Raw genomic sequence first — 50,136 nt, forward strand, 5'->3', positions numbered from 1 at the left:
GCTATCGCGAGCAGGCTCACTCCGACAGTAATGCTCATTTCCCGAGCGATTGCCGGGCACTGCGATACGCCCCCGGCCCCACCCCATAAACCTGCTTGAACTGCCGGCTCAGATGACTCTGGTCGGCAAATCCCAATTGCGTGGCCACTTCCAGCGGCAAACACCCGTTTTGTAACAGTGCCCTGGCCCGGGCGATGCGTTGTTGCATCAGCCAGGTGTGCGGCGGCATGCCGGTGGCTCGGCGGAACACCCGGGCAAAGTGAAACGGTGAAAGGTTCACCGCCGCCGCCAATTCCTCCAGTGACGGTGGTGCCGCCAACTGCGAATGCAGCAAATCCTTGGCCCGCGTCACCGCTCGATGCTCATTGCCGGGTTTGCCGGCAATCGGCACGGCCGCGTGTCGTTGCAGCAATAACAGCATCATTTCTCGCCAGACGGTTTGCTGTTGCAGGGCCGTGGATGGACTTTCCAGCAGACAATGCAGCTGGCAGAAACCCTTCACCAGGTCCGGGTCGCGATACAGCGTGGCGCCGAATGCCGGCAAGTGGTGGGTCGGCAATTCCAGCTCCGCCAGCAACGAAAGTAACTGGCTACTGTCCGGATAAAACGCCCGGTACAACCAGCCATCCTCCGTGCCTTTGTGGCCGGTGTGCAGTTCATCCGGGTTGATCAATACCAGCGTGCCACTGCCGGCCAGGTGTTCGGCTCCGCGATAGCGATAACGCTGGGCGCCGGCCATGATCATGCCGATCACATAACCCTCATGCACATGGGGTGCGAAGCGGTGCTCAATGTAGCGCGCGGACAACAACTCGACCCCGGCCAGCGGCGCGGTTTGCCAGAAGCGGATCGACTCGCCCTGATCGGCGTCCATGACCTATTCGCGCCCCACGGCGGCCAGCCACTGCGGGATGCGCCGTTCCAGGTAATAACCCGGTTGTCTGAACGAACCATCCACGAAACCAACATGCCCGCCCTTGGCCTGTAATTCGAGCAGTGTGCAGGCCGACAGTTCGTCGGCGTGGGGCAGGCTGTGGGGGAAAACAAAGGGATCGTCGGCCGCCTGAATAATCAGGGTCGGTGTGCGAATTTCCCCAAGGAAATAGCGGCTCGAGGCGCGGCGATAGTAATCCTCGGCATCGATATACCCGTTCAAGGGCGCCGTGACCCGGCCATCGAAATCCCAGAAGGTGCGCATGTTCTCCAGCGAACCCAACGCGGCCAGCGTCGCCAGGCCATCCTCGCGCCCGTCATGCTGGAACTGGCGCTGTTTGTTTTTGATGTAGGCGAGCATTTCGCGCATGAAGTGCGCCTGATAAACCTTGGAAAAGCCCTGGCCGATGCGATCTGCACATTGGTCGAGACGGAACGGCACCGAGACCGCCACTGCGCCGACCACGCCGCTGTCACTGCCGGACTCGCCCAAATGTTTAAGCAGGACATTACCGCCCAGGGAGTAGCCGACCGCGTACAGCGGCGCCAACGGACGTTTGGCCCGCAGGTGCCTGATGGTTTCGGCGAGGTCTTCACTGGCACCCGAATGGTAGCTGCGCGCCAACAGATTCGGCTCGCCGGAACAGCCACGCCAGTTCAGCGCGACACTGGCCCAGCCTTGGGTGGCGAGTGCCTTTTGCACGCCGGCCACATACGGTGAGTTCGATGAGCCCGTCAGGCCGTGCAACACCAGCACCAAAGGTGATGTCGCGCTGTGAGGGCCGTGCCAGTCGAGGTCGAGGAAGTCGCCGTCTTCGAGCCACAAGCGCTCACGCTCGCGTTCAATATGCGTGGTTTTGCGCCAAAGCGGTCCCCACAAGGTTTGCAAGTGCGGGTTGCCCAGGCCCAAGGCGGGGGTAAAGCGTTCTGGCGGATGGGACACGATCACTCTCGATGCAGCGGTGCGCAACGTGTGCGCACCTTTTCAGGCCGGTCGATTAACCGGCGATCTCTGCCATACGTTGCCACAACGCGTAGTAGACCCGCCCGGATTTCTGTTCACGGTGCAGGCGCCAGTTGCCTGGCAAACCGAGGGACGACGGCGCGTTTTCGCTTTCAGTGTAGATCCAGGCTTCGTTGGCCAACCACTGACGCTCTTCCAGCAGCGTGCAAACGGAAGGCAGCAGGTCCTGGTTGAACGGCGGGTCGAGGAAGACCAGGTCGTACGCAGTCGCTGTCTGGGTTTCCAGATAGCGCAGGGCATCGGCAGTCTGAACGTGGCCGGTGGTGCAGCGCAGTGTGCCCAAGTGTTCCTTGATGCTGGAAACCGCAATGTTGCTGGCGTCCAGCGCCTGGCCCATGGCCGCGCCACGGGACAGGGCTTCTAGAAACAGTGCGCCGCTGCCGGCGAACGGGTCCAGCACCTTGGCGCCCGGGACATAAGGCGCGAGCCAGTTGAACAGGGTTTCACGCACCCGGTCCGGGGTCGGACGCAGGCCTGGGGCATCCGGGAAGCTCAGTTTGCGGCTGCCCCATTCGCCCCCGATGATGCGCAGTTGGTTCACGCCGTTATGGACGTTATGAACAGGTTTTTTTGGACGCGTGGCCATTAATGCTCCGGAACCCCGAGCGGTTGCTCGGCAGGTTTATCAGATGGGGCCGGTAACGGCTTTTGTGGCACGGTCGGGCCAGCGCTGACGATGACCATTTTGTCCGTGCTCAGGTGTTTGTTCAGTGCAGTCTTGACCTGTTCGATGGTCAGGCTCTGGGACTGACGCATGAAATCATCCAGATAACTGAGCGGCAGGTTGTAGAACCCCATGGCGCCCAACTGGCCGACGATATCGGCGTTGCTGGCGGTGGACAGCGGAAAGCTGCCGGCCAGTTCACGCTTGGCGTCATCGAGTTCTTTCTGGGTCGGGCCGGTTTTAAGGTAGTCGGCCAGCACGTCTTGTACCAGCTTCAGCGTGCCTTCGCTCATCTCGGCGCGAGTTTGCAGGTTGATCATGAACGGGCCGCGCGCCTGCATCGGGGTGAAACCCGAGTACACGCCGTAGGCCAGGCCACGCTTCTCGCGGACTTCGCTCATCAGTCGGGTGCCGAAACCACCGCCGCCAAGGATCTGGTTGCCTAACGACAGAGCGGCGTAGTCCGGGTCGTCACGGTCGATGCCCAGTTGCGCGAGCATCAGGTTGGTTTGCTTGGACGGGAACTCGATGTGACCAATGCTGGCTTTGGGTTCTTCGGGCTGCGCGATTTTCGCAAGTGCCGGGCCTTTTGGCAGCGCGCTGGAGACTTGCGCGGCAATCGCTTCGGCCTCGGCGCGAGACAGGTCGCCCACCAGCGCAATCACCACGTTGCCCGCTGCGTAGGCTTTCTCATGGAACGCCTTCAGCTGAGCCTGCGTGATGGCGGGAACGGTTTTCGCCGTGCCGTCACTGGCGTGCGCGTAAGGATGTTCACCGTACAAGCGGTTCATCAGCTCCAGACTCGCCAGTTTGCCGGGGTTTTGTTTCTGATACTCGAAGCCGGCCAGCATCTGATTCTTGATGCGTGCGAAGGAACCGGCGGGGAAGGTGGGTTTGCCGACCACTTCAGCGAACAGCTTCAGTGCCGGTTCGCGCTTGTCCTTGGCACTGAGGCTGCGCAAGGACGCGAGTGCCATGTCTTTGAACGCCCCGTTGCCAAAGTCCGCCCCCAGGCCTTCGAAGCCTTGCGCAATGGCGCCGACATCTTTCCCGGCTATCCCTTCGTTGAGCATCGCGTTGGTCAGCAGGGCCAGGCCCGGTGCATTGCCGTCCTGGCTGCTGCCGGCGGCGAAGATCAGGCGCAAGTCGAACATCGGCAGCTCGCGAGCTTCGACGAACAACACCTTGGCGCCTTCGGCGGTGTTCCAGGTCTGGACGTCGAGTGAGCGGTGGCTCGGTGCCTTGCCATCGAGTTCAGTCAGCGATTGCAACTTCTGGCTGGACTTGGCTTTGTCCAGGGCTTCGCTGGCCTTGGAATCGCCGCTTCTGCTCAGGTAGAAGGCCGCGGAGCCGATCAGGGTGACAGCGATCAGGCCGATCAGGGCCAGGCGTGGTTTTTTACGCTCACTCATGAGTCGTCTCCAGTGGCAGGACATGGGCGACGCTGAGACGTTCGCGGGTGAAATACAGCTTGGCGGCTTTCTGGATGTCTTCTGGCGTTACGCTTTCCAGGTCGGCCAGTTCGGTGTCCATCAACTTCCATGACAGGCCGACGGTTTCCAGTTGACCGATGGACGTGGCCTGGCTGGTGATCGAATCACGTTCGTAGACCAGGCCGGCAATCACCTGAGCCCGCACGCGCTCCAGCTCTTCAGCGGACGGCGCAGTGGTTTTCAGCTGTTCCAGCAGCTTCCACAGACCGGCTTCGGCCTGGGCGATGGTTTTCTTTTTTTGCGAGTTGGGGCTGGCCGACAAGGTGAACAGGCTGTCGCCGCGCGTGTAGGCGTCGTAACTCGACGAACCGCCGGACACCAGCTCTTCGCCGCGTTCCAGTTGGGTCGGGATGCGACCGCTGTAGCCGCCATCGAGCAGGGCCGCGATCAGGCGCAAGGCGTTCACCGAACGCTTGTCTTCGGCGGTAGCGATGCTCGGTACGTTGAAGCCCAGCATCAGGCTCGGCAGTTGGGTTTGCACATGCAGGGTGATCAGGCGTTCACCCGGCTCGGCCAGTTCCAGCGGGATTTTCGCCGGCGGCACGTCGCGCTTGGCGATCGGGCCAAAGTAGCGCTGGGCCAGGGCTTTGACCTCGTCCGGAGTCACGTCACCGACGACCACCAGCGTGGCGTTGTTCGGGGCGTACCAGGACTGGTACCAGTGGCGCAGTTCTTCGACTTTCATGCGATCCAGGTCAGCCATCCAGCCGATGGTCGGCGTGTGGTAACCGCTGGCGGGGTAAGCCATGGCCTTGAAGCGCTCGTAGGCTTTGGACATGGGCTTGTCGTCGGTACGCAGGCGACGTTCTTCTTTAATGACTTCGATTTCCCGGGCGAACTCGTCAGACGGCAGGCGCAGGCTGGCCATGCGGTCCGCTTCCAGTTCAAAGGCTACGCCCAGGCGGTCGCGGGCCAACACTTGGTAGTACGCGGTGAAATCGTCGCTGGTGAACGCGTTCTCTTCGGCGCCCAGGTCGCGCAGGATCAACGAAGCTTCGCCGGGGCCGATTTTCTCGCTGCCTTTGAACATCATGTGTTCGAGGGCATGGGACAGACCGGTCTGGCCCGGTGTTTCGTAGCTGGAACCGACCTTGTACCAGATCTGGGAAACCACCACCGGCGCACGATGGTCCTCGCGCACGATCACCTTCAGACCGTTGTCGAGCGTGAATTCGTGGGTGGGTTGTGGATCGGCAGCCAAGGCTGACAGTGGCAGACAAACTGTGCTGAGCAGCAGGCCTGCAGCGCGGCGGGCTAGAGCATTCATTCGTTTTTTAAACCTGTTGGGCTGCCCGCTTGGTCTTAGCGTCAGCGGGCGAGAGGGTGCTAGGATAACGGTCCGTTTTACTGGCGGCCACGCCTATCAGGCCTTTGATCGGTCTGCAGGTTGTTTGGGTTTTCGGCTCGAGCGTTGAGTTTGTCAGCTAAACTCTGCGTTTTCGCCGACGATGCCGTTCCAGTCCTTCGAATTAGTCGACCTTTGGGGTGCGATTTGCACCCCGACAAAATGTTGCGCGTGAACAAGCTGGGTCAATCGCAGTCTGTTCTGCATCGAATATTTATTTGCCGGGGCGCCATTGGCGCGTCGCTACCGTGAGATAGCCGTCCTCCATGTTTGGTTCCAACGACGACAAGAAAGCCCCAGCTGCGGCTGGCGAGAAGAAAAGCCTGTTCGGATGGCTGCGCAAAAAGCCGCAGGAACCCGTCGTCGAACAGCCACAACCACTTCCTGAGCCCACGCCGGCGCCGGTTATAGAAGAAACACTCGCGCCGATCGTGTTGCCCGTCGCCGAACCGGTGCTGCAACCGGTGGTCGAGCCCGATCTCGTCGCTGAAGTTGTCACCCAAGCGCCCCTGACACCGATTGCCGAACCCTGGCTGACGCTGCCGGTGGCCGAGGAACCGGTGGCATTGGTTGAAGATGAGTTGGCGCCGCACATTACGCCGCCGATTCCCGCGCCGACTGCGTTTGCACCTGCTCCCGTTCAGGTTTCGGTGGTTGAGCCGGTCGTCGCGCCAGCCGTCGTGGCCGAGCCTGAACCGGTTGTTGCAGAGCCGGTGATTCCTGCTTTCGTTGCTCCGGTTGCTCCGGTTGCTCCGGTTGCTCCGGTTGCTCCGGTTGCTCCGGTTGTGCAGGCGCCAGCACCGGTCGCCGCTGTCGTCGAAACACCTGTCGAACCGCCGCGTACAGAAGAAACCAAAGCCGGCTTCTTCGCCCGTCTCAAGCAGGGTCTGTCCAAGACCAGCGCCAGTATCGGCGAAGGCATGGCCAGTTTGTTTCTGGGCAAAAAGGTCATCGATGACGAGCTGCTGGAAGATCTCGAAACCCGTCTGCTGACCGCCGACGTTGGCGTCGAAGCCACTTCCGTGATCATCCAGCGCCTGACCCAAAAGGTTGCGCGCAAAGAGCTGGCCGATTCAGATGCACTGTACAAATCCTTGCAGGCTGAGCTTGCCGCCATGCTCAAGCCGGTCGAGCAGCCGCTGAAAATCACCTCGCAGAACAAGCCGTTCGTCATTCTGGTGGTAGGCGTCAACGGCGCCGGCAAGACCACCACCATCGGCAAACTGGCGAAGAAGCTGCAACTCGAAGGCAAGAAAGTCATGCTCGCCGCCGGTGACACCTTCCGCGCGGCAGCGGTCGAGCAGTTGCAGGTCTGGGGCGAGCGCAACAAAATCCCGGTCATCGCCCAGCACACCGGTGCCGACTCGGCTTCGGTTATCTTCGATGCCGTACAGGCCGCCAAGGCCCGTGGCATTGACGTGCTGATCGCCGACACCGCCGGTCGATTGCACACCAAAGACAACTTGATGGAAGAGCTGAAGAAAGTCCGCCGGGTCATTAGCAAGCTCGATGCCGATGCGCCGCACGAAGTGCTGTTGGTGCTTGATGCCGGTACGGGTCAGAACGCTATCAACCAGGCCAAACAATTCAACCAGACCGTCGAACTGACCGGCCTGGCGCTGACCAAGCTCGATGGCACCGCCAAGGGCGGGGTGATTTTTGCCCTGGCCAAGCAGTTCGGCCTGCCGATCCGCTACATCGGCGTCGGTGAGGGCATCGACGATTTGCGTACCTTTGAAGCTGAACCCTTTGTCCAGGCATTGTTTGCCGAGCGGGAGCGTTCATGATTCGTTTCGAACAGGTCGGTAAACGCTACCCGAACGGACACGTCGGCTTGCATGAGCTGAGCTTTCGAGTCCGTCGGGGCGAGTTTTTGTTTGTAACCGGCCATTCCGGCGCCGGTAAAAGCACCTTGTTGCGCCTGTTGCTGGCCATGGAGCGTCCGACCACCGGCAAGTTGCTGTTGGCCGGCCAGGACCTGGGCACCATCAGCAATGCGCAGATTCCTTACCTGCGTCGACAGATCGGCGTGGTGTTCCAGAATCACCAGTTGTTGTTCGATCGCACGGTGTTCAACAACGTCGCACTGCCATTGCAAATCCTCGGGCTGTCCAAAGCCGAGATCGCCAAGCGCGTGGATTCGGCCCTGGAGCGCGTGGCGCTCTCGGACAAGACCGATTTGTACCCGGGCGACCTGTCGACGGGGCAGCAACAGCGCGTCGGCATTGCCCGCGCCATCGTTCATCGCCCGGCCTTGCTGCTGGCGGACGAACCGACGGGTAACCTCGACCCGCGCCTGGCTGCCGAAATCATGGGCGTATTTGAAGACATCAATCGTTTGGGCACCAGTGTGCTGATTGCCAGCCACGACCTGGCGCTGATCGCTCGTATGCGTCACCGCATGCTCACACTGCAACGTGGCCGATTGATTGGCGATGGGGAGGCGGGCGAATGAGTGCGACACGCAGCCCTAAAGTTTCCGAACGTGTAGCCCCGAAGGCTGCCGAACCGCAACCGCAGAAGAAAAAACACGACGATGACGACGGTCCGGATTTCCCGACGTTGTTTCGGGCCTGGGTCGAAAGCCATCGCGCCAGCCTGCTGGACAGCTTGCGTCGTTTGGGCAAACAGCCGATCGGCAGCTTTTTCACTTGCCTGGTGATGGCCGTTGCGCTGAGCCTGCCCATGGGCCTGTCACTTTTGCTAAGTAACGTCGAGCGTCTGGGCGGGTCCTGGCAGCGTGCAGCGCAGATTTCCCTGTACCTGCAACTGGAAGCCAGCCCTGAGCAGGGCGAATCGCTGCGCGAGCAAATCAAGGGGATGCCCGGTGTCGCTGATGCCGAGTACGTGGGGCGCGACCAGGCGCTGGAAGAGTTTCAGCAGCAATCTGGCTTGGGTGAGGCGCTGAAGGAATTGCCGGAAAACCCGCTACCCGGCGTGGTTCTGGTCACTCCGAAGGAAGTCGACAAGCCGGCGCTTGAAGCATTACGACAAAAACTTTCCGAGTTGCCGAAGGTACAACAGGCACAACTTGATCTAGTCTGGGTCGAGCGTCTGGCCGCGATCCTCAAGCTGGGCGACCGTTTTGTCTTTGGTCTGACCGTGCTGCTGGTTTCTGCATTACTTTTGGTGATAGGCAATACCATTCGTCTTCATATTGAAAACCGCCGCACAGAGATAGAAGTGATTAAACTCGTCGGCGGCACTGACAGCTATGTGCGCAGGCCCTTTCTATATATGGGTGCGCTTTATGGCTTCGGTGCGGGGATTCTGTCTTGGGGCGTACTGGCGTTTGGCCTGAACTGGCTCAACGACGCGGTGGTAGGGCTGGCCGGTTTATACGGCAGTGATTTCGCGCTGGCCGGAGTGCCAGTTGCCGACGGTCTGTCTCTCTTGCTTGGCGCGGTGCTGTTGGGGTATATCGGTGCATGGATTGCAGTCGCACGCCACCTGAGGGAGCTTGCGCCTAAGTAGTATCATTTTGCTCGTATTGACCTTTCAGCGTTTATGGGAACTTGTTTTTCGGTTTCCGGTCAATTTTCGCAGTGCTGAACTGCACGAGTTTGTAAGTGGGAGGTTTTTTCGTATGACCAATTCTTTGCAACCTGCATATGCTCTGGTCCCGGGTGCGAACCTGGAGGCCTATGTGCACACCGTCAACAGCATTCCATTGCTGACGCCGGAGCAGGAGCGTGAACTGGCCGAGAGTCTCTATTATGAGCAGGATTTGGGGGCGGCTCGGCAGATGGTGCTCGCCCACCTGCGTTTTGTCGTACATATCGCCCGTAGCTATTCCGGCTACGGTCTGGCTCAGGCTGACCTGATCCAGGAAGGCAACGTCGGGCTGATGAAGGCGGTCAAGCGCTTCAACCCGGAAATGGGTGTGCGTCTGGTTTCGTTTGCTGTGCACTGGATCAAGGCGGAAATCCACGAGTTCATCCTGCGCAACTGGCGCATTGTGAAAGTCGCGACCACCAAGGCCCAGCGCAAGTTGTTCTTCAACCTGCGCAGCCAGAAGAAGCGCCTGGCGTGGCTGAACAACGAGGAAGTCCATCGGGTGGCGGAAAGCCTCGGTGTAGAGCCTCGGGAAGTGCGCGAGATGGAAAGTCGCCTGACCGGCCATGACATGGCCTTCGACCCGGCCGCGGAAGCGGACGACGACAGCGCTTTCCAGTCGCCGGCCAACTACCTGGAAGACCACCGGTACGACCCGGCCCGTCAACTGGAAGATGCCGATTGGAGCGACAACTCCAACCACAACCTGCACGAAGCGCTGGAAGTGCTGGACGACCGCAGCCGCGACATCCTCTACCAGCGCTGGCTGGCGGAAGAAAAAGCCACGCTGCACGACCTGGCGCAGAAGTACAACGTGTCGGCCGAGCGTATCCGTCAGCTCGAGAAGAGCGCGATGAACAAGCTCAAGTTGTCGATTGCGGCATAACCGGCGCGAAGGCAATAAAAAACGCCCCGATCATTGATCGGGGCGTTTTTGTTTGTGGCCTGCTGAACCCTGTGGGAGCCGGTGCTATTCGGCCCAAGGCGCTCGGCGCGAATCATTGAGACCCACCAGATAACTGTCGCCACCCAGCTGACTCATCTGTTTGCGAATCCAGCCGGCTCGCCGCGCCACATAAGAGGTGGGATGGCTTGCACTCCAGACACGCGGGTTTGGCAGTACGGCGGCCAACAAGCTCGATTGTTGGCGACTGAGGCCTTTGGCGCTCACACCAAAGTGGTGTCTGGCTGCCGCCTCTGCGCCAAATACCCCGTCATCCCATTCCACACTGTTGAGGTACACCTCAAGAATCCGCTGCTTGGGCCACAACACCTCGATCAATCCGGTAAACCAGGCTTCCAGGCCTTTGCGCAGCCAGCTACGGCCGGACCAGAGAAACAGATTCTTCGAGACTTGCTGGCTCAAGGTGCTGGCGCCTCGAATCGAGCCACCGAGTTCGTTGTGAGCCAGTGCTGCCTGAATCGCACCGAGATCAAACCCCCAGTGTTCCGGGAATTTTTGGTCTTCGCCGGCAATCACCGCGACTTTAAGGTCGTCGGAGATTTCATCCCACGGCTTCCAGGTGCGTTGCAGGTCAATGGGCTCGCCGTCGAACCAGGATTCGATCTTGCGCTCGACCATCAGCGCAGTCCCCGGTGGCGGGACCACGCGGAAGATCAACACCAGCAATACGCTGCCGCCCATGAACCAGAGCACGGCCTTCGTGAAACGACGGAAATAGATACGCAGCATAGAGATGGCTTGGCCGAACCCGTTGAGCGGGCCATTATACAGACCCTGTTGATCGAGTCTGACTGGAGTTCTTAATGCTGCGTGGCTTTCTGATGCTGGCCGCTTTCTTCGGCTTCACCGGCGTTGCCTTGGGCGCGTTCGCCGCCCACGGCTTGAAAAACCGTCTGACCCCCGAGTATCTGGCGATATTCCACACCGGCGTCACTTACCAATTGGTGCACACCCTGGCGTTGCTAGGCATTGCGTTACTGGCTACGCAAATTCAGGGGCGACTGATCACCTGGGCGGGCGCGTCGTTTGCCATCGGTATCCTGCTGTTTTCCGGCAGCCTGTACCTGCTTACCCTGACCGGTGTCAGCAAGCTCGGAATCATTACGCCCTTCGGCGGGCTCGCATTCCTGGTGGGCTGGGCGTGCCTGGGGCTTGCCGCCTGGCGGTTGAGCTGACCGGGTGGTCCATTTCATGACGAATGGCTTGGGTCACCAAGACTGATCGGGCTAGAATGCCAGCCCCTAAAAATGATGACGGCATTCGGTATGCGCATTCAGTTGAACGGCGAATCCCTTGAACTGCCCGACGGTGAAACCGTTGCGGCCCTGCTGACCCGTCTGGAACTGACCGGACGCCGGGTAGCGGTCGAACTCAATCTGGATATCGTCCCGCGCAGTCAGCATGCCGGCACTGCACTGAACGACGGCGACAGCGTCGAAGTCGTTCACGCCATCGGCGGCGGCTAGTCTGCGCCCAGTCCGAAAGGGCAAGAATTCTGCAAGAACCTCACCCCTACAGAGGATTTCCCATGAGCATCGTTCGTAGCGACAAGCCTTTCGTCCTGGCCGGTCGTACTTACCAGTCGCGTTTGCTGGTCGGTACTGGCAAGTACCGTGACATGGAAGAAACCCGCCAGGCTATCGAAGCCTCGGGTGCCGAAATCGTCACCTTCGCCGTGCGCCGCACCAATCTGGGCCAGAACGAAGGCGAGCCGAACCTGCTCGATGTCCTGTCGCCGGATCGCTACACCTTCCTGCCGAACACCGCCGGTTGCTTCGACGCTGTCGAGGCCGTGCGCACCTGCCGCCTGGCTCGTGAACTGCTTGGCGGGCACAATCTGGTGAAGCTGGAGGTGCTGGCGGACCAGAAAACCCTGTTCCCCAACGTGATCGAAACCCTCAAGGCCGCCGAAGTGCTGGTCAAGGAAGGCTTCGACGTGATGGTGTACACCAGCGATGACCCGATCATCGCCCGTCAATTGGCGGAAATCGGCTGCATCGCGGTCATGCCGCTGGCCGGCCTGATCGGCACAGGCCTTGGGATCTGCAACCCGTACAACCTGCAGATCATCCTCGAAGAAGCCAAGATCCCGGTGCTGGTGGATGCCGGTGTCGGTACCGCGTCCGACGCCACCATCGCCATGGAACTGGGTTGCGAAGCCGTGCTGATGAACTCGGCCATCGCCCATGCCCAGCAGCCGGTCATGATGGCTGAAGCCATGAAACACGCCATCGTTGCAGGTCGTTTGGCCTACCTCGCCGGCCGCATGCCGAAAAAACTCTATGCCAGCGCCTCCTCGCCGCTGGATGGTCTGATCAAGTAAGAGCCATTGATGACTGAATCAAACGACACGCCAATCCAGACGGAAGAAGGCGAAGAGCGCCAACACCGCCGCATCAAGAGTTTTGTGATGCGCGCCGGGCGCATGACCGAAGGCCAGCAAAAAGGCCTGGAGCAGGGCACGCCGCTGTTTGTCTTGCCGTTGGCCGATGCGCCGGTGGACTTCGATCAAGTGTTCGGCCGTTCGGCGCCGCGCTCGCTGGAAATCGGTTTCGGCATGGGCCATTCGCTGCTGGAAATGGCTGCTGCCTCGCCGGAGCAGGATTTCATTGGCGTGGAAGTTCACCGTCCGGGTGTGGGTGCGCTGCTCAATGGCGTGCTGACTCAGGGCCTGACCAACCTGCGGGTCTACGATTGCGACGCGATTGAAGTGCTCAATCGCTGCATCGCCGACAACAGCCTCGATCGCCTGATGCTGTTTTTCCCGGACCCGTGGCACAAGAGCCGTCACCACAAGCGTCGTATCGTTCAGGCTTCGTTCGCTGAACTGGTACGCAGCAAGCTGAAGGTGGGCGGTGTGCTGCACATGGCTACCGATTGGGAGCCGTACGCCGAGTACATGCTGGAAGTGATGAACGTCGCGCCGGGTTATCGCAACCTCGCCGAAGACGGCAAGTGCGTTCCGCGCCCGGCCGAGCGTCCGATCACCAAGTTCGAACGCCGCGGCGAACGGCTTGGGCACGGCGTGTGGGACCTGAAGTTCGAGAAACAGTCCTAAGCCTTACGCAACAAACTGTGTGCGAGCCTGCTCGCGAAAGCTTCATGACATTCAACACTTCGTTGATTGTCAGGCCTTCGCAAACCGGGTGGCTCCCACCGTCGTTGTGTGTGGTGTTCAAGTTCAGTGGCGATCCGCCGACAACTCTACGCCCCCACTTGTAAAGGAAGACAGGTTTGAAAGCCCTCTTCGCCTGCACGTTGCTTTTGAGCCTGTTGGCCTCGACAGCCTGCGGCCCCGCCGTAACCCCCGATGAGTATTTTGCGCGCGCCCAGAAAGCGGCCGCGGATCTGCAGCGTAACGCCGATGAAATAATCAGGCTGGAGGCGGCAGGACAGCTCGATCTGACCAACAGGCCCGAGCAGTTGGAGAATGCAGAAAGTACCCTCGAAGTACTCGCAGATAATCTCAAGCGCGCATCTGATGGCGGGCACACGCTCGCGACGTACTTTCTGGCTAACCTGCAAAGCAATCCGATGTATTCCGGGCAGTCGCCGAAAGAGGCCTGCGGCCTTTACCAAAAAGCCATGGACCAAGGCTTGTTGGCAGCCGCCATTGGCTATTACAACGTGTGCGATCGGGCATACGAAAGGTTTGATCTGCACAACGCCGATCACCTGAAATACTTGCAAACACTGGAGCAGTTGCTTCAGAAACCCGACATAAAGGGCGGCGGCTATCCGTTGATGGCCACGCGTTCCCTATGTTTCCAGGACGTGAATGCACCATTGCCCCAGCAAGGCATCATGGAGGCTATGCAGGCCCGCGCCGCCGCGTTGCTGCTGACAGAAGCGCAATATCGCGCCGAGGCCAATTACATTCTGGCGCTGACACGCGTGAACAAAAATGACCGTCCCGATAGCCAGAATATTGTCTATCTGGATAAAGCCGAGGCATTGGGCTGCAAAGACTTTCTGGGGCTGAGCGCCATGATGCGCAACGCAGTCATGGCGGCAGAGGCTAAATAGAAGGCGTTGACGTCAGCGGCGGTCAGCCACGACACCAATCAGCACCAGCACCACCAGCAACACGGGGGCCAGGCTGTAGTTGTTGAACTGGCTCAAGCCGCGAACGATCCATGGCGTCGCGTAAATCAGCGCGGCGCCGCTGCCGATCATGCACAGCAGGGCCATCAGTGGCACGCGCAAGGCGCCGGCAATGCTGCCCAGCCGTTGCTCGACCCAACCTTTGAAGTCCGAACCAAACAGCACCAGCAGACAGCCCACCAAGGCCAAGGCGATTTCCGACAGGTTGCTGCGGCTCCAGCGGGACACGGTGGCGAGCAGGTCGAGTATCAAATCCATTCGTTTTCCCTTAAGGCTGAAATCAGCTCAGAAATGTCTGCAACAAGTCATTGAGAAACAGTTGTCCGCGCGTCGTGGCCGCCAGACGTGACGGTTCGACCTGCAACAAGCCACTTTGTTCGGCTTCGCGACGGTGTTCGGCAAGGCTTTCCAGGCTCAGCCCGGTGCGCTCCGGATACAGTCGCGATTCGACGCCCTCGGTCAGGCGCAACGCGTTCATCAGGAACTCGAACGGCATCTCATCGTTAGTCAGCGCCTTCTCGCCCGCCTTGAAGCTTTTGGCCGGATTGAGGTAATCCTTGGGCAAGCGTGTCTTCCAGGTGCGCACGATGCGCCCGTGCGGATGGCTGAGCTTGCCGTGGGCGCCCGCGCCAATACCGATGAAGTCGCCAAAGCTCCAGTAATTGAGGTTATGCCGCGCCGGGCGACCCGGCTGGGCATACGCCGACACTTCGTATTGCGCGTAACCGTGTTCGGCGAGCAGCGCCTGACCCGCTTCCTGAATGTCCCACAGGGTGTCGTCTTCCGGCAGTGTCGGTGGCTGGTTCCAGAACACCGTGTTCGGCTCCAGCGTCAGCTGATACCAGGATAAATGAGTCGGTTTCAGGGCGATGGCGGTACGCAGGTCGTTCAGGGCATCTTCCAGGGACTGATCGGGCAGGCCGTGCATCAAGTCCAGGTTGAAGTTATCGAACCCGGCCTGACGGGCCATGCCAGCGGCGCGTACCGCTTCGTCGCCGTTGTGAATCCGCCCCAGGGCCTTGAGTTTCTCTTCCTGAAAACTCTGGATGCCGATCGACAGGCGATTGATCCCCAGTTTCCGGTACGCCACGAACTTGTCTTGCTCGAACGTTCCCGGATTGGCTTCCAGGGTGATTTCGATGTCATGCGCAAACGGGATGCGTTGTTCCACGCCTTTGAGCAATCGGCCCAAGGCTTCGGCGCTGAACAGGCTTGGCGTGCCGCCACCGAAGAAGATCGAACTCAGTTCGCGGCCGTAAACCGCGTGCAAGTCTTCATCGAGGTCAGCCAGCAGCGCATCGACGTACTCTTCTTCCGGCAGCACCGGGCTGGCGGTATGGGAGTTGAAGTCGCAATAAGGGCATTTGCGCACACACCACGGAATGTGGATGTACAGCGCCAAGGGCGGCAGCACGGGCAGTGCCGCCCGTGGCGATTGGGCGTCACCGCCGAAGATCAGCGGCGACGCGGATGATTCACGGGTCATTTCAAGCCCAGACGCTGGCGCAGCAGATCCATTGCACGGGCGCGGTGACTGATCTGGTTCTTGTCGCTCGGGCTCAGTTCGGCGCTGGAGCAATCGCGCTCCGGCACCCAGAACAGCGGGTCATAGCCGAAACCGTGTTCACCGCTGGCCGCCGTCAGGATGCGCCCGTGCCACAGGCCTTCGCAGAGGATCGGCAACGGATCATCGGCGTGACGCACCAGTGCCAATACACAGACAAACTGCGCGCCGCGCTCGGCCTCGGGCACGTCTTTCAAGACGTCGAGCAGCTTGGCGTTGTTCGCCGCATCGCCCTTGCCATCGGCATAACGAGCCGAATAGATACCCGGCGCACCGCCGAGGAAATCCACTGCCAGCCCAGAGTCGTCGGCGAGCGCCGGCAGGCCGGAGATGCGCGCGGCGTTGCGGGCCTTGAGGATGGCGTTCTCGACGAACGACAGGCCGGTTTCTTCAGGTTCGACGCTGCTGAACTCGCCGATCGAGCGCAGTTGCACCGAGTCGCCGAGCATGGCCTGGAGTTCCTTGAGTTTGCCGGCGTTATGGCTGGCCAATACGAGTTGCGTGAAGTTGATCATTCGCCGGGGAATAGCTCTTGGTTGAAATTGATGGTGTTGATTTTGTCACCGTTCTGCACCTTGATTTCGAAGGTGCGGACTTCCTGCTGATCCACCGGGTATTGCGCGATGTAGTAGATCGCACCTTGTTCGGTGATTTGTTTGAATTGCAGGGGCACGCTCTGGCTGGTCAGGTCTTTGACCGTGCCGCTCACCTGCGCCACCAGCGGCTTGCCTTCCTTGATCACGGCAACATTGATCACGCCCTGGTTCTTGCTGCGGATCAACTCCGCCGATTTGGCGATGTCCGGTGTCAGGAATGTGGAGTTGAAGGTGTTGTAGTGCACCGTCACGTCGCCAAAGGTTTCCTGGCGATCGCCCTTGATGGCGTCCGCGGCCATGGCCGTGACGCTCAGGCAGGCAGTGAGTAGAAACAGCGCTAGACGACCCATATTCGTTCTCCTTGGAATGTCGTGGTTCAGACAGCGACCTTGTGATCCTGCAGCCCGGGGCTGCTGACGCGGTAAATACCGATCTCACCTAACAGATTAGGCCATAGCTTACTGGCCCACCCGTGCCGATGCTGTTGATCCACGGCAAGCCGATCAATGACCTTGGCTTCACGTTCGCGACACAACGCCTCAAAGTCTTCGAAGGTGCAGAAGTGGATGTTCGGCGTGTTGTACCAGGTGTACGGCAGAAACTCGGAGACCGGCATCCGGCCCTTGCTCGCCAGGTACCAGCGGCAGCGCCAGTGACCGAAGTTGGGGAAAGTGATGATGCACTGGCGCCCAACGCGCAGCATTTCGTCGAGGATCTTGTCCGGGTAATGCACGGCTTGCAGCGCCTGGGTCATGACCACGATGTCGAAGCTGTTGCTGGCAAAGTTGCCCAGGCCCTTGTCCAGGTCCTGCTCGATGACGTTGATGCCTTTGGCCACGCACTCGGCGATATTGTCCGGGTCGTTTTCCAGGCCATAGCCGGTGACTTGCTTGTGGTCGCGCAGCCAGGTCAGCAGTTCGCCATCGCCGCAGCCGAGGTCGAGCACGCGGCTGCCGGCGGGGATCCATTCCTGGATGATTTCCAGATCGGCTCTCATGTCTTCCTCAAAGCGAAATGCGGTTCATGTAGTTGCTGAAGGCTTGCAGGTAGCGCGGGATCGGAATCAGGAAGGCGTCGTGGCCTTGCGGGGCGTCGATCTCGAGGTAGCAGACGTCTTTTTTCGCGGCCATCAGCGCGTCCACCAGTTCCCGCGAGCGGGCAGGGGAGAAGCGCCAGTCGGTGGTGAACGACATCACGCAGAACTTGGCCTGGGCATTGGCGAAGGTTTTCGCCAGGTCATCATCAAAGTTCGCTGCCGGGTCGAAGTAGTCCAGCGCCTTGGTCATCAGCAGGTAGGTGTTGGCGTCGAAGCGCCCGGAGAACTCTTCGCCCTGATAGCGCAGGTAACTTTCGACCTGGAATTCCACGCTGTGAAAATCGTAGTTGAGCTTTTCGCTTTTCAGGCCACGGCCGAATTTTTCGCCCATCGAATCATCGGACAGGTAGGTGATGTGCCCGACCATCCGGGCCAGCATCAGACCGCGCTTGGGAATCACGCCGGCTTCCTGGAACGAACCGCCGTGGAATTCGGGGTCGGTGAGGATGGCCTGGCGCGCCACTTCGTTGAACGCGATGTTCTGCGCCGATAGCTTGGGGGCCGAGGCGATAGCCAGGCAGTGACGAATGCGGTCGGGGTAAGTGATGCTCCATTGCATAGCCTGCATGCCGCCAAGGCTGCCACCGATCACTGCTGCCCATTGGCCGATGCCGAGGCGGTCGGCCAGACGCGCCTGGCTGTGCACCCAGTCTTCCACGGTCAGCACCGGGAAATCGGCGCCGAAGGGCTTGCCGGTGTCCGGGTTGATGCTGCTCGGGCCTGTGGAACCGTTGCAACCACCAAGGTTGTTCAGGCTGACCACGAAGAATTTGGTGGTGTCGATCGGCTTGCCGGGCCCGATGCAGCTGTCCCACCAACCGGGTTTACGGTCGTCGGGGCTGTGAAAACCGGCAGCGTGGTGATGACCGGACAACGCATGGCAAATCAGCACGGCGTTGCTCGCCGTGGCATTCAGCGTGCCGTAGGTTTCGTAGATCAGGTCATAGGCTGGAAGCGAACGCCCGCAGGCCAGGGCCAGGGGTTCGCTGAAGTGCGCCACTTGCGGCGTCACCAGACCAACAGAATCGGGGGGAAAGGCAGTTGGCATCGACCCTGCTCTCGTTGAAATGAGGCGTAAGTCTAAAGACCGCTGCCCCTAGCAGCAAGCGACTACCCATGATCGTTCCCACGCTCTGCGTGGGAATGCCTCAATGGACGCTCCGCGTCTGCTTCGGCGGTGACGCGGAGCGTCACAGGCTGCATTCCCACGCGGAGCGTGGGAACGATCAAGGTCGGGCCAATCCGGGCAACTCCGGCAGCTTCTTCGGCGAACAGATCCGCACCCGTTTCTGCCGGTTCAGCTCACCGCTGATCAAACTCACCTGGCTCTTGGAGACCCCAAACGCCTTGGCCAGAAACGCCATCAGGTAAGCATTTGCCTTGCCTTCGACCGGTGGTGCGGTCAGGCGGATTTTCAGGCGATCCCCATGCAGCCCGCAGAAATCATCGCTGCGGGCGGCCGGTTGCAGGTGACACTCCAGAATCAGGTCGTCACCGTCCCAGCGGTAGTAGCTCATCAGATCAGGCCAAGCAGGCCCTGCGGCATGAACGCATAGAACGCAAGGCGCGGGATCAGCCAGCTTTGCAGCAGCTGGATCGCGATGAACGCGAAGATCGGCGAAATATCGAGGCCGCCCAGGTTCGGAATGATGCGGCGGAACGGCGCGAGTACCGGCTCAGTGATCTGGCCGACCAACTCAGCCCCCGGATTGTGGCTGCCCGGGGCGACCCAGGACAGAATCACGCTGATGATCATGGCGTAGAACAGCACATTCAAGAACAGCGAGAACAGCGCAATGATCGACCATGGCACCAACAGCAGCCAGTCAACGTCGAAGCCTTTGAGCGTGAGGATGACCGCCATCAGCAGCATCTGCAGGATCAGCGCCAGCACCAGCGACGACATGTCCAGCCCGAACATGCTCGGGATCACCCGGCGCAGTGGCTTGAGCAGCGGTTGGGTGGCTTTGACGATGAACTGGCAGAGCGGGTTGTAAAAATTCGCCCGGACCAGTTGCAGGATGAAGCGCAGCAGCACGATCAGCAGGTACAGGCTGCCCAAGGTTTTAATGATGAAAACGGCAGCGTCATTGAGTCCTAGCATTATTGAATCCTTTGTAAGAGCTGATTAGCGACCAAGTTGCTCAGCCATTTCGGCCGAGCGATGCGCGGCGGCGCCGAGTGCCGTTTCGACCAGGGCTTCGAAGCCGCCGGCCTGGAACGACTTGATCGCAGCTTCCGTGGTGCCCGCAGGCGACGTTACACGACGACGCAGTTCGGCGGCATCGACATCGCTGGCGACCGCCATGTGCGCGGCGCCCAGCGCGGTTTGCAGGGTGAGTTGTGCGGCGATGTCTGCTGGCAGGCCTAGCTTCACGCCCGTGGCGGTCATGGCTTCGATCAGCAGGAAAAAGTACGCCGGGCCGGAGCCGGACACCGCAGTGACGGCGTCCAGTTGCTGTTCTTCGTTGAGCCACAGGGCAATGCCGACAGCCGACAGCAACTCTTGGGCTTGCTGGCGTTGATCGGCGTTCACTTGGGCCGTGGCGAACAAACCACTCACGCCCTGACGCAGCAGCGCCGGGGTATTAGGCATGCAGCGCACGATCGGCTGGGCGCCGAGCCAGTTGTTCATGCTGGCGCAGGTGATGCCAGCGGCAATCGACACCACCAGTTGATTGGGCTTCAGGCTTGGGCGAATCGCTTCGCACACGGCTTTCATCGCCTGAGGTTTGACCGCCAGGACGACCACGTCGGCGTCTTGAATGGCGTCGGCATTGTCGGCGAATACTTCGATGCCGTGTTCGGCAGCGACCTTGGCGCGGGTTTCGGCACCGGGATCGCTGGCGCGGATCTGCGCAGCGTCCAGACCTTTGGCGCGCAGGCCGCCGATCAGGCTGGCGGCCATGTTGCCGGCACCGATAAAGGCAATACGGGTTTTGCTCATGTCAGGTCCTTATAAAGAGTGGTGTCAGCCAGGGTTTCAAGGCTGGCCGTAGTCGCGGGCGCCGAACAGGGCCGTACCAACGCGGACCCAGGTGGCGCCCATGGCAATGGCCGACTCAAGGTCGTGGCTCATGCCCATGGAAAGTGTGTCGAGCGGCAGGTTCAGGCTGGCTTGCAAGTGCTGCACGGCAGCAAAAGCGGCATCCTGGGCGGCGCGATCTTCAGTCGGCTCGGGAATTGCCATCAGCCCGCGCAGCTTTATGCGAGGCAAGGCGTTGATGGCATTGGCCAAGGCCGGCAGGTCGGCCGGGGTGCAGCCGGATTTGCTGGCTTCACCGCTGACGTTGACCTGGATGCAGATGTTCAGTGGCGGCAAATCGGCAGGGCGTTGTTCGGACAGGCGTTGTGCGATTTTCAAGCGATCCACGGAGTGCACCCAGTCGAAGTGCTCGGCGATAGCGCGAGTCTTGTTCGATTGAATGGGGCCGATGAAGTGCCAGATCAAGGGCAGGTCGGCCAGTTCGAGCTGTTTGCCCAAGGCTTCCTGCAGGTAATTCTCGCCAACGTCGCGCAGGCCGGCGGCATAGGCTTCACGCACGGCTTCGGCGGGTTTGGTCTTGCTCACGGCCAGCAGTTGAACGCTGTGCTCATCGCGCCCGGCAGCCAGGGCGGCGGCGCGGATGCGTGAACTAACCTGAGCAATGTTGTCTGCTATCGTGGACATTCAATGTGCGCCAGCGGTCTGAAGGTTCGCGGCATTCTACTGGAATTGAGGAGCGCTATGGATATCACTGAGCTGCTGGCTTTCAGCGCTAAACAGGGCGCATCCGACCTGCACTTGTCAGCTGGCCTGCCCCCGATGATCCGTGTCGACGGCGATGTACGGCGCATCAACCTGCCGGCCCTGGATCACAAACAGGTACAGGAACTGATCCACGACATCATGAACGACACCCAGCGGGTGGACTTCGAGAAACACCTGGAAACCGATTTCTCATTCGAAGTGCCTGGTGTGGCGCGTTTTCGGGTGAACGCGTTTAACCAGAACCGTGGCGCCGGGGCGGTGTTCAGGACCATTCCATCGAAGGTTCTGAGCATGGACGACCTCGGCATGGGCGAGGTGTTTCGCAAGATCACCGATGCGCCGCGCGGGCTGGTGCTGGTCACCGGGCCGACCGGTTCCGGCAAGTCCACCACGTTGGCGGCGATGATCGACTACCTGAACAGCCATCGCCATCACCACATCCTCACCATCGAAGACCCGATCGAGTTTGTCCACGAATCGCGCAAATGCCTGATCAACCAGCGCGAGGTGCATCGCGATACGCGCAGCTTTGCCACGGCCCTGCGCTCGGCCCTGCGCGAAGACCCGGACGTGATTCTGGTAGGGGAGATGCGGGACCTGGAGACCATTCGCCTGGCGCTGACCGCTGCCGAGACCGGGCATCTGGTGTTTGGCACGCTGCACACCACGTCAGCGGCGAAAACCATCGACCGGGTGGTGGATGTGTTTCCGGGGGATGAGAAGTCGATGGTGCGGTCGATGCTGTCGGAATCGTTGCTGGCGGTGGTGTCGCAGACACTGGTGAAGAAGATCGGCGGCGGGCGGATTGCGGCGCACGAGATCATGTTGGGTACGTCGGCGATCCGTAACCTGATCCGCGAGGACAAGGTGGCGCAGATGTACTCATCGATTCAGACGGGAGGATCGCTGGGGATGCAGACGCTGGATATGTGCTTGAAGGAGTTGGTGACCAAGGGCTTGATCAGTCGCGAGCATGCGCGGGATAAGGCGCGGTCGCCGGATAACTTCTGAGGAGGAGGTGATCGCTCCCACACAGAGCGTGGGAGTGATCATCCCGGGTCAGGCCCGGGATTTCATCAGCGCTGTACGACGCGCATCTGATTCGGTTCTTTTGGCAGAACCCGCTTGGCAACCACGTAGTGTTTTTCCCAGTACGGTTTCTTCAGCGTATCGATGCTCACCGACTTGCCACGGCGGGGCGCGTGGATGAAGCGGTCATTGCCCAGGTAGATGGCAACGTGATTGACTCGACGGCTTTTGATGTTGAAGAAAATCAGGTCGCCGGGCTTCAGTTCGTCGCGATCGACTTTCTCGCCATGACCGCTGGCCATGGCATTGGAAGTGCGCGGCAGGTCAAACGTAGCGTCGTTGAACGCGTATTTCACCAGGCCACTGCAATCGAACCCTTTACTTGGGCTACTGCCGCCCCAACGGTAGGGAGTACCGAGGACGTTGACGGCGCGGCTCAGCACATTGCTGCTTTCCTTGCTCGCCATCGGCGGTACAAGTTTGCTGTTGGCGTTGCTCGGTTCGCTCGACAGTTTTGCAGTTTGTTTGCTTTTGTTCGAAGGAGCAGAAGCATGGGATTTTGGGGTGTAACCATTAACGTTTGGAAGACGTTGCTCACGATTGGTGGCGTGGGCGGCCAGTGGCATCAAAAGGCAAATGGTTAGCCATGTCTTGAAAAATGGACGCATTAGGCAGGGCTCGAATGGGTGAACGCGCAACTTTATAACAGCTTTTTTTACCCTTCCGAGGCCGTTGGTCGATTCAACCTGGTGGCCATTTGAACCAAACAAGCGGCAGATTGACGCAATTGTCGGACAGAAGTCAGGTGCTATAAGGCTTTGACGGGACCCACGGTAGCATTTGCCATACGTCGGCTACCTGTAAAAAAGTCACAAAGATTTAAAGAATATTTCTCTATCGTGTGAATCGAGGTCATTCATGAACAGCTATCAACAGTCGGCCGCGCATCAGGATACTCACAGCAAAGTGATCGGGTATCTGCTGTGGATTTTTGGTTTTACCGGGGCCCACCGCTTCTATTACGGCAAGCCTGTGACCGGGACGATCTGGTTCTTCACCTTTGGTTTGCTGGGGATTGGCTGGCTGATCGACGTATTTCTGATCCCGGCTATGGACCGTGAAGCTGACCTTCGGTTCACCGCTGGGCCTATCGAGTACAACGTGGCGTGGATTCTGCTGACGTTTCTAGGGGTGTTCGGCGTGCACCGGATGTATCAGGGGAAGTGGATCAGCGGCTTGCTGTACCTGGTGACGGGCGGGTTGTTCTTTGTGGGGGTGCTGTATGACTTCTGGACACTGAATGACCAGGTTTCCGTGCGTAACGCTCAGAACAGAGGTGCTTTCCAGTAAGCCATCGCTGGCAAGCCATGCTCCTACAGGGTGTTCATACACAATCCCGTAGGAGCAAAGCTTGCTCGCGATTGTAGCCACGCGGTCTTATGCCTGGTGACTGATCCGCCCATCCACCAGGGTGTAACGCACTACGCCCGGCAGGCTATGCCCGATGAACGGGCAGTTTTCACCCTTGGACAACCAGGTTTCACCCGCCACCGTCGACGCTGTCGGGTCGAACAGCACGATGTCCGCCGGCCCGCCGACCGCCAAACGACCTGCCGGCAAGCGCAAGGCCTCGGCCGGGCCGGTGCTCAAGCGTGTCAGTAACGTCGGCAGGTCGAGCAAACCATCCTCCACCAGCGTCATCGCCAACGGCAGCAGCAATTCAACACTGCTGATGCCCGGCTCCGTGGCGCCGAACGGCGCCAGTTTGGCGTCCAGCTCGTGTGGCTGGTGATGGCTGGAAATGGCCGAGATCACACCCGATTTCACTGCCTCGCGCAGGCCATCGCGGTCGGCGCGGGTGCGTAGCGGTGGCTGGACGTGATAGAGGCTGCTGAAGTCGATCAAGGCTTCATCCGTCAGGATCAGCTGATACAGGGCGACATCGGCGGTCACCGGCAGCCCGCGGGCCTGGGCCTGGGCGATCAGGGCCACGCCGCGAGCGCTGGTGAGCTGGCTGAAGTGCGCGCGCACGCCGCTCTGCTCAACCAACAACAGATCGCGGGCCAGGGCCACGGTCTCCGCGGTTTCCGGTATGCCCGGCAAGCCGAGGAAACTGGCGGTCGGGCCTTCATGGGCCAGGCCACCTTCGGCCAGATCATGGTCCTGGGAATTGAAAATCACCGTGAGGTCGAATGTCGCCGCGTATTCCAGCGCCCGGCACAGGGTGCGGGTATTGCGAAAGCTCTCCAGGCCATTGCCGAAGGCCACGCAACCGGCATCGCGCAGCGCAACGAGCTCGGCAAGCTGTTCGCCGTCCAGGCCTTTGCTCAGGGCGCCAATCGGGAACACTTTGGTGTTGCCGGCTTCACGCGCGCGGTCGAGGATCAGTTCGGCCACGGCCGAAGTGTCCAGCACCGGTTTGGTTTTCGGCGGGCAGCACAGGCTGGTGACGCCACCGGCGGCTGCTGCGCGGGTTTCGCTGATGATCGAGCCTTTGCGGCTGTAACCCGGCTCGCGCAGGGCGACGTTCAGGTCAACCAGGCCGGGAGCAGCCACGAGGCCATGGGCGTCGATTGTGTCGACGGCGACAAAACCGGCTGGCGCAGCGCCAAGGGCGACGACTTTGCAGGCTTCAATGTGGATATCGGTTACTTGATCCAGCCCCGTGGCTGGATCGATCACGCGGGCGCCGAGAATACTGAGCTTCACTGGGCGTTCTCCTGCTCGAATTGACGTTGCGCAGTCTGCCCGCTCATGGCCATGGACAGCACGGCCATACGAATCGCAATACCGTAGGTGACCTGGTTGAGGATCACCGAGTGCGGGCCGTCGGCCACCGCCGACTCGATTTCCACCCCACGGTTGATCGGCCCCGGGTGCATGACGATGCAATCGGGCTTGGCCCCGGCCAGGCGTGCGGTGGTCAGGCCGAACAGGCGGTAGAACTCGCCTTCGCTCGGCAGCAGGCCGCCGGCCATGCGTTCGCGCTGCAGGCGCAGCATGATCACCACGTCGACGTCTTTCAGGCCTTCGGTCATGTCGGTGTAAACCTTCACGCCGTATTGCTCGATGCCGATGGGCAGCAGGGTTTTCGGCGCGATCACGCGGATGTCCGGGCAACCCAGGGTTTTCAGGGCCAGCATGTTCGAGCGCGCCACCCGCGAGTGCAGGATGTCGCCGACGATGGCCACCGAGAGATTTTCAAAACCACCCTTGTGCCGGCGGATGGTGAGCATGTCGAGCATGCCCTGCGTCGGGTGCGCGTGACGGCCGTCGCCGCCGTTGATGATTGCCACTTGCGGGCACACATGCTCGGCGATGAAGTGCGCGGCGCCGGAGTCGCCGTGGCGCACGACGAACATGTCGGCGGCCATGGCCTCCAGGTTGCGCAGGGTGTCGAGCAGGGTTTCGCCCTTGCTCGCCGACGAGGTCGACACGTTCAGGGTGATCACGTCCGCCGACAGCCGCTGGGCCGCCAGTTCGAAGGTGGTGCGAGTGCGGGTCGAGTTTTCGAAGAACACGTTGCACACGGTCTTGCCGCGCAGCAACGGGACTTTCTTCACGGCCCGGGCGCCGACTTCGAGGAACGAGTCAGCGGTGTCGAGGATTTCCGTCAGCAGCTCGCGGCGCAAACCGTCGAGCGAGAGGAAGTGGCGCAGCTGGCCCTGATCATTGAGCTGCAGCGGGCGCTTGGTATCTAGAGGCGTCATCGCGAGGGGACTCTCAATAGGGCGGATTAAAGGGCGAGGTCTTGCAGTTCAAGCTTGAGTTCGGGGCCGGAAAGCTTCACTCGTTCATGGGCGGCCAGCGACAGCGTCGCGCCAACCACGTTCGGGCGGATCGGCAGTTCGCTGGCGTCCAGGTCCAGCAGGCAGACCAGCGTTACGCTGGCCGGGCGGCCGTAGTCGAAGAGTTCGTTCATGGCAGCGCGGATGGTCCGGCCGCTCATGAGCACGTCGTCGATCAGCACCAGATGCTGGCCTTCGATCTCGAATGGCAGTGCCGACGGGCGAACCTGTGGGTGCAGGCCGTTCTGGCTGAAGTCGTCGCGGTAGAAGGACACGTCCAGCGTACCGAGCGGCGAATCGCTGCCCAGTTCTTCGAGCAACGCCTGGGCGACCCAGACGCCGCCGGTACGGATACCGATATAACGCGGTTCGCTGATGCCACGGTGTTCCAGGTGTGCCTTGAGACGGATCGCCATCTGGCTGATCAGTTCGGCGGGATTGGGCAGGCTCATGGTTGCTCCTTCTTGGGCCCGAGCCGGGTTCTGCGGGTGTGACGCCTGGCTCGGGTTGTCGCTAAGTAGAGACGCTTGCTGCGCCTCTTCAGGATTCGAACAATGCGGTGTTTTCGTCGAGCCAGCCTTGCAGCAGCAGGGCGGCGGCGATGGCGTCCACCGGGTTGTCGCGGTAACTGCCTTTTTGCCCGCCACGATCACGTCGTTCGCCTTTGGCTTCAAACGTGGTCAGGCGTTCATCGTGGGTATAGAAAGGCAGGTTGTAGCGGCCGTTGAGACGGCGGGCGAATTTTTCCGCGCGCAGGCACATGTCGCTTTGGGTGCCATCCATGTTCAAGGGCAGGCCCACCACCACTGCGTCGGGTTTCCATTCTTTGATCAGGGCTTCGACCTGATTCCAGTCCGGAACGCCGTTCTGCGCTTTCAACGTACACAACTCGCGGGCCTGGCCGGTAATCACCTGCCCGACCGCGACGCCGATCTGTTTGGTGCCGTAGTCGAAACCCAATATCAGGCGCAGGGCCATCAGGCGTGCCCCGCCTGGCTGGTGAGCAGGCTGAGGTTGACGCCCAGATGCTTGGCCGCCGCTTCCAGACGCAATTCGCTGCTGGTGTTGAACAGGATGTCGGCGTCGAACGGGCAGGTCAGCCAGGCGTTCTGAGCCAGTTCGGCGTCCAGTTGCCCGGCTTCCCAACCGGCGTAGCCGAGGGCAATCAGGCTTTTCGCCGGGCCGACACCGTCGGCAATGGCAAACAGTACGTCTTGAGAGGTGGACAGGGACAGATCGCCTTCCAGATCAACGGTCGCCTGATAACTCTGCCCTTTGGGGTGCAGGACAAAACCGCGATCCGTCTGCACCGGGCCGCCGATGAAAATCGGCACATGCCGGCACAGCGGTGGGGGCTCGATGTCCGGGCGCAGTTGCTCAAGGATCTCGGCCAGGTTCAGGTCTTGCGGGCGGTTGATCACCAGCCCCATGGCACCATTGGCCGTGTGCTCGACGATGTAGGTCAAGGTGTGCGCAAAGTTCGGGTCGGCCATGTGAGGCATGGCGATCAGGAAGTGATGCTTGAGGTAGCTGGGGCTGACATTCTTCATGAGCGCTAGTGTGGCGTTGGAGGGGCGAACTGACAAGCTGGGGATGCACGGGAAATGCCCCGATTTTCCCCGGCAACAGAGATCATTGTGGGAGCGGGCCTGCCCGCGAAGGCGTCAGGTCGGTCGATATTTATGCTGAATGTGCCGACCTCTTCGCGGGCAAGCCCGCTCCCACAGGGGGATATGCAGTGTTCAATTGCTCGAGAGGCGGTCGCCGCGGGCAAATTTCCAGGTGCGGATGATTTCCAGGCGGTCGATGTCCGACAGATCCCCGGTAAACGGCGCAAACGGGGCCGCGAGCCGCACGATCCGCTGTGCCGCCTGATCCAGCAGCGGCTGCCCGGACGACTCCAGCACCAGCACTTCATACAACGAGCCGTCCCGGTTGATCGAAACCATCAAGCGCAAATTGCCGTAAATCTGCTTGCGTCGGGCTTCGTCGGGGTAATTGAGGTTGCCGATGCGCTCGACCTTCTTGCGCCATTCGTCCTTATACCAGGCGCCTTTGTCGCGCATGGTCGAAGCCGCGCTCAAGCGGTGAATGCGCGGGCGCTTGGCGTACAGCTGTTGTTCATTGGCCAGTTCCGCTTCGAGGCTGGCGATGTCGCTGGACAGCTGGGCACTGTCAAACGTCGGCGCGGCCACGGCAGGCTTGGCCTGTGGCTTGACCTCTTCGTTCTTGGCCGGCGCTTTTTTAGGTTGGGGTGCGACGGTAGTCACGGCTGCCTTGGGCGCTGCTTCCTGTACTTCAGGCTTGGCGGCGGGCGGTGGCGTGACTTTCTGCACTTTGTTGTCCTGGAACGGCGCGACCTCGGTGGTCTTGGGAATCGCTTTTTTATCCAGGGTGCCGCTGCCTTGCTGATTTTCCTGGGCGAGGAAATCGGCTTTTTCGGGCTTCTTTTCGCTTTTGAAGGTGGCGAGGGTGATTTCCAGGGTTTTGCTGATGGTTTTGGGTTCGACCATCGTAAAGCCGACGCCCAACAGCAAGGCCAGGTGAATCAACGCCGCGAGAAACAGGGTAAAACCGAGGCGATCGGCCGGGCGCACGCCACGATGGGCGAGTTCAGCAGGCAGATCGGACGGGAGGGTCATGGCAAGAAAACCAACATCGCGTTTTTCACAGGCCGCGCATGATAACGCAATGTTGGGGGTCCTTAGACTGTTCTATATCAGCGAGCCTTGAGCTTCTGATCGATGGCATCCATCAGCAGGCCGCCGATGTCGGTGCCAAAGGCGTTATCGATTTCGCGGATGCAGGTCGGGCTGGTGACGTTGATTTCGGTCAGATGCTCGCCGATCACGTCCAGGCCAACAAACAAAAGACCTTTTTCACGCAGGGTAGGGCCCACTTGTGCCGCGATCCAGCGATCCTTCTCGGTCAATGGACGGGCTTCGCCACGACCACCGGCGGCGAGGTTGCCACGGGTTTCTCCGGCGGCCGGAATGCGCGCCAGGCAGTAATCCACCGGCTCGCCGTCGATCATCAGGATGCGTTTGTCGCCGTCCTTGATCGCCGGCAGGTACGCCTGGCCCATGATCTGCTGGGCGCCCAGCGCCGTCAGGGTTTCCAGGATCACCGACAGGTTCGGATCACCAGCGCGATGACGGAAGATCGACGTGCCACCCATGCCGTCCAGCGGCTTGAGGATCACGTCGCCGTGCTTGGCGGCGAATTCACGCAGCACATCGGCGCGACGGCTGACCACGGTCGGCGGCGTGCATTGCGGGAACAGCGTGGCGAACAGTTTTTCGTTGCAGTCACGCAGGCTCTGCGGCTTGTTGACCACCAGCACGCCGGCGCTTTCGGCTTGTTCCAGCAAATAGGTGGAGTAAACGAACTCCATGTCGAACGGTGGATCCTTGCGCATCAGGATCACGTTCAGATCGCTGAGCGGCGCATCGCTCTCGGCGCCCAGTTCGAACCATTTTTCCGGGTTGGCGAACACTTGCAGCGGACGCATCCGCGCGCGAGCCTGGCCTTCGCCCTGGTACAAATCGCGCTGTTCCATATAGAACAGTTCCCAGCCGCGCTTCTGCGCGGCCAGCAGCATGGCCAGCGAGCTATCCTTTTTATAGGAGATGCTGGCAATGGGGTCCATGACAATCCCGACGCGAACGCTCATGGGTTTTTCCTCGAATTTGGGTGGTCCGAATGGACATGAAAAAGTGGCGTCAGAGTGGCGCTGAGTGTGTTCCCGGTCAAGGAAAAACCATCGTGCAAGTCGGCCGATAGATTGGTTTTGGAGACTGTGCTAAAAAGGCTGCCATGTCATGCTGGCCCTTGAGTATCAAGGGTTTCGAGCGCAAACGGACAATTTGTTTCGCAAAGGCGACGGTAGAGCATTTATGGATCAGCATTCCAGCGCCTTGAAGGTCATGGTGATCGACGATTCGAAGACGATTCGTCGCACCGCCGAAACGCTGTTGAAGAATGTGGGTTGTGAAGTCATTACGGCCATCGACGGTTTCGATGCGCTGGCCAAGATTGCCGATAACCATCCCGGCATCATCTTTGTCGACATCATGATGCCGCGTCTGGATGGCTATCAGACCTGCGCTTTAATCAAGAACAATAGTGCGTTCAAGTCCACGCCAGTGATTATGCTGTCGTCCAAGGACGGGCTGTTCGACAAGGCCAAGGGGCGCATCGTTGGCTCCGACCAGTTTTTGACCAAGCCTTTCAGCAAGGAAGAACTGCTGAACGCGATCCAGGCCCATGTTCCGGGCTTCGCCGCCGTTTTGCCGCAGTAGGACACGCACAGTGACGCTCGGCCAGCGGGCCCGGTGTCGACAAGAATGGGGAAGACCATGGCTCGTATTCTGATCGTCGATGATTCGCCGACCGAAATGTACAAACTGACCGGCATGCTGGAAAAGCACGGTCACGAAGTGTTGAAAGCCGAGAACGGCGCCGACGGCGTGGCCCTGGCCCGTCAGGAAAAACCTGACGCCGTGTTGATGGACATCGTCATGCCTGGCCTCAACGGCTTCCAGGCGACTCGCCAGCTGACCAAAGACCCGGAAACCGGGCACATCCCGGTGATCATCATCACCACCAAGGATCAGGAAACCGACAAGGTCTGGGGCACGCGCCAGGGGGCCAAGGATTACCTGACCAAACCGGTCGACGAAGAAACCCTGATCAAAACCCTGAACAACGTGCTGGCCGGTTGAACGTCCGCCCATGACTGAATCGCTGACGGCTTTCGAGCTGCTGCTGCAGATCGATCAGCGCTGTCGTCTGCTGGCGGCGGATTTACCGTCCCAGCCGACCCGACAGGACAGCTGGAGCGGCATTGGTTTCCGCTTGGGCGAGGACTGGTACGTCGCGCCGATGGGCGAAGTCAGCGAAGTCCTGCATGAACCGCGCTTCACCCAATTGCCGGGCGTCAAACCCTGGGTCAAAGGGGTGGCCAACTTGCGTGGGCGATTGCTGCCGATCATGGACCTGGGTGGTTTTTTTGGCCACGAAGCCTCGGCTGTGCGCAAGCAGCGGCGCGTGTTGGTGGTGGAACATAACGAAATTTTTGCCGGGTTGCTGGTCGACGAAGTCTTCGGCTTGCAGCACTTTGCCCAGGACAGCCTGCAGCCGGCAGATCATTTGAACGGGCCAATGTCGGGCTTCGTCAAAGGCCGGTTTCAGCGAGAGCAGGCCTGGCAGGTGTTCAGCCCGTTTGCGCTGGCGCAGTCACAAAGCTTTATGCATGTAGCGGTGTAATCCCCGGACCCTGTAGGAGCCGGGCTTGCCCGCGATGCAGACGGCGCGGTCTCACTTTGGACCGGGGTGATGCCATCGCGGGCAAGCCCTGCTCCTACAAGGGCGAGTAGTGAATTGGGCAGGACAGGCGAGGACCGATGACAAAAGCACAAACAGGCAAGCCAGAAGGATCGCGCAGCCGTTCGCAGATCATCGTGCTGTTTATCGCGCTGATCGTGTTCATCATGCTGCTGTTCGCCAATTTCGCTTACCTCAATACCCAAGCCACGTACGACAAACAGTACATCGGCCACGCCGGCGAGCTGCGCGTGCTGTCCCAGCGCATCGCCAAAAATGCCACCGAAGCTGCCGCTGGCAAAGCGGCCGCGTTCAAGTTGCTCAGTGATGCGCGCAACGACTTTGCCCTGCGTTGGGGATACCTGAAGAAGGGCGACCCGGCCACCGGCCTGCCGCCAGCGCCGACCACCGTGCGCCCGGAAATGCGCGCCGTGCAGCTCGATTGGGAACGCTTGCTGAAAAACACCGACGCCATTCTCTCCAGCGAGCAGACGGTGCTGTCGCTGCATCAGGTCGCGGCGACCCTGGCCGAAACCGTGCCGCAGTTGCAGGTCGAGTACGAGAAAGTCGTCGAAATCCTCCTGCAACGCGGCGCACCGGCCGCGCAGGTGGCGATGGCCCAGCGCCAATCGCTGCTGGCCGAGCGCATTTTGGGCGCGGTGAACACCGTGCTGTCCGGCGACGAAAACTCGCAGCAGGCCGCCGACGCCTTCGGCCGCGATGCCGCGCGTTTCGGCCAGGTGCTCAACGGCATGCTTCAGGGCAATGTGGCGCTGAGAATCAGCCAGGTCGAGGACCGCGATGCTCGCGCTCGCTTGAGCGAGATTTCCGAGCTGTTTGAATTCGTCTCGGGCTCGGTGGATGAAATCCTCGAAACCTCCCCCGAATTGTTCAAGGTCCGCGAGTCGGCCACCAACATATTTACCCTGTCGCAAACCTTGCTCGATGAAGCCTCGCACTTGGCCACCGGGTTCGAAAACCTTGCCGGCGGGCGCAATACCGACACCATCGGCGGTTACGTGCTGGGCCTGCTGGCGCTGATGTCGATCATTCTGATAGGGATGGTGATGGTGCGCGAAACCAATCGTCAGCTTCGGGAAACCGCCGAAAAGAACGAACGTAACCAGAGCGCGATCATGCGCCTGCTGGACGAAATCGAAGACCTGGCCGACGGCGACTTGACCGTCACCGCCTCGGTGACCGAAGACTTCACCGGGACCATTGCCGACTCGATCAACTATTCCGTGGACCAATTGCGCGACCTGGTGGCGACCATCAACCTCACTGCCGGCCAGGTGGCCGCCGCCGTGCAGGAAACCCAGGCCACCGCCATGCACCTGGCACAAGCCTCGGAGCATCAGGCGCAGCAGATCTCCGAAGCCTCGACGGCGATCAACGACATGGCCCAGTCCATCGATCAGGTCTCGGCCAATGCCGCCGAGTCGTCAGCGGTGGCCGAGCGTTCGGTGGAAATTGCCAACAAGGGCAACGAAGTGGTGCACAACACCATCCACGGCATGGACAACATTCGCGAGCAGATTCAGGACACCGCCAAGCGCATCAAGCGTCTGGGCGAGTCCTCCCAGGAAATTGGCGACATTGTCAGCCTGATCGATGACATTGCCGACCAGACCAACATACTCGCGCTCAACGCGGCGATCCAGGCATCGATGGCCGGTGACGCCGGGCGCGGTTTTGCCGTGGTGGCCGACGAAGTCCAGCGCCTGGCCGAGCGTTCATCCGCCGCGACCCGGCAAATCGAAACCCTGGTGCGGGCGATCCAGACGGACACCAACGAAGCGGTCATTTCCATGGAGCAGACCACCACCGAAGTGGTGCGGGGAGCGCGTCTGGCGCAGGATGCCGGTGTGGCCCTGGAAGAAATCGAAGGCGTATCGAAGACCCTCGCGGCGTTGATCCAGAGTATTTCCAATGCTGCGCAGCAACAAACGTCTTCGGCCGGGCAGATTTCCCTGACGATGAACGTGATTCAACAGATCACCTCGCAGACCTCGTCCGGTTCCACCGCCACTGCCGAGAGCATCGGCAACCTGGCTAAAATGGCCAGTCAGCTGAGGCGTTCGGTGTCCGGTTTCACCTTGCCGGCCGCCAAGGCGCAGGCGGCGGACAAGGCTTGAACCGGCCACAGGCGTATGATTTTTGAAAGGCGTAGGGACTGGAGTGGTTATGGGTGATCGGCACGACTATGTGGCCCTCGAGTGGGTCAAAGGCGAGATTGCCGAAACGCTGAAGCAGGCCCATCAAGCAATCGAAACGTTGCTTGATGACCCGCAGGCGCTGCACGCCTTGAGCGATTGCCTGGCGTACATCCATCAGGTTCACGGCAGTTTGCAGATGGTCGAGTTCTACGGCGCGGCCCTGCTCGCCGAAGAAATGGAACAGCTGGCCAGCGCCTTGCTGCAGAACCGCGTCAGCCATCGTGATGAAGCGCTGCACCTGTTGATGCAAGCCCTCGGGCAACTGCCGATTTACCTCGACCGCATACAAGGGGCACGCCGTGACCTGCCCTTGGTGGTGTTGCCGCTGATTAACGATTTGCGCAGCGCCCGGGGTGAAACCCTGCTGTCGGAAACCAGCCTGTTCAGCCCGCAACTGGTGGACTTGCCACCGTTGGACGAAGCGTCGCTGGCGCTGCTTGAGCCTGCGGACTTCGCCAATGTGCTGCGCAAATTGCGCCAGATGCTGCAAATGGCACTGGTCGGGTTGCTGCGAGAACAGGATGACGACACCCATTTTAATTATCTGGCCAAGGTTTTTTCACGCCTTGAAGGGATATGCGCTGATGCGCCCCTGAGCCCGCTGTGGCAAGTCGCCTCGGCACTGGTCGAAGGCATGCGCACAGACGTGATCGCCAACAGCCCGGCGCTGCGCAGCCTGTTCAAGGACGCTGACAAAGAACTCAAGCGTTTGCTCGAACAAGGCATCCGCGGGATCAATCAGCCGGCACCGCCCGAGCTGCTCAAGAGTTTGCTGTTCTACATTGCCAAGGCCGAACTTCCTACCGGGCAGATGCTGACCATGAAAGATCGCTACTCACTGGACGACGCGTTGCCCGACAGCGCGATGGTCGATGAAGAACGCGCACGCCTGGCCGGTCCCGACCGCGATGCCATGCGTTCGGTGCTGGCCGCGCTCTGCGAAGAACTGGTGCGGGTCAAGGAGCGCCTGGACCTGTTCGTGCGCAGCGACCGTCAGCACACCTCGGACCTCGACAGCCTGCTGGCGCCACTGCGCCAGATCGCCGACACCCTGGCGGTGCTGGGGTTTGGGCAGCCGCGCAAAGTCATCATCGATCAACTGGCGGTGGTACTCAGCCTGGTTCAGGGCCAGCGCGAACCCAACGACGCCATCCTCATGGACGTCGCGGGCGCCTTGCTCTACGTCGAAGCCACCCTGGCCGGCATGGTCGGCACCGTGGAGCCCGAGAGCCAGGAAGAAAGCCGCCTGCCGACCACCGACCTGACTCAGATTCACCAGATCGTCATCCGCGAAGCGCGCATCTGCCTGCAACAAGCCAAGGACATGATCGTCGACTACATCGACGCCGACTGGGATCGCCAGCAACTGCAGGCGCTGCCGGCGTTGCTGACGCAAGTGCGCGGCGCGTTGTCGATGATCCCGTTGAGCCGGGCGGCGAGCCTGGTCGAAACCTGCAATCACTTCATTCGCGACCATTTGCTGCTGGAGCCGGACCAGCCCGATTGGCAGGAACTGGACAGCCTGGCCGATGTGGTGACCAGCATCGAGTATTACCTGGAACGCCTCGGCGACGATCCCGAAGCACCGGGGGAACAACTGCTCGATGTCGCTGAAAAAAGCCTGGCGTCGCTCGGGGTTTTCCCCAGCGAACTGCAAGTACCGATGCTCGACGATGTGCTCAGCCCGAGTGAAGCCCAGGTCATGCAGCAGATGCAGGTGCTCGATGACCCCGAGATCGTGCAGACGCTGGCCGATGTGCTGGCCAGCCCGGTGTCCTCCGTCAATCCGCCCGCGCTGACCACCCCAGGCAGCCTGTTGCCGCCGCCCGCCGGTGAGGAACCGGTCGACGAAGAGTTGCGCGAAGTCTTCCTCGAAGAGACCGATGAGGTCCTGGATATCCTCCAGGAATACTTGCCGCGCTGGACGTCCAACCCCGACGACAAGTGTGCCTTGAGCGAATTGCGCCGAGCGTTCCACACCTTGAAAGGCAGCGGCCGGATGGTCCGCGCGTTGGTGCTGGGCGAGCTGGCATGGGCGGTGGAAAACCTGCTCAACCGTGTGCTGGAGGACAACGTCGCGCCGGGGGCCGCCGTGCAACAACTGCTTGCCGATACCCTGAATTTACTGCCGGAACTGGTGACCGAGTACGCCGGCAATGTCCAGCGTCAGCGCAACGATGTCGACCAGTTGGCCGCGCGCGCCCATGCCCTCGCCAAAGGCGATGCACCTGCCTGCGATGAAGATACCCAGGACGTGGCGGCCCTTGATCCGCTGTTGCTGGAGATCTTCCGCAAAGAAGCCGAAACCCACCTGGCCAGCCTCAATCGCTTCCTTGATCAGGCTGCCGAGCATGTGCCGCTTCAGGCCAGCGACGAATTGCAGCGAGCGTTGCACACGCTCAAGGGCAGCGCCTCGATGGCCGGCGTCTTGCCGATCGCCGAGCTGGCAACGCCACTGGATCAACTGGCCCGTGAGTACAAGGCGCATCTGATAGCGCTGGACCTGGACGAAGTCGAACTGTTGCTGGAAGCCGAAGGCTTGTTCCGGCTCGGCTTGCGCCAGCTCACGACCGATCCGTTGGCGCAGATTCGCGGTGCCGGCTCATTGATCGAACGCACCCAGTCATTACTCGCCGAGCGTCTGCAAACGCTGTTGAGCACGCCCGATACCGCGCTGCGAACCAAGCGCGACCCGCAGTTGATCAACAACTTCCTGGCCCAGGGCATGGACATCCTGCTGGACGCCGAAAGCTTGTTGCAGCGCTGGCAACAGCATCCCGGCGAACGTCAGGAATTGACCGCGTTGCTGGATGAACTGACCACGCTCGGCGAGGGCGCGCACCTCGCCGATCTGCACCCGGTGGACGCACTCTGCGAAGCCTTGCTCGACCTGTATGGCGCGGTGGAAGAGAGCAGCCTGGCGGTCAGCGAGCGGTTTTTCCATGAAGCGCAAAGTGCTCACGAAGCGCTGATCAACATGCTCGACGAACTGGCCGCCGGCCAGGAAGTCAGCCCGCAGCCGGAACGCATCCGGGCGTTGCGCGAGTTGCTCGATGAAAGCCTCGACCCATCGTCCATGGGCCTGATTCGCAGTGACGGCAGCCGCACCCTGAGCATTCGCGAACTGGGCAGCGCCACCGCCGAACTTGAGCAAACGGCGACCCCGGTGGAGTTCGACGACGAAATCGTTTCCATCTTCCTCGAAGAAGCAATGGACATCCTCGAAAGTGCTGGTCAGGCCCTGCAACGCTGGTTGCGTGACCCGGACAACGCCGCCCCGTTGTCGTCCTTGCAGCGCGATTTGCACACGCTCAAGGGCGGTGCGCGGATGGCCGAAGTCGAGCCGGTCGGCGATTTGGCCCATGAACTGGAAAGCCTTTACGAAGGCTTGGTGGACCGCCGTTACAACCACAGTGAAACCCTGGCGCAGTTGCTGCAAAAGAGCCATGACCGCCTCGCCCTGCTACTTGAACAGTTGCAGAATCAGCAATCGCTGGGGACCCCGAGCGAGTTGATCGAGGCGATTCGCGCCTTTCGTCAAGGCAATGCCAGCGCCGCCGAAGTGGCCGAGCCCACACCGGCCAACGATTCGCCGGGCCATGATCCCGAGTTGCTGGAGATCTTCCTCGAAGAAGGTTTCGACATCATCGAAAACTCCGGCGCCGCGCTTGTGCGTTGGCAAGCCGAGCCGTCGAGCCGACAAGAAATAGAAACCCTGCTACGAGACTTGCACACGCTCAAGGGCGGCGCGCGCATGGTGGAAATCGCCCCCATCGGCGACCTTGCCCATGAGCTGGAGTTTCTCTACGAAAGCCTGTCGGCGGGCGCGTTGCAACCGAGCGCGGCGTTGTTCACGTTGTTGCAAAGCAGCCACGATCGGCTGGCGCAGATGCTGGATGCCACCCGCGCCGGTCAGCCGTTGCCGCCGGCTGACCGACTGATCGATGCCATCAAGAATTTCAGCCACCCGGCCGTGCTCCAACCGGCCAAGCTCCCTTCGACCGTGGCGGCGCCTGCCGTGGCCAAGCCCGAGACGCCTGTAGCACAAGCCGACGCCGGTGCCGACATGGTCAAGGTCTCGGCGGAACTGCTCGACGATCTGGTCAACCTGGCGGGCGAAACGTCGATCTTCCGTGGCCGTATCGAACAGCAGGTCAACGATGCGCGCGTCACCTTGAGCGAGATGGAGACCACCATCGAGCGGATGCGCGACCAATTGCGCCGGCTCGATACCGAAACCCAGGGGCGGATTCTCAGCCGTCAGCAAGTCGACGCCGAACGCCTGGGCTACGAAGAATTCGACCCGCTGGAAATGGACCGACACTCGCAATTGCAGCAACTGTCGCGTGCGCTGTTCGAATCGGCCTCTGACTTGCTGGACCTCAAGGAAACCCTCGACCGGCGCAATCAGGACGCGGAAAACCTGCTGCAGCAACAGGGCCGCATCAATACCGAGTTGCAAGAAGGCCTGATGCGCACGCGCATGGTGCCGTTCGAGCGGATGCTGCCGCGTTTGAAGCGCATCGTTCGACAGGTCTCCAGTGAGCTGGGCAAGGACGTGGAATTCATCATCGGCAATGCTGAAGGCGAGATGGACCGCAACGTGCTCGAACGCATGGCCGCGCCGCTGGAGCACATGCTGCGCAACGCCGTGGACCATGGCCTGGAATCGGCCGAGGTGCGCGTCGCGGCCGGCAAACCGGCGCAGGGGCGGATCACTCTCGACTTGTCTCGCGAGGGTGGCGACATGATTTTCGACATCCGCGACGACGGTGCCGGCGTGCCGCTGGATGCGGTGCGGCGCAAGGCGATCAAGCGCGGTTTGCTAGCCGAAGATGCGGATATCAGTGACCGCGACGTGTTGCAGTTCATCCTTCAGCCGGGGTTTTCCACGGCCGAGAAGATCACCCAGATTTCAGGGCGCGGCGTCGGCATGGACGTGGTCCACGAAGAAGTTCGACAGCTCGGTGGCACGATGGTCATCGACTCTGTGCCGGGGCGGGGCGTGCATTTCCGGATTCGCCTGCCGTTCACCGTGTCGGTCAACCGCGCGCTGATGGTGCAGTGCCTTGAGGATCAATACGCGATCCCGCTGAACACCATCGACGGCATCGTTCGTGTGTTGCCCAACGAACTGGAAGGGCATTACCGGCTCGATCCGCCGAGGTACAAATACGCCGGGCAACACTATGAGCTGTGCTACCTGGGCGAGCTGCTGAAAACCAGCACCCGCCCGAAATTACTGGGCCAAAGCCTGCCGTTGCCGGTGTTGCTGGTGCAATGCAACGACCGGCACATTGCCGTGCAGGTCGACGCCATGGCCGGCACGCGCGAGATCGTGGTGAAAAGCCTCGGCCCGCAGTTTGCGGCGGTGCAGGGTTTGTCCGGCGCGACGATCCTGGGCGATGGCCGGGTGGTGCTGATCGTTGATTTGCTGGCGCCGATCCGGGCGATGCAGGCGCATGTGCCGCCCCCGACGCTTATTCAGGACGCAGAGGCCGAGCCACAAAAACCGCTGCTGGTGCTGGTGGTCGATGACTCGGTGACCGTGCGCAAGGTCACCAGCCGATTGCTCGAACGCCACGGCATGAACGTGCTGACCGCCAAGGATGGGGTCGACGCCATGCTGCTGCTCGAAGAGCACATGCCGGACGTGATGCTGCTGGACATCGAGATGCCGCGCATGGACGGTTTCGAAGTCGCGACCCAGGTGCGCGCCGATGAGCGTTTGCAGCACCTGCCGATCATCATGATCACCTCACGCACCGGGCAGAAACACCGCGACCGCGCGATGGCCATCGGCGTCAACGATTACCTTGGCAAGCCGTACCAGGAATCGGTGCTGCTCGAAAGCATCGCCCTGTGGAGCAAATCCCATGCTTGATGACCATTTTTACCAGCGCACCAACAACCTCACCGGCCTGTTGCTGCCCTTGGCCGACCGCAATCTGATCGTGCCCAATGTCGCGGTGGCGGAGCTGATCGACTATCAACCGGGGGCGTTCGATCTGGATACACCGCCGTGGTACCTGGGGCTGGTGAAGTGGCGGGACCGGCAAATTCCGCTGCTCAGTTTTGAATCGGCGTGTGGCGATAAAGTCGTCATCGGCGAGCGGGTGCGCATCGTGATTCTCAACGCGCTGGGCGGGCGGCCAGCGTTGAAGTTCATTGCGTTGCTGGTGCAGGGGATTCCTCGCTCGTACAAGCTCGACAGTCAGTTGAGCTATGTCGATGTGCCGTTGTGTTCGCTGGAGCAAGCGGCGGTGCAGGTGGGCGAGCAAGTGGCCAAGGTGCCGGACTTGCTGGCGCTGGAGGAGTTGTTGGTTACGGCTGGTTTAGCCAACTGATCTGGATATTGTGGTGATTTCGCCGGCCTCATCGCGGGCAAGCCCGCTCCCACAGGTATTGTGGATGACTCAGGATTTGAGCAAGTCACGGACACTGTGGGAGCGGGCTTGCCCGCGATATAGGCCGTCAATTTACCGAATACCTCACTGCTAAACCTTGGCCTGAGCCCTCATCTGCATTTGCAACGCCTCGTAATGATCCAGCGCCCGCTCCACCAACAACTGAACCCCATCCGCCATTCGGCTGATCGCCAAGGCAACCGAGCGGCGAGAGCCTTCTACATCGTCCGCCAGATCAGCCGCAATCGCGCTGATCGACAGCATGTCTTCGGAGGCGTTGGCCAGCAGGGCTTCGGCGTCGATGTCGGGGCATACCGTGAAGAGCCGGGATTTGTTACGGCGTCTCGATGGTTTGTCGCGAGCAGGGGGGAAGTAATGGGCGAAGGCGCGGTCGGCGGCTTCCTTGAGCTTTTCGGCTTCGAGGGGGTCGTCGGAATCGGTATCGGTTTCTGGGGGATTGGGAGTGGCTTTAAACATAGTGAATCTCCAGTAATGATTTTCAGCTGCTCCCTCGGTTCCAGCCGAAGGGGTGGCAGCTGTACGCGGGCTGGAACCCGAGGTGGAGAAAACCCGGTAGACCCGAAGGTCTCCCGCGCACAGCCGCCATAACGGAGTACACACATTAAAGGTGCGCAAGCATACGTCATGAGGGGGCGCTATTGCGCCTTCTACACCTCGGGATTCCAGACCCGGCCGCTGAATTGGCAGCGACCCACAAACGATAAAGCTCAGCGCAAAACCCCACCAGTCAGCGGCTTCCGGCATTGCTGTAGGCGGCGACGCCAGACTGTGTAGCCTCGCACCCTTCCAGCGAACAAACTTTTAAACACAAAAATCCCAATCGGCTGGCAAAAGTTGAAGATTCCCAAAAAGCGACCTATCGGTCCTTTTTTGGGACTGATCGGTTTGATCGTTCCAACGCTCTGCGTGGGAATGCAGCCCAGGACGCTCCGCGTCCCATTCAGAGCTGGAACGCGGAGCGTCCCTTGAGGCATTCCCACGCGGAGCGTGGGAACGATCGTTTAGGCGATCATTACCCTGACCGTAACGATCCGTCTCTGTGCTTGATTGATGCCCCCCACCCAACACTCCTAAGGTGACCCCACGACAGCGAACCCGTGGAGTGGTCATGACAACAACAATATCCCCCGACTCGCGATGGACGCGCCGGCGCAGCGAAAAGCAGCGGCGTCTGGCGTTGGTCAAGGATCTGGCCGACGGTGTGGTGTTGCCCACCGACAACATCGTCGCCGCGCTGGAGGCGTTGATCCTGCCCGGCGACCGTGTGGTGCTGGAGGGCAATAACCAGAAGCAGGCGGATTTCCTCTCCCGTTCCCTGGTCAAGGCCGATCCCGCCAAGCTGCACGATCTGCACATGATCATGCCCAGCGTCGGCCGTGCCGAGCACCTGGACCTGTTCGAACGCGGCATTGCCCGCAAACTCGACTTTTCCTTCGCGGGCACCCAAAGCCTGCGCATCAGCCAGCTGCTGGAAGACGGCCTGCTGGAAATCGGCGCGATCCACACCTACATCGAGCTCTATGCGCGGCTGGTGGTCGACCTGATTCCCAACGTCGTGCTCTCGGCCGGTTTCATGGCCGACCGTGCCGGCAACATCTACACCGGGGCGAGCACCGAAGACACTCCCGCACTCATTGAACCGGCTGCCTTCAGCGATGGCATCGTCATCGTTCAGGTCAACCAGTTGGTCGACGATGTCAGCGACCTGCCGCGCGTCGACATCCCCGCCTCGTGGGTCGATTTCGTGGTGGTGGCCGACAAGCCGTTCTACATCGAGCCGCTGTTCACCCGCGACCCACGGCACATCAAGCCTGTGCACATCTTGATGGCGATGATGGCGATCCGCGGCATCTACGAAAAACACAACGTTCAGTCGCTGAATCACGGTATCGGTTTCAACACCGCCGCCATCGAACTGATCCTGCCGACCTACGGTGAATCCCTCGGCCTCAAAGGCAAAATCTGCCGCAACTGGACGCTCAATCCGCACCCGACCTTGATCCCGGCGATTGAAAGCGGCTGGGTCGAAAGCGTGCATTGTTTCGGCACCGAACTGGGGATGGAAAACTACATCGCCGCACGACCGGACGTGTTCTTCACCGGGCGCGATGGCTCGCTGCGTTCCAACCGGATGTTCAGCCAACTGGCCGGGCAATACGCGGTGGACCTGTTCATCGGCGCGACGCTGCAAGTTGACGGTGATGGTCATTCTTCCACCGTAACCCGTGGACGCCTCGCCGGTTTCGGCGGTGCGCCGAACATGGGCCACGACCCACGCGGTCGCCGTCATGGCACGCCAGCCTGGCTCGACATGCGCCACACCGACGGGCCAGAGCCGCTGCTCGAACGCGGTAAAAAACTCGTGGTGCAAATGGTCGAGACGTTCCAGGAGGGCGGCAAACCAACCTTCGTCGAAACCCTCGACGCAGTGGAGGTGGCGAAGAAAAGCGGCATGCCGCTGGCGCCGATCATGATCTACGGCGACGACGTCACCCACCTGCTGACCGAAGAAGGCATCGCCTACCTGTACAAGGCGCGTTCGCTGGAAGAACGCCAGGCGATGATCGCCGCCGTCGCCGGAGTGACCGTCATCGGCCTGCGCCACAACCCCAAAGACACCGCGCGCATGCGCCGCGAAGGCCTGATTGCCTTGCCCGAAGACCTCGGCATCCGCCGCACCGACGCCACACGCGAATTGCTCGCGGCGAAAAGTGTGGCTGACCTGGTGGAGTGGTCCGGTGGCCTCTACAACCCGCCCGCCAAGTTCAGGAGCTGGTAATGCACGCACTTAACCTGCAACCGAAAACCCTGACCCTGGCCGAGCAATTGGCAGACTTGGCGGTGGACGTACTGATCGACGAAGCAGACCTGTCGCCAAAACCGGCGCTGGTCGATCGTCGCGGCAACGGTGCGCATACCGACTTGCACCTGGGGCTGATGCACGCATCGGCGTTGTCGTTGTGGCCGGCCTTTAGAGAAATGGCGGAAGCCGCCATCGAATTCGGCGAAATCGGCTTGCCGCTGCGTGAAGCAGTGGGGCGGATTGGACGCGAAGGTGAGCAAGCGATGCTCGCCACCACGGGTGGGGTGAATACCCATCGCGGAGCGATCTGGGCCTTGGGGCTGTTGGTCACGGGCGCTGCGCTGGACCCTCAATCCACTGGCGCAAGCAGCGTGTCGTTACGCGCAGCACGCCTCGCGTTACTCGACGACCGTCATGCTCCGCGCCCGCTCAGCCACGGCGCTCAAGTCGCCCAGCGTTACGGCGCACGCGGTGCTCGTGAAGAAGCGCAGCTGGGCTTTCCGGCGGTGATCCAGCGTGCACTGCCGCAACTCAAGCGCAGTCGCGCCGCTGGCCATGGCGAGCAGAACGCTCGCCTCGATGCCTTGCTGGCAATCATGACAACGCTGGCTGACACCTGCGTGCTCTACCGCGCCGGCGAACAAGGCCTGAACACCATGCAACTGGGCGCCCAGGCCGTGCTCGATGCGGGTGGCAGCGCCAGCCTCGCCGGTCGCCGCCGTTTGCATGAGCTGGATGAACAATTAATCGCGTTGAACGCCTCGCCCGGTGGTGCTGCCGACTTGCTCGCAGCCTGCCTGTTTGTCGACCGTATCGAGTCGTGCGACGGCCTCACCCAGGGAGCTTTCTGATGGAAACCTTATCCTTTGAATTCCCCGCCGGCCAACCGCCACGGGGCCGCACGCTAGTGGGCTGTGTCGGCTCGGGCGATCTGGAAGTGCTGATCGAACCGGGTCAGGCCGGCAAGCTGACGATCACCGTGCAAACCTCGGTCAATGGCAGCGAACAACGCTGGGAACATCTGTTTACGCGGATGTTCGAGGGCCAGACGCCGCCGGCGATGGACATCGATATCCACGATTTCGGCGCGACCCCCGGCGTGGTGCGCTTGCGTCTGGAGCAAGGCTTTGAGGAGATCGGCCATGACTGACAGCGCAGAACTCTTGCAGCCATACCTACAAAGACGCAGCTTCGTCGAACTCGGCGCCCGGCAACGAGCAAAAGCCTTGCTTGACCCTGGCACCTATCGCGAACTGCTCGACCCGTTCCAGCGCGTCATGTCGCCGTGGCTGTCGCGCCAGGGCGTGGTGCCGCAAGCGGACGACGGCGTGGTCATCGCCAAGGGCAGCATCGGTGGATTGCCGGTGGTGATCGCGGCCATTGAAGGTGCCTTTCAGGGTGGCAGCCTTGGCGAAGTCGGCGGAGCGAAGATGGCGGGCGCGCTGGAGCTGGCCGCCGATGACAACCGCAACGGCATTCCAACCCGCGCCGTGTTGCTGCTGGAAACCGGTGGGGTGCGTTTGCAGGAAGCCAACCTCGGGCTGGCGGCGATTGCCGATATTCATGCGGCCATTGTCGATCTGCGCCAATACCAACCGGTGATTGGTGTGGTGGCCGGCAGCGTCGGCTGCTTTGGCGGGATGTCGATTGCCGCCGGGTTGTGCAGCTATTTGCTGGTGACCCAGGAAGCGCGCCTTGGCCTGAATGGTCCGCAAGTGATCGAACAGGAAGCGGGCCTTGAGGAGTACGACTCCCGTGACCGGCCATTCATCTGGAGCCTGACCGGTGGCGAGCAACGGTTCGCCAGTGGTTTGGTGGATCGTTATGTCGCCGATGATGTGGCGCAGATTCAGCAGCAGGTGAGTGAATTGCTGCAGCAAGGTTTGCCTGCGCAACAACGCAGCCGTCAGGCCGATCTGTTCCTGCAGCGGTTGGCCCGCCTCGATGCCGGGCCGCAAATCGAAGYGGCGACGGTTCGCGATCTGTACCAAGGAGAACGCTCATGAGTTCGTATTCCCTGAGAGGGTTGCACTGGTTCAACGCCTTGAGTGCAGGCGCCAAACCGGTTGAGGGTTTGCCGGCTTCGTTGAAAGTGGCCGATGGTGTGTTGGGTAGTCAGCCGGCGCGGTTTATTGCGGTGGTGGCTGATCCGGACAACCGTTTTGTCCGCGCTCGCAACGGTGAAGTGGGTTTGCTCGAAGGCTGGGGCTTGGCCAAAGCCGTGGATGAAGTGATCGCCGCTGACCGTGACAAACCACACAAGCGTGCCTTGATCGCCATCGTCGATGTACCGAGTCAGGCGTACGGTCGGCGCGAAGAAGCGCTCGGGATTCATCAGGCCTTGGCCGGGGCGGCGGACAGTTATGCCCGCGCTCGATTGGCCGGCCATGCGGTGATCGGTTTGCTGGTGGGCAAGGCGATGTCCGGGGCGTTTCTGGCCCACGGTTATCAGGCCAACCGCCTGATTGCGTTGCGTGATCCGGGGGTGATGGTGCATGCCATGGGCAAGGCCTCGGCGGCCCGAGTGACGTTGCGCAGTGTCGAAGAACTGGAGACGTTGGCGGCCAGCGTGCCGCCCATGGCGTATGACATCGACAGTTACGCCAGCCTTGGATTGCTCTGGGAAACCTTGTCGGTGGAGCAGATCGAACAACCCACGGCGGCGGACCTTACACGGGTGACGGAATGCCTGAGCCTGGCCATCGAGGATGTCGCCGCCAAGGGACGCGACTTGAGCAGCCGCTTGGGCGCGACCCATCGCGCCGCCTCCAGCCAGGTTCGCCAACTGCTGAGAGCACAGTGGTGAATACGCTCCTGGCCCACGACTTGCTCTGGGGGATGACGCCAGAGCAGTTGCCTGCGGATGCGCCTGCGTGGGTGGTCGAGTCGATTTGCGCGGGTCAGCCGGTAGTGGTTCGGCGCGCGATGACGGCGCCGGATCACATCGCGGTCGGGGTGCGTGGGCGTTTGCGCGAGCAGCGTTATGCAACGTCGATGGCAATCACGGCGATTTCGCGTCGGGTCAGGCCGGAAGACCTCAGTCATGTCGAGTCGACTCGCGATCTGCCGGCGCTGCGAGCACTGGCGCAACTGCGGCCGATGCTCGACGCCTGCGGTTGGATATGGGGTATCAGCGGCAGCGCCGGTTTCGAATTGGCCAGCGGTTTTTCCGCGCTGCATGAGCGCAGCGATCTCGATTTGATTCTGCGCACACCGCAGCCGCTGAGCCGTACTCAAGCGCAGGCGTTAGTGACGGTTCTCGACACCGCTGAGTGTCGGGTGGACATGCAATTGCAGACACCGTTTGGCGCCGTCGCACTCCGCGAATGGGCCCGGTCTTCGTCACAGATCTTGCTGAAAAGCGACCGGGTTGCCTGTTTGGTCGGCAACCCCTGGAACCCTCAGGAGCAAGCAGCGTGAGCAGTTTGCTGGTGTTCCCCGGTCAGGGCGCGCAACAGCCGGGCATGCTGCAGCGCTTGCCTCGGGACGTGTTGAACGAGGCGAGTGATGTGCTGGGCGAGGACGTTCTGCTGCTCGATGGCGCCGAGGCATTGAGGTCGACGAGGGCGGTTCAGCTTTGCCTGTTGATCGCAGGCGTCGCGGCGGCACGACAATTGTCGATGAAGCCCGATTACGTGGCCGGGTTATCCATTGGCGCTTACCCGGCAGCGGTGGTCGCGGGTGCCTTGAGTTTCAGCGATGCGCTGCATCTGGTCAGCTTGCGCGGTGAACTGATGCAACAGGCTTATCCACAGGGCTATGGCATGACCGCGATCATCGGTCTGGATTTATCCACCGTGGAAAAACTGCTGGCGCAGGTTCACAGCATCGACACACCGGTTTACCTGGCCAACATCAACGCCGATAACCAGGTGGTGATAGCCGGCAGCGACGAGGCAATGAAAGCAGTGGCGGCGTTGGCGAAAGGTCACGGTGCCGGTCTGGCCAAACGGTTGGCAGTGAGCGTGCCTTCGCACTGCCCGCTGCTGGATGGTCCGGCAAAAATTCTGGCGCAAGCATTCGCCAAGGTGTCATTGAAAACGYCGACCTTGGGCTACCTCAGTGGCAGTCGTGCCCGCCCCATCATCAATGCCGACGCCTTGCGCGATGACCTCGCGTTCAACATGTGCCGTGTCGTTGATTGGCGCGGCACGGTACAAAGCGCCTATGAGCGCGGCGTACGACTTCAGATCGAACTGCCGCCCGGTGCGGTGCTGACCGGGCTGGCGCGCCGGGTGTTCGAGCAAGGCACCGTGATTGCCTTCGACGGTGCGCGGCTCGATACCTTGCAGGCGCTGTTGCGTGAGGAGGGAAGCCGCCAACCCTAGACCTCCGACTCAGGCCTTCGAACAACAAAAACAACATTCGACGATGCATTTTGAGGACTACAACAATGATTATTTACGGTGTGGCGCTGTTGGCGATTTGTACGCTGGCAGGGGTGATCATGGGTGACGCGCTTGGCGTGTTACTGGGCGTCAAATCCAACGTCGGCGGGGTCGGGATCGCGATGATCCTGCTGATCTGCGCGCGGTTGTGGATGCAGAAGCGCGGTGGCATGACCAAGGATTGCGAGATGGGCGTCGGCTTCTGGGGCGCCATGTACATTCCGGTGGTGGTCGCGATGGCCGCGCAACAGAACGTGGTGACAGCCCTGCATGGCGGACCGGTGGCGGTGCTCGCGGCGATTGGTTCAGTGGTGATCTGCGGCTGCACCATTGCGCTGATCAGCCGGACCCACAAAGGCGAACCCTTGCCCGATGAACCGGCGGAAGTTACCCCGGTCGGCACACCAGTAGGAGGTCGCTGATATGTGGGAACTCATTGATAAAGGCTTGACCGCTAATGGTCTGGTGACCGCGTTTGCCTTTGTAGGCGTGATCATGTGGGTGTCGGTTGTCTTGTCGAAGCGTCTGACATTCGGACGAATTCACGGCTCGGCCATTGCCATCGTCATCGGGCTGGTCCTGGCCTGGGTCGGCGGCACCCTGACCGGCGGGCAAAAAGGCCTGGCGGACCTGACGTTGTTTTCCGGCATTGGTCTGATGGGCGGCGCCATGCTGCGAGACTTTGCGATCGTCGCCACGGCATTCGAAGTGCAAGCAACCGAAGCGAAAAAGGCTGGTTTGATCGGCGTGATTGCGCTGCTTCTGGGCACGATCTTGCCGTTCATTGTCGGCGCGAGCATGGCTTGGGTGTTTGGTTATCGTGATGCGATCAGCATGACCACCATCGGTGCGGGCGCTGTGACGTACATCGTTGGGCCGGTGACCGGGGCGGCAATTGGTGCAAGTTCCGACGTGGTGGCGTTGTCGATTGCCACCGGGTTGATCAAGGCGATTCTGGTGATGGTCGGCACACCCATGGCCGCACGCTGGATGGGGTTGGATAACCCGCGTTCGGCAATGGTGTTCGGCGGGTTGGCCGGGACGGTCAGCGGGGTGACCGCAGGCTTGGCCGCGACGGATCGGCGGTTGGTGCCTTACGGGGCGTTGACGGCGACGTTCCACACCGGGCTTGGGTGCTTGCTTGGGCCTTCGCTGCTGTACTTCATTGTTCGCGCGATTGTCGGTTAGTGATCGTTCCCACGCTCCGCGTGGGAATGCAGCCCGGGACGCTCCGCGTCCCAAAGCGGACGCAGAGCGTCCATTGATTCATTCCCACGCAGAGCGTGGGAACGATCATTGGGTGGCTTGGCGGTTGGCATACATCCGGCACTCCGCCAACAACGCCAGCAAATTCGGGTCGCGCTCCTTGGCCTTCAAAAACACCACCCCGATGTGCTGCTGCAGCCGGTACTTTTCCTGCAAGGGGATCAGCTTCACCCGGTTCTCGTACACCGCTGCAATCCGGCCTGGCAGCAACGCATAACCCACCCCTGAACTGACCATGCTCAGCAGGGTGAAGATGTCGTTGACCTGCATCGCCACTTTCGGCTCGAACCCCGCCTGCTTGAACACCCGATTACCGTCCTGGTGCGTGGCAAAGCCTTGGGTCAGCGTAATGAATGTCTCGTCGCGCACTTCGGCCAGATCAACTTCCGTGCGCTGGGCGAACTTTGAATCCGCCGGCGTGGCGAGAAAGATGTCGTCGGAAAACAGCGGGATCTGCTCGCAGTCCGGGTCGTTGACGCTCTCGTCCAGCGACACCAGGATCGCGTCGACTTCCATGTTCTTGAGCTTGTACAGCAGGTCAAAGTTCGAGCCGAGGATCAGGTCGATGTTGAGTTCGCTGCGGCGGATTTTCAGGCCCATGATCAGCTGCGGCACGGTCTTCACCGTCAGTGAATACAGCGAGCCGAGCTTGAAGCGTTCAGCGGAAAATCCGGCGGCTTCGCGGGTCAGGCGCACGGTTTCGACCACGTCCTGAATCAGTTTCTGCGCTCTTTCTTCGAGCACGTAAGCGCTTTCCAGTGGCGTCAGGTTACGGCCTTCATGTTTGAACAGCGGGCAGCGCAAGGCACTTTCCAGGGAATGGATCGCCCTGTGTACGCTGACGTTACTGGTCTGCAACTCGGCGGCGGCGCGAGCCAGATTGCCGGTGCGCATGAAGGCCAGGAACACCTCGAGCTTTTTCAGGGTCAATTCTTCGTCGATCAGCATGGCCCGGACTCTTATTCGAATGGCTCGATTGTGCACGCATGCGATGTTTTGTAGCAGCTATGTAGGAGCTGTCGAGTGAAACGAGGCTGCGAATTTCTGACCACAACCTCGTTCCACTCGACAGCCCCCACAGTTTGCGCGATGTTGCATCAAATTTTGAGGTGAGCAACGCATGTACCACGGGGAACGATTGAACGCCTGGACGCATTTGGTCGGGGCGGTGGCGGCAACGGTTGGTGTGGTGTGGATGCTGGTGATCGCCAGCATGGACGGCAGCCCATGGAAAATCGTCAGCGTGGCGATTTACGGTTTCACTTTGTTGGTGCTGTACAGCGCCTCGACTGTTTATCACAGCGTGCGCGGGCGCAAGAAAGCGATCATGCAGAAGGTCGATCACTTTTCGATCTATTTGCTGATTGCCGGCAGCTACACACCGTTCTGCCTGGTGACCCTGCGCGGGCCGTGGGGCTGGACGTTGTTCGGGATTGTCTGGGGGCTGGCGCTGATCGGCATCCTGCAAGAGATAAAACCGCGGTCGGAAGCGCGGATTCTGTCGATCGTGATCTACGCGGTGATGGGCTGGATCGTGCTGGTGGCGGTCAAACCATTGCTCGCGGCGTTGGGCAGTGCGGGGTTTGCCTGGCTGGCGGCGGGCGGGGTGTTGTACACCGTGGGGATTATCTTTTTCGCCCTCGATCATCGGCTGCGGCATGCCCATGGGATCTGGCATTTGTTTGTGATTGCCGGGAGCTTGCTGCACTTTGTGGCGATTTTCTTTTATGTCCTTTAGACCGCGTCGTGGCCATTCGCGAGCAGGCTCGCTCCTACATTGAAATGCATTTCAATGTAGGAG

At 60.8% G+C, this 50,136-nt stretch carries 53 protein-coding genes; 27 read left to right on the forward strand and 26 right to left on the reverse strand.

Annotation, left to right across the window (positions count from 1 at the left end):
* Positions 1 to 34: 34 nt before the first annotated feature.
* Genes AC1D2P_RS14195 through AC1D2P_RS14215 form a run of 5 tightly spaced genes read right to left on the reverse strand, consistent with a single transcriptional unit; the run spans position 35 to position 5,381 of the window.
* On the reverse strand, positions 35 to 874 hold the full coding sequence (locus AC1D2P_RS14195) for an AraC family transcriptional regulator (RefSeq protein ID WP_109785638.1): 840 nt from the start codon (positions 872 to 874) through the stop codon (positions 35 to 37).
* A gap of 3 nt (positions 875 to 877) precedes the next feature.
* Positions 878 to 1,876 (reverse strand): hydrolase, encoded by a 999-nt coding sequence (locus tag AC1D2P_RS14200; RefSeq protein WP_109785637.1) that lies wholly within the window; start codon positions 1,874 to 1,876, stop codon positions 878 to 880.
* 55 nt (positions 1,877 to 1,931) lie between these two features.
* Positions 1,932 to 2,543, reverse strand: coding sequence for a 16S rRNA (guanine(966)-N(2))-methyltransferase RsmD (gene rsmD, locus AC1D2P_RS14205; protein WP_046029702.1), 612 nt, complete (start codon positions 2,541 to 2,543; stop codon positions 1,932 to 1,934).
* A complete protein-coding gene (locus AC1D2P_RS14210) occupies positions 2,543 to 4,033 on the reverse strand; it encodes a M16 family metallopeptidase (RefSeq protein WP_109785636.1) in 1,491 nt (496 codons plus the stop codon). Before AC1D2P_RS14210 ends, rsmD begins: the two co-directional genes overlap by 1 nt.
* Positions 4,026 to 5,381, reverse strand: coding sequence for a M16 family metallopeptidase (locus AC1D2P_RS14215; protein ID WP_109785635.1), 1,356 nt, complete (start codon positions 5,379 to 5,381; stop codon positions 4,026 to 4,028). The genes AC1D2P_RS14210 and AC1D2P_RS14215 overlap by 8 nt, the downstream gene beginning before the upstream one ends.
* A gap of 344 nt (positions 5,382 to 5,725) precedes the next feature.
* Here AC1D2P_RS14215 and ftsY point away from each other — a divergent pair, with 344 nt between their 5' ends.
* The 4 genes from ftsY (at position 5,726) to rpoH (ending at position 9,900) form a co-directional block, all read left to right on the forward strand.
* Positions 5,726 to 7,246, forward strand: a complete 1,521-nt coding sequence (gene ftsY / locus AC1D2P_RS14220) for a signal recognition particle-docking protein FtsY (RefSeq protein ID WP_109785634.1) — start codon at positions 5,726 to 5,728, stop codon at positions 7,244 to 7,246.
* Complete coding sequence (ftsE, locus tag AC1D2P_RS14225) at positions 7,243 to 7,914, forward strand: cell division ATP-binding protein FtsE (RefSeq protein WP_008026149.1); 672 nt, start codon at positions 7,243 to 7,245, stop codon at positions 7,912 to 7,914. The genes ftsY and ftsE overlap by 4 nt, the downstream gene beginning before the upstream one ends.
* Positions 7,911 to 8,933 (forward strand): permease-like cell division protein FtsX, encoded by a 1,023-nt coding sequence (gene ftsX / locus AC1D2P_RS14230; protein ID WP_046029714.1) that lies wholly within the window; start codon positions 7,911 to 7,913, stop codon positions 8,931 to 8,933. Before ftsE ends, ftsX begins: the two co-directional genes overlap by 4 nt.
* A gap of 112 nt (positions 8,934 to 9,045) precedes the next feature.
* Positions 9,046 to 9,900 (forward strand): RNA polymerase sigma factor RpoH, encoded by an 855-nt coding sequence (gene rpoH, locus AC1D2P_RS14235; RefSeq protein ID WP_007897890.1) that lies wholly within the window; start codon positions 9,046 to 9,048, stop codon positions 9,898 to 9,900.
* 84 nt (positions 9,901 to 9,984) lie between these two features.
* Here rpoH and mtgA read toward each other — a convergent pair whose 3' ends face one another.
* The gene (gene mtgA, locus AC1D2P_RS14240) at positions 9,985 to 10,707 is read right to left on the reverse strand and encodes a monofunctional biosynthetic peptidoglycan transglycosylase (protein ID WP_109785633.1); all 723 of its coding nucleotides are present in this window, start codon (positions 10,705 to 10,707) and stop codon (positions 9,985 to 9,987) included.
* Between the two features lie 74 nt (positions 10,708 to 10,781).
* On the opposite strand from mtgA, the gene AC1D2P_RS14245 reads away from it, so the two are divergent.
* The 5 genes from AC1D2P_RS14245 (at position 10,782) to AC1D2P_RS14265 (ending at position 14,004) form a co-directional block, all read left to right on the forward strand.
* Entirely contained in the window at positions 10,782 to 11,153 is a 372-nt protein-coding gene (locus AC1D2P_RS14245) for a DUF423 domain-containing protein (protein ID WP_046029720.1), read from the forward strand.
* A gap of 90 nt (positions 11,154 to 11,243) precedes the next feature.
* Positions 11,244 to 11,444, forward strand: coding sequence for a sulfur carrier protein ThiS (thiS, locus tag AC1D2P_RS14250; protein WP_175648963.1), 201 nt, complete (start codon positions 11,244 to 11,246; stop codon positions 11,442 to 11,444).
* Between the two features lie 62 nt (positions 11,445 to 11,506).
* On the forward strand, positions 11,507 to 12,301 hold the full coding sequence (locus tag AC1D2P_RS14255) for a thiazole synthase (protein WP_109785632.1): 795 nt from the start codon (positions 11,507 to 11,509) through the stop codon (positions 12,299 to 12,301).
* Positions 12,302 to 12,310: 9 nt separating this feature from the next.
* A complete protein-coding gene (gene trmB / locus AC1D2P_RS14260; protein WP_046029724.1) occupies positions 12,311 to 13,036 on the forward strand; it encodes a tRNA (guanosine(46)-N7)-methyltransferase TrmB in 726 nt (241 codons plus the stop codon).
* Between the two features lie 176 nt (positions 13,037 to 13,212).
* The gene (locus AC1D2P_RS14265; protein ID WP_046029726.1) at positions 13,213 to 14,004 is read left to right on the forward strand and encodes a hypothetical protein; all 792 of its coding nucleotides are present in this window, start codon (positions 13,213 to 13,215) and stop codon (positions 14,002 to 14,004) included.
* Between the two features lie 12 nt (positions 14,005 to 14,016).
* Here AC1D2P_RS14265 and AC1D2P_RS14270 read toward each other — a convergent pair whose 3' ends face one another.
* The 10 genes from AC1D2P_RS14270 to AC1D2P_RS14315 all read right to left on the reverse strand — a co-directional run bounded on the left by AC1D2P_RS14270 (position 14,017) and on the right by AC1D2P_RS14315 (position 21,008).
* Positions 14,017 to 14,340, reverse strand: coding sequence for a DUF3392 domain-containing protein (locus AC1D2P_RS14270; protein WP_046029728.1), 324 nt, complete (start codon positions 14,338 to 14,340; stop codon positions 14,017 to 14,019).
* Positions 14,341 to 14,362: 22 nt separating this feature from the next.
* Complete coding sequence (gene hemW, locus AC1D2P_RS14275; protein ID WP_109785631.1) at positions 14,363 to 15,568, reverse strand: radical SAM family heme chaperone HemW; 1,206 nt, start codon at positions 15,566 to 15,568, stop codon at positions 14,363 to 14,365.
* Entirely contained in the window at positions 15,565 to 16,161 is a 597-nt protein-coding gene (gene rdgB, locus AC1D2P_RS14280) for an RdgB/HAM1 family non-canonical purine NTP pyrophosphatase (RefSeq protein ID WP_109785630.1), read from the reverse strand. The genes hemW and rdgB overlap by 4 nt, the downstream gene beginning before the upstream one ends.
* Complete coding sequence (locus AC1D2P_RS14285; protein WP_109785629.1) at positions 16,158 to 16,592, reverse strand: DUF4426 domain-containing protein; 435 nt, start codon at positions 16,590 to 16,592, stop codon at positions 16,158 to 16,160. Before AC1D2P_RS14285 ends, rdgB begins: the two co-directional genes overlap by 4 nt.
* 26 nt (positions 16,593 to 16,618) lie before the next feature.
* Complete coding sequence (gene metW, locus AC1D2P_RS14290) at positions 16,619 to 17,239, reverse strand: methionine biosynthesis protein MetW (protein ID WP_046029734.1); 621 nt, start codon at positions 17,237 to 17,239, stop codon at positions 16,619 to 16,621.
* Positions 17,240 to 17,246: 7 nt separating this feature from the next.
* The gene (gene metX / locus AC1D2P_RS14295; protein WP_109785628.1) at positions 17,247 to 18,386 is read right to left on the reverse strand and encodes a homoserine O-succinyltransferase MetX; all 1,140 of its coding nucleotides are present in this window, start codon (positions 18,384 to 18,386) and stop codon (positions 17,247 to 17,249) included.
* Positions 18,387 to 18,564: 178 nt separating this feature from the next.
* Positions 18,565 to 18,855 carry a DUF167 domain-containing protein gene (locus AC1D2P_RS14300; RefSeq protein WP_109785627.1) on the reverse strand — a complete coding sequence of 97 codons (291 nt, stop codon included), beginning with the start codon at positions 18,853 to 18,855 and terminating at the stop codon, positions 18,565 to 18,567.
* The gene (locus AC1D2P_RS14305) at positions 18,855 to 19,442 is read right to left on the reverse strand and encodes a YggT family protein (protein WP_046029737.1); all 588 of its coding nucleotides are present in this window, start codon (positions 19,440 to 19,442) and stop codon (positions 18,855 to 18,857) included. The genes AC1D2P_RS14300 and AC1D2P_RS14305 overlap by 1 nt, the downstream gene beginning before the upstream one ends.
* A 24-nt stretch (positions 19,443 to 19,466) precedes the next feature.
* The gene (gene proC / locus AC1D2P_RS14310) at positions 19,467 to 20,285 is read right to left on the reverse strand and encodes a pyrroline-5-carboxylate reductase (RefSeq protein ID WP_109785626.1); all 819 of its coding nucleotides are present in this window, start codon (positions 20,283 to 20,285) and stop codon (positions 19,467 to 19,469) included.
* 36 nt (positions 20,286 to 20,321) lie between these two features.
* Positions 20,322 to 21,008, reverse strand: coding sequence for a YggS family pyridoxal phosphate-dependent enzyme (locus AC1D2P_RS14315; protein WP_046029739.1), 687 nt, complete (start codon positions 21,006 to 21,008; stop codon positions 20,322 to 20,324).
* Positions 21,009 to 21,065: 57 nt separating this feature from the next.
* Between AC1D2P_RS14315 and AC1D2P_RS14320 the strand changes: the two genes are divergently transcribed.
* Complete coding sequence (locus tag AC1D2P_RS14320) at positions 21,066 to 22,100, forward strand: type IV pilus twitching motility protein PilT (RefSeq protein ID WP_046029740.1); 1,035 nt, start codon at positions 21,066 to 21,068, stop codon at positions 22,098 to 22,100.
* 65 nt (positions 22,101 to 22,165) lie between these two features.
* Here AC1D2P_RS14320 and AC1D2P_RS14325 read toward each other — a convergent pair whose 3' ends face one another.
* Positions 22,166 to 22,786, reverse strand: coding sequence for a C40 family peptidase (locus AC1D2P_RS14325; protein ID WP_046029741.1), 621 nt, complete (start codon positions 22,784 to 22,786; stop codon positions 22,166 to 22,168).
* Positions 22,787 to 23,036: 250 nt separating this feature from the next.
* On the opposite strand from AC1D2P_RS14325, the gene AC1D2P_RS14330 reads away from it, so the two are divergent.
* Positions 23,037 to 23,468 carry an NINE protein gene (locus tag AC1D2P_RS14330; RefSeq protein ID WP_046029742.1) on the forward strand — a complete coding sequence of 144 codons (432 nt, stop codon included), beginning with the start codon at positions 23,037 to 23,039 and terminating at the stop codon, positions 23,466 to 23,468.
* Positions 23,469 to 23,555: 87 nt separating this feature from the next.
* On the opposite strand, the gene AC1D2P_RS14335 is transcribed toward AC1D2P_RS14330, so the two are convergent.
* The 7 genes from AC1D2P_RS14335 to gshB all read right to left on the reverse strand — a co-directional run bounded on the left by AC1D2P_RS14335 (position 23,556) and on the right by gshB (position 29,579).
* A complete protein-coding gene (locus AC1D2P_RS14335; protein WP_109785625.1) occupies positions 23,556 to 24,827 on the reverse strand; it encodes a dihydroorotase in 1,272 nt (423 codons plus the stop codon).
* The gene (locus AC1D2P_RS14340; protein WP_046029744.1) at positions 24,824 to 25,828 is read right to left on the reverse strand and encodes an aspartate carbamoyltransferase catalytic subunit; all 1,005 of its coding nucleotides are present in this window, start codon (positions 25,826 to 25,828) and stop codon (positions 24,824 to 24,826) included. The genes AC1D2P_RS14335 and AC1D2P_RS14340 overlap by 4 nt, the downstream gene beginning before the upstream one ends.
* A gap of 26 nt (positions 25,829 to 25,854) precedes the next feature.
* Positions 25,855 to 26,358 carry a bifunctional pyr operon transcriptional regulator/uracil phosphoribosyltransferase PyrR gene (gene pyrR, locus AC1D2P_RS14345; protein ID WP_046029746.1) on the reverse strand — a complete coding sequence of 168 codons (504 nt, stop codon included), beginning with the start codon at positions 26,356 to 26,358 and terminating at the stop codon, positions 25,855 to 25,857.
* An 88-nt stretch (positions 26,359 to 26,446) separates the two neighbouring features.
* The gene (ruvX, locus tag AC1D2P_RS14350) at positions 26,447 to 26,884 is read right to left on the reverse strand and encodes a Holliday junction resolvase RuvX (RefSeq protein WP_109785624.1); all 438 of its coding nucleotides are present in this window, start codon (positions 26,882 to 26,884) and stop codon (positions 26,447 to 26,449) included.
* Complete coding sequence (locus AC1D2P_RS14355; RefSeq protein ID WP_046029751.1) at positions 26,884 to 27,456, reverse strand: YqgE/AlgH family protein; 573 nt, start codon at positions 27,454 to 27,456, stop codon at positions 26,884 to 26,886. The genes ruvX and AC1D2P_RS14355 overlap by 1 nt, the downstream gene beginning before the upstream one ends.
* A gap of 192 nt (positions 27,457 to 27,648) precedes the next feature.
* Positions 27,649 to 28,548 (reverse strand): energy transducer TonB, encoded by a 900-nt coding sequence (locus AC1D2P_RS14360; RefSeq protein ID WP_077431107.1) that lies wholly within the window; start codon positions 28,546 to 28,548, stop codon positions 27,649 to 27,651.
* Between the two features lie 77 nt (positions 28,549 to 28,625).
* Positions 28,626 to 29,579, reverse strand: a complete 954-nt coding sequence (gshB, locus tag AC1D2P_RS14365; RefSeq protein ID WP_046029757.1) for a glutathione synthase — start codon at positions 29,577 to 29,579, stop codon at positions 28,626 to 28,628.
* Positions 29,580 to 29,802: 223 nt separating this feature from the next.
* On the opposite strand from gshB, the gene pilG reads away from it, so the two are divergent.
* From pilG to AC1D2P_RS14395, 6 genes are all read left to right on the forward strand, one after another.
* Entirely contained in the window at positions 29,803 to 30,207 is a 405-nt protein-coding gene (gene pilG, locus AC1D2P_RS14370) for a twitching motility response regulator PilG (protein ID WP_027926573.1), read from the forward strand.
* 57 nt (positions 30,208 to 30,264) lie between these two features.
* Positions 30,265 to 30,630: a twitching motility response regulator PilH gene (pilH, locus tag AC1D2P_RS14375; protein ID WP_008068134.1), complete on the forward strand. Its 366-nt coding sequence runs from the start codon at positions 30,265 to 30,267 to the stop codon at positions 30,628 to 30,630.
* A gap of 10 nt (positions 30,631 to 30,640) precedes the next feature.
* Positions 30,641 to 31,174, forward strand: coding sequence for a chemotaxis protein CheW (locus AC1D2P_RS14380; protein ID WP_109785623.1), 534 nt, complete (start codon positions 30,641 to 30,643; stop codon positions 31,172 to 31,174).
* A 137-nt stretch (positions 31,175 to 31,311) separates the two neighbouring features.
* Complete coding sequence (locus AC1D2P_RS14385) at positions 31,312 to 33,369, forward strand: methyl-accepting chemotaxis protein (RefSeq protein ID WP_223522930.1); 2,058 nt, start codon at positions 31,312 to 31,314, stop codon at positions 33,367 to 33,369.
* A gap of 49 nt (positions 33,370 to 33,418) precedes the next feature.
* Positions 33,419 to 39,334, forward strand: coding sequence for an Hpt domain-containing protein (locus AC1D2P_RS14390; protein WP_109785621.1), 5,916 nt, complete (start codon positions 33,419 to 33,421; stop codon positions 39,332 to 39,334).
* Positions 39,327 to 39,797, forward strand: a complete 471-nt coding sequence (locus AC1D2P_RS14395) for a chemotaxis protein CheW (RefSeq protein WP_046029767.1) — start codon at positions 39,327 to 39,329, stop codon at positions 39,795 to 39,797. Before AC1D2P_RS14390 ends, AC1D2P_RS14395 begins: the two co-directional genes overlap by 8 nt.
* Before the next feature lie 150 nt (positions 39,798 to 39,947).
* Here AC1D2P_RS14395 and AC1D2P_RS14400 read toward each other — a convergent pair whose 3' ends face one another.
* Complete coding sequence (locus tag AC1D2P_RS14400; RefSeq protein ID WP_077431110.1) at positions 39,948 to 40,334, reverse strand: DUF6124 family protein; 387 nt, start codon at positions 40,332 to 40,334, stop codon at positions 39,948 to 39,950.
* Positions 40,335 to 40,986: 652 nt separating this feature from the next.
* Here AC1D2P_RS14400 and mdcA point away from each other — a divergent pair.
* The 9 genes from mdcA to madM all read left to right on the forward strand — a co-directional run bounded on the left by mdcA (position 40,987) and on the right by madM (position 48,257).
* Entirely contained in the window at positions 40,987 to 42,657 is a 1,671-nt protein-coding gene (gene mdcA, locus AC1D2P_RS14405; RefSeq protein ID WP_109785620.1) for a malonate decarboxylase subunit alpha, read from the forward strand.
* A complete protein-coding gene (locus tag AC1D2P_RS14410; protein ID WP_109785619.1) occupies positions 42,657 to 43,532 on the forward strand; it encodes a triphosphoribosyl-dephospho-CoA synthase in 876 nt (291 codons plus the stop codon). Before mdcA ends, AC1D2P_RS14410 begins: the two co-directional genes overlap by 1 nt.
* Entirely contained in the window at positions 43,532 to 43,831 is a 300-nt protein-coding gene (locus AC1D2P_RS14415; protein ID WP_046029774.1) for a malonate decarboxylase subunit delta, read from the forward strand. The genes AC1D2P_RS14410 and AC1D2P_RS14415 overlap by 1 nt, the downstream gene beginning before the upstream one ends.
* Positions 43,824 to 44,687, forward strand: coding sequence for a biotin-independent malonate decarboxylase subunit beta (locus AC1D2P_RS14420; RefSeq protein ID WP_477811477.1), 864 nt, complete (start codon positions 43,824 to 43,826; stop codon positions 44,685 to 44,687). Before AC1D2P_RS14415 ends, AC1D2P_RS14420 begins: the two co-directional genes overlap by 8 nt.
* Positions 44,684 to 45,487 (forward strand): biotin-independent malonate decarboxylase subunit gamma, encoded by an 804-nt coding sequence (gene mdcE / locus AC1D2P_RS14425; RefSeq protein WP_046029777.1) that lies wholly within the window; start codon positions 44,684 to 44,686, stop codon positions 45,485 to 45,487. Before AC1D2P_RS14420 ends, mdcE begins: the two co-directional genes overlap by 4 nt.
* Entirely contained in the window at positions 45,481 to 46,101 is a 621-nt protein-coding gene (locus tag AC1D2P_RS14430) for a malonate decarboxylase holo-ACP synthase (RefSeq protein ID WP_109785617.1), read from the forward strand. Before mdcE ends, AC1D2P_RS14430 begins: the two co-directional genes overlap by 7 nt.
* Positions 46,098 to 47,009 carry a malonate decarboxylase subunit epsilon gene (gene mdcH / locus AC1D2P_RS14435; protein WP_477811478.1) on the forward strand — a complete coding sequence of 304 codons (912 nt, stop codon included), beginning with the start codon at positions 46,098 to 46,100 and terminating at the stop codon, positions 47,007 to 47,009. Before AC1D2P_RS14430 ends, mdcH begins: the two co-directional genes overlap by 4 nt.
* 65 nt (positions 47,010 to 47,074) lie before the next feature.
* Positions 47,075 to 47,491 (forward strand): malonate transporter subunit MadL, encoded by a 417-nt coding sequence (madL, locus tag AC1D2P_RS14440; RefSeq protein WP_046029780.1) that lies wholly within the window; start codon positions 47,075 to 47,077, stop codon positions 47,489 to 47,491.
* Position 47,492: 1 nt separating this feature from the next.
* Positions 47,493 to 48,257, forward strand: a complete 765-nt coding sequence (gene madM / locus AC1D2P_RS14445; RefSeq protein WP_046029781.1) for a malonate transporter subunit MadM — start codon at positions 47,493 to 47,495, stop codon at positions 48,255 to 48,257.
* A 105-nt stretch (positions 48,258 to 48,362) separates the two neighbouring features.
* Here madM and AC1D2P_RS14450 read toward each other — a convergent pair whose 3' ends face one another.
* A complete protein-coding gene (locus tag AC1D2P_RS14450; protein ID WP_109785615.1) occupies positions 48,363 to 49,283 on the reverse strand; it encodes a LysR family transcriptional regulator in 921 nt (306 codons plus the stop codon).
* Between the two features lie 172 nt (positions 49,284 to 49,455).
* On the opposite strand from AC1D2P_RS14450, the gene trhA reads away from it, so the two are divergent.
* Positions 49,456 to 50,073, forward strand: a complete 618-nt coding sequence (gene trhA, locus AC1D2P_RS14455) for a PAQR family membrane homeostasis protein TrhA (protein ID WP_046029783.1) — start codon at positions 49,456 to 49,458, stop codon at positions 50,071 to 50,073.
* The last annotated feature ends 63 nt before the right edge of the window (positions 50,074 to 50,136 follow it).

This window comes from Pseudomonas sp. P1_F1_2 (genome assembly GCF_056405815.1).

Coding starts and splice junctions, on each gene's coding strand:
- AC1D2P_RS14255 (WP_109785632.1), top strand. CDS start 11,507: ATGAGCATCGTTCGTAGCGACAAGCCTTTCGTCCTGGCCGGTCGTACT.
- rpoH (WP_007897890.1), top strand. CDS start 9,046: ATGACCAATTCTTTGCAACCTGCATATGCTCTGGTCCCGGGTGCGAAC.
- AC1D2P_RS14270 (WP_046029728.1), bottom strand. CDS start 14,340: ATGGATTTGATACTCGACCTGCTCGCCACCGTGTCCCGCTGGAGCCGC.
- ftsY (WP_109785634.1), top strand. CDS start 5,726: ATGTTTGGTTCCAACGACGACAAGAAAGCCCCAGCTGCGGCTGGCGAG.
- ftsE (WP_008026149.1), top strand. CDS start 7,243: ATGATTCGTTTCGAACAGGTCGGTAAACGCTACCCGAACGGACACGTC.
- AC1D2P_RS14195 (WP_109785638.1), bottom strand. CDS start 874: ATGGACGCCGATCAGGGCGAGTCGATCCGCTTCTGGCAAACCGCGCCG.
- AC1D2P_RS14315 (WP_046029739.1), bottom strand. CDS start 21,008: ATGTCCACGATAGCAGACAACATTGCTCAGGTTAGTTCACGCATCCGC.
- mdcA (WP_109785620.1), top strand. CDS start 40,987: ATGACAACAACAATATCCCCCGACTCGCGATGGACGCGCCGGCGCAGC.
- metW (WP_046029734.1), bottom strand. CDS start 17,239: ATGAGAGCCGATCTGGAAATCATCCAGGAATGGATCCCCGCCGGCAGC.
- AC1D2P_RS14320 (WP_046029740.1), top strand. CDS start 21,066: ATGGATATCACTGAGCTGCTGGCTTTCAGCGCTAAACAGGGCGCATCC.
- AC1D2P_RS14360 (WP_077431107.1), bottom strand. CDS start 28,548: ATGACCCTCCCGTCCGATCTGCCTGCTGAACTCGCCCATCGTGGCGTG.
- mdcE (WP_046029777.1), top strand. CDS start 44,684: ATGAGTTCGTATTCCCTGAGAGGGTTGCACTGGTTCAACGCCTTGAGT.
- pilG (WP_027926573.1), top strand. CDS start 29,803: ATGGATCAGCATTCCAGCGCCTTGAAGGTCATGGTGATCGACGATTCG.
- ftsX (WP_046029714.1), top strand. CDS start 7,911: ATGAGTGCGACACGCAGCCCTAAAGTTTCCGAACGTGTAGCCCCGAAG.
- AC1D2P_RS14380 (WP_109785623.1), top strand. CDS start 30,641: ATGACTGAATCGCTGACGGCTTTCGAGCTGCTGCTGCAGATCGATCAG.
- AC1D2P_RS14300 (WP_109785627.1), bottom strand. CDS start 18,855: ATGAGCTACTACCGCTGGGACGGTGACGACCTGATTCTGGAGTGTCAC.
- madL (WP_046029780.1), top strand. CDS start 47,075: ATGATTATTTACGGTGTGGCGCTGTTGGCGATTTGTACGCTGGCAGGG.
- AC1D2P_RS14415 (WP_046029774.1), top strand. CDS start 43,532: ATGGAAACCTTATCCTTTGAATTCCCCGCCGGCCAACCGCCACGGGGC.
- mtgA (WP_109785633.1), bottom strand. CDS start 10,707: ATGCTGCGTATCTATTTCCGTCGTTTCACGAAGGCCGTGCTCTGGTTC.
- rdgB (WP_109785630.1), bottom strand. CDS start 16,161: ATGATCAACTTCACGCAACTCGTATTGGCCAGCCATAACGCCGGCAAA.
- AC1D2P_RS14305 (WP_046029737.1), bottom strand. CDS start 19,442: ATGCTAGGACTCAATGACGCTGCCGTTTTCATCATTAAAACCTTGGGC.
- metX (WP_109785628.1), bottom strand. CDS start 18,386: ATGCCAACTGCCTTTCCCCCCGATTCTGTTGGTCTGGTGACGCCGCAA.
- thiS (WP_175648963.1), top strand. CDS start 11,244: ATGCGCATTCAGTTGAACGGCGAATCCCTTGAACTGCCCGACGGTGAA.
- AC1D2P_RS14285 (WP_109785629.1), bottom strand. CDS start 16,592: ATGGGTCGTCTAGCGCTGTTTCTACTCACTGCCTGCCTGAGCGTCACG.
- AC1D2P_RS14355 (WP_046029751.1), bottom strand. CDS start 27,456: ATGAAGAATGTCAGCCCCAGCTACCTCAAGCATCACTTCCTGATCGCC.
- AC1D2P_RS14450 (WP_109785615.1), bottom strand. CDS start 49,283: ATGCTGATCGACGAAGAATTGACCCTGAAAAAGCTCGAGGTGTTCCTG.
- AC1D2P_RS14400 (WP_077431110.1), bottom strand. CDS start 40,334: ATGTTTAAAGCCACTCCCAATCCCCCAGAAACCGATACCGATTCCGAC.
- AC1D2P_RS14210 (WP_109785636.1), bottom strand. CDS start 4,033: ATGAGTGAGCGTAAAAAACCACGCCTGGCCCTGATCGGCCTGATCGCT.
- ruvX (WP_109785624.1), bottom strand. CDS start 26,884: ATGGCCCTGCGCCTGATATTGGGTTTCGACTACGGCACCAAACAGATC.
- AC1D2P_RS14395 (WP_046029767.1), top strand. CDS start 39,327: ATGCTTGATGACCATTTTTACCAGCGCACCAACAACCTCACCGGCCTG.
- AC1D2P_RS14330 (WP_046029742.1), top strand. CDS start 23,037: ATGAACAGCTATCAACAGTCGGCCGCGCATCAGGATACTCACAGCAAA.
- AC1D2P_RS14340 (WP_046029744.1), bottom strand. CDS start 25,828: ATGACGCCTCTAGATACCAAGCGCCCGCTGCAGCTCAATGATCAGGGC.
- AC1D2P_RS14215 (WP_109785635.1), bottom strand. CDS start 5,381: ATGAATGCTCTAGCCCGCCGCGCTGCAGGCCTGCTGCTCAGCACAGTT.
- AC1D2P_RS14410 (WP_109785619.1), top strand. CDS start 42,657: ATGCACGCACTTAACCTGCAACCGAAAACCCTGACCCTGGCCGAGCAA.
- trmB (WP_046029724.1), top strand. CDS start 12,311: ATGACTGAATCAAACGACACGCCAATCCAGACGGAAGAAGGCGAAGAG.
- AC1D2P_RS14390 (WP_109785621.1), top strand. CDS start 33,419: ATGGGTGATCGGCACGACTATGTGGCCCTCGAGTGGGTCAAAGGCGAG.
- pilH (WP_008068134.1), top strand. CDS start 30,265: ATGGCTCGTATTCTGATCGTCGATGATTCGCCGACCGAAATGTACAAA.
- pyrR (WP_046029746.1), bottom strand. CDS start 26,358: ATGAGCCTGCCCAATCCCGCCGAACTGATCAGCCAGATGGCGATCCGT.
- trhA (WP_046029783.1), top strand. CDS start 49,456: ATGTACCACGGGGAACGATTGAACGCCTGGACGCATTTGGTCGGGGCG.
- rsmD (WP_046029702.1), bottom strand. CDS start 2,543: ATGGCCACGCGTCCAAAAAAACCTGTTCATAACGTCCATAACGGCGTG.
- gshB (WP_046029757.1), bottom strand. CDS start 29,579: ATGAGCGTTCGCGTCGGGATTGTCATGGACCCCATTGCCAGCATCTCC.
- hemW (WP_109785631.1), bottom strand. CDS start 15,568: ATGACCCGTGAATCATCCGCGTCGCCGCTGATCTTCGGCGGTGACGCC.
- AC1D2P_RS14385 (WP_223522930.1), top strand. CDS start 31,312: ATGACAAAAGCACAAACAGGCAAGCCAGAAGGATCGCGCAGCCGTTCG.
- AC1D2P_RS14245 (WP_046029720.1), top strand. CDS start 10,782: ATGCTGCGTGGCTTTCTGATGCTGGCCGCTTTCTTCGGCTTCACCGGC.
- AC1D2P_RS14325 (WP_046029741.1), bottom strand. CDS start 22,786: ATGCGTCCATTTTTCAAGACATGGCTAACCATTTGCCTTTTGATGCCA.
- proC (WP_109785626.1), bottom strand. CDS start 20,285: ATGAGCAAAACCCGTATTGCCTTTATCGGTGCCGGCAACATGGCCGCC.
- madM (WP_046029781.1), top strand. CDS start 47,493: ATGTGGGAACTCATTGATAAAGGCTTGACCGCTAATGGTCTGGTGACC.